The 52,083-nt window shown below is 40.8% G+C and carries 49 protein-coding genes, 1 pseudogene and 1 other annotated feature (1 of these 51 cut by a window edge); of the genes and pseudogenes, 48 read left to right on the forward strand and 2 right to left on the reverse strand.

Translation table 11 applies throughout. The annotated features are described in order from the left end of the window. The 30 genes from IEX94_RS00850 to IEX94_RS00995 all read left to right on the forward strand — a co-directional run. Positions 1 to 377: the final stretch of a UDP-N-acetylmuramoyl-L-alanyl-D-glutamate--2,6-diaminopimelate ligase gene (locus IEX94_RS00850; protein ID WP_188855644.1), read on the forward strand. Its footprint begins 1,096 nt before the window's first position; 377 of the gene's 1,473 nt are visible here — the last part of the coding sequence; its start codon lies off the left edge, out of view; its stop codon occupies positions 375 to 377. Between the two features lie 2 nt (positions 378 to 379). Next, the gene (locus IEX94_RS00855; protein ID WP_188855645.1) at positions 380 to 1,765 is read left to right on the forward strand and encodes a UDP-N-acetylmuramoyl-tripeptide--D-alanyl-D-alanine ligase; all 1,386 of its coding nucleotides are present in this window, start codon (positions 380 to 382) and stop codon (positions 1,763 to 1,765) included. Between the two features lie 17 nt (positions 1,766 to 1,782). Further along, entirely contained in the window at positions 1,783 to 2,766 is a 984-nt protein-coding gene (gene mraY, locus IEX94_RS00860; RefSeq protein WP_156855535.1) for a phospho-N-acetylmuramoyl-pentapeptide-transferase, read from the forward strand. Beyond that, positions 2,763 to 4,112: a UDP-N-acetylmuramoyl-L-alanine--D-glutamate ligase gene (gene murD, locus IEX94_RS00865; RefSeq protein ID WP_188855646.1), complete on the forward strand. Its 1,350-nt coding sequence runs from the start codon at positions 2,763 to 2,765 to the stop codon at positions 4,110 to 4,112. Before mraY ends, murD begins: the two co-directional genes overlap by 4 nt. Positions 4,113 to 4,184: 72 nt before the next feature. Then, on the forward strand, positions 4,185 to 5,297 hold the full coding sequence (spoVE, locus tag IEX94_RS00870) for a stage V sporulation protein E (protein WP_188855647.1): 1,113 nt from the start codon (positions 4,185 to 4,187) through the stop codon (positions 5,295 to 5,297). 369 nt (positions 5,298 to 5,666) lie between these two features. Next, positions 5,667 to 6,494 carry a cell division protein FtsQ/DivIB gene (locus IEX94_RS00875; protein WP_188855648.1) on the forward strand — a complete coding sequence of 276 codons (828 nt, stop codon included), beginning with the start codon at positions 5,667 to 5,669 and terminating at the stop codon, positions 6,492 to 6,494. A gap of 217 nt (positions 6,495 to 6,711) precedes the next feature. Next, complete coding sequence (ftsA, locus tag IEX94_RS00880; protein WP_188855649.1) at positions 6,712 to 7,995, forward strand: cell division protein FtsA; 1,284 nt, start codon at positions 6,712 to 6,714, stop codon at positions 7,993 to 7,995. 63 nt (positions 7,996 to 8,058) lie between these two features. After that, positions 8,059 to 9,198: a cell division protein FtsZ gene (gene ftsZ / locus IEX94_RS00885; RefSeq protein ID WP_188855650.1), complete on the forward strand. Its 1,140-nt coding sequence runs from the start codon at positions 8,059 to 8,061 to the stop codon at positions 9,196 to 9,198. A gap of 240 nt (positions 9,199 to 9,438) precedes the next feature. Continuing rightward, positions 9,439 to 10,359 (forward strand): sigma-E processing peptidase SpoIIGA, encoded by a 921-nt coding sequence (spoIIGA, locus tag IEX94_RS00890; protein WP_188855651.1) that lies wholly within the window; start codon positions 9,439 to 9,441, stop codon positions 10,357 to 10,359. A gap of 12 nt (positions 10,360 to 10,371) precedes the next feature. After that, positions 10,372 to 11,091 (forward strand): RNA polymerase sporulation sigma factor SigE, encoded by a 720-nt coding sequence (gene sigE, locus IEX94_RS00895; RefSeq protein ID WP_156855529.1) that lies wholly within the window; start codon positions 10,372 to 10,374, stop codon positions 11,089 to 11,091. 125 nt (positions 11,092 to 11,216) lie between these two features. Further along, positions 11,217 to 11,999, forward strand: coding sequence for an RNA polymerase sporulation sigma factor SigG (gene sigG, locus IEX94_RS00900; protein WP_188855652.1), 783 nt, complete (start codon positions 11,217 to 11,219; stop codon positions 11,997 to 11,999). Between the two features lie 115 nt (positions 12,000 to 12,114). Continuing rightward, positions 12,115 to 12,375, forward strand: coding sequence for a YlmC/YmxH family sporulation protein (locus IEX94_RS00905; RefSeq protein WP_188855653.1), 261 nt, complete (start codon positions 12,115 to 12,117; stop codon positions 12,373 to 12,375). A 79-nt stretch (positions 12,376 to 12,454) separates the two neighbouring features. Beyond that, positions 12,455 to 13,261, forward strand: coding sequence for a peptidoglycan editing factor PgeF (gene pgeF, locus IEX94_RS00910; protein ID WP_188855654.1), 807 nt, complete (start codon positions 12,455 to 12,457; stop codon positions 13,259 to 13,261). A 26-nt stretch (positions 13,262 to 13,287) separates the two neighbouring features. Further along, positions 13,288 to 13,959, forward strand: a complete 672-nt coding sequence (locus IEX94_RS00915; protein WP_188855655.1) for a YggS family pyridoxal phosphate-dependent enzyme — start codon at positions 13,288 to 13,290, stop codon at positions 13,957 to 13,959. Between the two features lie 27 nt (positions 13,960 to 13,986). Further along, a complete protein-coding gene (locus IEX94_RS00920; protein WP_188855656.1) occupies positions 13,987 to 14,403 on the forward strand; it encodes a cell division protein SepF in 417 nt (138 codons plus the stop codon). A gap of 18 nt (positions 14,404 to 14,421) precedes the next feature. After that, entirely contained in the window at positions 14,422 to 14,685 is a 264-nt protein-coding gene (locus IEX94_RS00925) for a YggT family protein (RefSeq protein ID WP_188855657.1), read from the forward strand. A 26-nt stretch (positions 14,686 to 14,711) separates the two neighbouring features. After that, the gene (locus IEX94_RS00930; protein ID WP_188855658.1) at positions 14,712 to 15,488 is read left to right on the forward strand and encodes a YlmH family RNA-binding protein; all 777 of its coding nucleotides are present in this window, start codon (positions 14,712 to 14,714) and stop codon (positions 15,486 to 15,488) included. Between the two features lie 106 nt (positions 15,489 to 15,594). Further along, the gene (locus IEX94_RS00935; protein ID WP_188855659.1) at positions 15,595 to 16,098 is read left to right on the forward strand and encodes a DivIVA domain-containing protein; all 504 of its coding nucleotides are present in this window, start codon (positions 15,595 to 15,597) and stop codon (positions 16,096 to 16,098) included. Between the two features lie 56 nt (positions 16,099 to 16,154). Beyond that, positions 16,155 to 16,377 (forward strand) — a binding site (T-box leader). Between the two features lie 623 nt (positions 16,378 to 17,000). After that, entirely contained in the window at positions 17,001 to 19,751 is a 2,751-nt protein-coding gene (gene ileS, locus IEX94_RS00940; protein WP_188855769.1) for an isoleucine--tRNA ligase, read from the forward strand. A 230-nt stretch (positions 19,752 to 19,981) separates the two neighbouring features. Continuing rightward, positions 19,982 to 20,461 carry a signal peptidase II gene (gene lspA, locus IEX94_RS00945; RefSeq protein ID WP_308425556.1) on the forward strand — a complete coding sequence of 160 codons (480 nt, stop codon included), beginning with the start codon at positions 19,982 to 19,984 and terminating at the stop codon, positions 20,459 to 20,461. After that, the gene (locus tag IEX94_RS00950; protein WP_188855660.1) at positions 20,458 to 21,369 is read left to right on the forward strand and encodes an RluA family pseudouridine synthase; all 912 of its coding nucleotides are present in this window, start codon (positions 20,458 to 20,460) and stop codon (positions 21,367 to 21,369) included. Before lspA ends, IEX94_RS00950 begins: the two co-directional genes overlap by 4 nt. Before the next feature lie 165 nt (positions 21,370 to 21,534). Next, the gene (gene pyrR, locus IEX94_RS00955) at positions 21,535 to 22,077 is read left to right on the forward strand and encodes a bifunctional pyr operon transcriptional regulator/uracil phosphoribosyltransferase PyrR (RefSeq protein ID WP_188855661.1); all 543 of its coding nucleotides are present in this window, start codon (positions 21,535 to 21,537) and stop codon (positions 22,075 to 22,077) included. Positions 22,078 to 22,230: 153 nt separating this feature from the next. Beyond that, positions 22,231 to 23,148: an aspartate carbamoyltransferase catalytic subunit gene (locus tag IEX94_RS00960; RefSeq protein ID WP_188855662.1), complete on the forward strand. Its 918-nt coding sequence runs from the start codon at positions 22,231 to 22,233 to the stop codon at positions 23,146 to 23,148. Positions 23,149 to 23,158: 10 nt separating this feature from the next. Beyond that, the gene (pyrC, locus tag IEX94_RS00965) at positions 23,159 to 24,397 is read left to right on the forward strand and encodes a dihydroorotase (RefSeq protein ID WP_308425560.1); all 1,239 of its coding nucleotides are present in this window, start codon (positions 23,159 to 23,161) and stop codon (positions 24,395 to 24,397) included. 29 nt (positions 24,398 to 24,426) lie between these two features. Next, positions 24,427 to 25,176 (forward strand): dihydroorotate dehydrogenase electron transfer subunit, encoded by a 750-nt coding sequence (locus IEX94_RS00970; protein ID WP_188855664.1) that lies wholly within the window; start codon positions 24,427 to 24,429, stop codon positions 25,174 to 25,176. Further along, entirely contained in the window at positions 25,176 to 26,087 is a 912-nt protein-coding gene (locus tag IEX94_RS00975; RefSeq protein WP_308425561.1) for a dihydroorotate dehydrogenase, read from the forward strand. The genes IEX94_RS00970 and IEX94_RS00975 overlap by 1 nt, the downstream gene beginning before the upstream one ends. Next, on the forward strand, positions 26,084 to 26,791 hold the full coding sequence (gene pyrF, locus IEX94_RS00980; RefSeq protein WP_188855666.1) for an orotidine-5'-phosphate decarboxylase: 708 nt from the start codon (positions 26,084 to 26,086) through the stop codon (positions 26,789 to 26,791). The genes IEX94_RS00975 and pyrF overlap by 4 nt, the downstream gene beginning before the upstream one ends. Beyond that, positions 26,781 to 27,398 (forward strand): orotate phosphoribosyltransferase, encoded by a 618-nt coding sequence (pyrE, locus tag IEX94_RS00985; protein WP_188855667.1) that lies wholly within the window; start codon positions 26,781 to 26,783, stop codon positions 27,396 to 27,398. The genes pyrF and pyrE overlap by 11 nt, the downstream gene beginning before the upstream one ends. Before the next feature lie 904 nt (positions 27,399 to 28,302). Continuing rightward, a complete protein-coding gene (locus tag IEX94_RS00990; protein WP_188855668.1) occupies positions 28,303 to 29,163 on the forward strand; it encodes a LysR family transcriptional regulator in 861 nt (286 codons plus the stop codon). 60 nt (positions 29,164 to 29,223) lie between these two features. Further along, on the forward strand, positions 29,224 to 29,646 hold the full coding sequence (locus tag IEX94_RS00995) for an organic hydroperoxide resistance protein (protein ID WP_188855669.1): 423 nt from the start codon (positions 29,224 to 29,226) through the stop codon (positions 29,644 to 29,646). Between the two features lie 207 nt (positions 29,647 to 29,853). On the opposite strand, the gene IEX94_RS01000 is transcribed toward IEX94_RS00995, so the two are convergent. Beyond that, the gene (locus IEX94_RS01000) at positions 29,854 to 31,563 is read right to left on the reverse strand and encodes an Rqc2 family fibronectin-binding protein (RefSeq protein WP_188855670.1); all 1,710 of its coding nucleotides are present in this window, start codon (positions 31,561 to 31,563) and stop codon (positions 29,854 to 29,856) included. Positions 31,564 to 31,657: 94 nt separating this feature from the next. On the opposite strand from IEX94_RS01000, the gene IEX94_RS01005 reads away from it, so the two are divergent. From IEX94_RS01005 to spoVM, 15 genes are all read left to right on the forward strand, one after another. Continuing rightward, complete coding sequence (locus tag IEX94_RS01005; RefSeq protein ID WP_188855671.1) at positions 31,658 to 34,315, forward strand: cation-translocating P-type ATPase; 2,658 nt, start codon at positions 31,658 to 31,660, stop codon at positions 34,313 to 34,315. 821 nt (positions 34,316 to 35,136) lie between these two features. Then, a complete protein-coding gene (locus IEX94_RS01010) occupies positions 35,137 to 36,018 on the forward strand; it encodes a YicC/YloC family endoribonuclease (RefSeq protein WP_229782516.1) in 882 nt (293 codons plus the stop codon). Positions 36,019 to 36,109: 91 nt separating this feature from the next. Further along, on the forward strand, positions 36,110 to 36,373 hold the full coding sequence (gene remA / locus IEX94_RS01015; protein ID WP_156855510.1) for an extracellular matrix/biofilm regulator RemA: 264 nt from the start codon (positions 36,110 to 36,112) through the stop codon (positions 36,371 to 36,373). 59 nt (positions 36,374 to 36,432) lie between these two features. After that, complete coding sequence (gene gmk, locus IEX94_RS01020; protein ID WP_188855673.1) at positions 36,433 to 37,047, forward strand: guanylate kinase; 615 nt, start codon at positions 36,433 to 36,435, stop codon at positions 37,045 to 37,047. 1 nt (position 37,048) lies between these two features. Beyond that, positions 37,049 to 37,249, forward strand: a complete 201-nt coding sequence (gene rpoZ / locus IEX94_RS01025) for a DNA-directed RNA polymerase subunit omega (protein ID WP_188855674.1) — start codon at positions 37,049 to 37,051, stop codon at positions 37,247 to 37,249. A gap of 166 nt (positions 37,250 to 37,415) precedes the next feature. Continuing rightward, positions 37,416 to 38,624, forward strand: a complete 1,209-nt coding sequence (coaBC, locus tag IEX94_RS01030) for a bifunctional phosphopantothenoylcysteine decarboxylase/phosphopantothenate--cysteine ligase CoaBC (RefSeq protein WP_188855675.1) — start codon at positions 37,416 to 37,418, stop codon at positions 38,622 to 38,624. Further along, on the forward strand, positions 38,621 to 41,029 hold the full coding sequence (priA, locus tag IEX94_RS01035) for a primosomal protein N' (protein WP_188855676.1): 2,409 nt from the start codon (positions 38,621 to 38,623) through the stop codon (positions 41,027 to 41,029). The genes coaBC and priA overlap by 4 nt, the downstream gene beginning before the upstream one ends. Before the next feature lie 40 nt (positions 41,030 to 41,069). Continuing rightward, on the forward strand, positions 41,070 to 42,011 hold the full coding sequence (fmt, locus tag IEX94_RS01040) for a methionyl-tRNA formyltransferase (RefSeq protein WP_188855677.1): 942 nt from the start codon (positions 41,070 to 41,072) through the stop codon (positions 42,009 to 42,011). A gap of 1 nt (position 42,012) precedes the next feature. Beyond that, complete coding sequence (gene rsmB / locus IEX94_RS01045; RefSeq protein ID WP_188855678.1) at positions 42,013 to 43,362, forward strand: 16S rRNA (cytosine(967)-C(5))-methyltransferase RsmB; 1,350 nt, start codon at positions 42,013 to 42,015, stop codon at positions 43,360 to 43,362. 45 nt (positions 43,363 to 43,407) lie between these two features. Further along, positions 43,408 to 44,166 (forward strand): Stp1/IreP family PP2C-type Ser/Thr phosphatase, encoded by a 759-nt coding sequence (locus tag IEX94_RS01050; protein ID WP_188855679.1) that lies wholly within the window; start codon positions 43,408 to 43,410, stop codon positions 44,164 to 44,166. Continuing rightward, a complete protein-coding gene (gene pknB / locus IEX94_RS01055; protein WP_188855680.1) occupies positions 44,163 to 46,229 on the forward strand; it encodes a Stk1 family PASTA domain-containing Ser/Thr kinase in 2,067 nt (688 codons plus the stop codon). Before IEX94_RS01050 ends, pknB begins: the two co-directional genes overlap by 4 nt. After that, complete coding sequence (gene rsgA / locus IEX94_RS01060) at positions 46,230 to 47,114, forward strand: ribosome small subunit-dependent GTPase A (protein WP_188855681.1); 885 nt, start codon at positions 46,230 to 46,232, stop codon at positions 47,112 to 47,114. A gap of 1 nt (position 47,115) precedes the next feature. Next, positions 47,116 to 47,775 carry a ribulose-phosphate 3-epimerase gene (gene rpe / locus IEX94_RS01065; RefSeq protein ID WP_188855682.1) on the forward strand — a complete coding sequence of 220 codons (660 nt, stop codon included), beginning with the start codon at positions 47,116 to 47,118 and terminating at the stop codon, positions 47,773 to 47,775. A gap of 3 nt (positions 47,776 to 47,778) precedes the next feature. Then, a complete protein-coding gene (locus tag IEX94_RS01070; RefSeq protein ID WP_188855683.1) occupies positions 47,779 to 48,432 on the forward strand; it encodes a thiamine diphosphokinase in 654 nt (217 codons plus the stop codon). A gap of 12 nt (positions 48,433 to 48,444) precedes the next feature. Beyond that, on the forward strand, positions 48,445 to 48,555 hold the full coding sequence (gene spoVM, locus IEX94_RS01075; RefSeq protein WP_229782517.1) for a stage V sporulation protein SpoVM: 111 nt from the start codon (positions 48,445 to 48,447) through the stop codon (positions 48,553 to 48,555). 260 nt (positions 48,556 to 48,815) lie between these two features. Here the strand turns inward: spoVM and rpmB are convergent, their stop codons facing one another. Then, positions 48,816 to 49,004: a 50S ribosomal protein L28 gene (rpmB, locus tag IEX94_RS01080; protein ID WP_156855498.1), complete on the reverse strand. Its 189-nt coding sequence runs from the start codon at positions 49,002 to 49,004 to the stop codon at positions 48,816 to 48,818. 287 nt (positions 49,005 to 49,291) lie between these two features. On the opposite strand from rpmB, the gene IEX94_RS01085 reads away from it, so the two are divergent. From IEX94_RS01085 to IEX94_RS19575, 3 genes and pseudogenes are all read left to right on the forward strand, one after another. Then, positions 49,292 to 49,654, forward strand: coding sequence for an Asp23/Gls24 family envelope stress response protein (locus IEX94_RS01085; protein WP_156855497.1), 363 nt, complete (start codon positions 49,292 to 49,294; stop codon positions 49,652 to 49,654). Positions 49,655 to 49,785: 131 nt separating this feature from the next. Then, positions 49,786 to 51,447 carry a DAK2 domain-containing protein gene (gene fakA / locus IEX94_RS01090; RefSeq protein WP_188855684.1) on the forward strand — a complete coding sequence of 554 codons (1,662 nt, stop codon included), beginning with the start codon at positions 49,786 to 49,788 and terminating at the stop codon, positions 51,445 to 51,447. A 285-nt stretch (positions 51,448 to 51,732) separates the two neighbouring features. Continuing rightward, a pseudogene (locus IEX94_RS19575) lies at positions 51,733 to 52,083 on the forward strand (serine dehydratase beta chain); the annotation flags it as partial.

A 52,083-nucleotide genomic window follows, 5' to 3' on the forward strand; every position in this document is an offset into this window, starting at 1 on the left:
AGGAACTTAAAACGGGGAAGCTTTATTGTGTACTTGGTTGTGGCGGAGACCGTGACCCGGCGAAACGCCCGCTTATGGCGCGGGAAGCCGTTTGGCATGCAGATTATGCAATTTTCACTTCAGATAATCCCCGAACCGAAGATCCGCGAGCGATTATCGATGATATGGTGCAGGCATTGGATGGATATGAGCAAACTTATGAGATAATCATCGACCGGAAAGCCGCAATCGAGAAAGCCATGTCTATAGCCGAAGCTGGCGACCTTGTCGTAATAGCAGGGAAAGGGCATGAAACCTATCAGGAAATTGCCGGTGAGAAATATCCATTTGACGACCGGATTGTAGCTAAAAACGCGTTTTTAAATAAGGAGTTTTAACGATGTTATTTACAGTGAAAGAATTAAAATACGTATTTACGAACCATCATGAATCACTTGATGATTCTCTTGCAATCAATCGAATTACAACAGATAGTCGGTTGAAAACAGATCATGCATTATTTATTCCGATTATCGGGGATCAGCTTAATGGCCATGATTATGTGGAACAAGCGATAGAAAATGGCGCGGTTGCAATTGTATGGGATGAGAAGGAGGAGCTGCCTCCTTCTATCCCGCGTGATTTTCCAGTTTTTTTCACAGAAGATACAACAGCAGGCTTACAAAAGCTGGCCGCATACTATCGAGATGAGATTAATCCAATTGTCATCGGGATTACCGGATCAAATGGGAAGACGACGACGAAGGACCTTGTGGCCGCAATTATGAAGACAACTTACAATACACATGCCACATTAGGAAATTTGAACAATCATATCGGTTTACCATTAACAATTCTTAGTATGCCCCGTGATACGGAAGTGCTTGTACTCGAGCTTGGAATGAGCGGTTTCGGTGAAATTGATGTACTAACAAAGATTGCAAAGCCTGATTATGCAGTTATTACGAATATTGGGGAATCACATATTGAATACCTTGGTTCAAGGGAAGGAATTGCAAAAGCCAAGCTTGAAATAATCAATGGGCTAAAAGAAGGCGGCACATTAATTGTTGATGGTGATGAACCGCTTCTGCAAGACATACATACGGACGATCCAGTGGATATTATCCGCTGTGGTTTTAATGCGGATAATGAATTCCGACTTCGTGACGTAGATATTACAGTAGGTGGGACAGCTTTCACGGATGCTCACGGCCGCCACCTTCAGGTTCCTCTACTTGGTAAGCATCACGCAAAAAACGCAGGGTTCGCTCTTCAAATTGCCGAATTACTTCATATCTCTAAGGAGAAACGAGAAGCAGGCTTACAAGCTCTGGCACATTCGGCGATGCGTTTTGAATTATTGAAGTCAAAACAACATCAGGCAACCGTTGTGAATGATTCGTACAACGCCTCACCAACATCGATGAAAGCAGCAATTGAAGTAATTAAACAGATGGAAGGCTTCGATACGAAAATACTTGTCCTCGGTGATGTTCTTGAACTCGGGGAATACGCAGACCAGTTGCACCGCTCGATAGCGGACGTGATTTCTTCTCCAATCACCCACTTGTATACATATGGGGAAAAAGCAAAATTGATTACTGAAAATGTCCAGGACAGTGAAATTCAGTGTAAACACTTCGGGACAAAGGAAGCATTAATGAGCGAATTAAATCAGCACCTTACAGAGATGAGTCTTGTTTTGTTTAAAGCATCACGCGGCCTTCAGTTTGAAACAATGGTTGAAGATATCGTGATGGAGCAAGAAGATAAGGAGCAGTAATTGAGGGGGAACTTGACATGAATATAACTACTTTAATAATGACGATAGGGATATCATTTTTAATTACTGTTCTTTTTTCGCCGCTTTTCATTCCATTTTTAAGAAGATTAAAGTTTGGACAAAGTATTCGCGAAGAAGGACCAGAATCACATCAGAAAAAGAGCGGTACGCCAACGATGGGCGGTATTATGATCGTACTAAGCATAATAATCACTTCGCTGATCATGGTGTGGAAAGTGAGCGGAACAATCGGATACGAAGTTTGGTTATTACTACTCGTCATATTCGGTTACGGACTTGTAGGCTTTCTTGACGATTTCATCAAAGTAGTCATGAAGCGGAACCTTGGTCTAACTTCACTGCAGAAGTTAATCGGCCAAATCGTAATTGCACTTCTATTCTTTTTTGTTTTACAGGCGAATGATTTTTCAACCTATATCCAAATTCCGGGGACGAATATCCAATGGGAACTTGGTTGGTTTTATGCAATCTTAGTAATTTTTATGCTCGTAGGTTCTTCCAATGCGGTCAACTTGACGGATGGATTGGATGGACTGCTTGCAGGTACAGCAGCCATTGCGTTTGGGGCATTTGCAATATTAGCAGTATATGGAATGCCGCAGAACGATATTGCGGTCTTCTCACTGGCATCAGCAGGAGCACTGCTGGGCTTTCTCGTGTTCAACGCCCACCCTGCTAAAGTGTTCATGGGTGACACTGGATCCCTTGCACTGGGCGGAGCAATAGCAGCTGTAGCAATTCTTACAAAAATGGAAATCCTCCTAGTTATAATCGGTGGTGTTTTTGTTATTGAGACATTATCCGTGATCATCCAGGTGATTTCCTTTAAAACAACTGGTAAACGTGTCTTTAAAATGAGCCCATTACATCACCACTATGAACTGATGGGTTGGTCGGAATGGCGTGTCGTTACCACATTCTGGCTAGTAGGATTCGTGTTTGCCGCATTAGGGATTTTTATTGAGGTGGGCTTAAATTGAGAAAACTAGAGGCTTTTCCATATCATCATGTGCTCGTTCTCGGCTTGGCTAGAAGTGGAACAGCAGCTGCAAAAACATTACTTAAAAATGGTAAACAAGTAAGGGTGAATGACCAGCAATTGACGACCAAGTCAACGGTCGTTCAAGACCTTGTGGCGCTCGGTGCCGAAATCGTACTGGGTTCCCATCCATTATCTGTTTTAGAAGGAATTGAAATCATCGTTAAAAATCCGGGTATTTCTTATGATAATCCCGTACTGATCGAAGCGGTGAAGCGGAATATCCCAATTGTGACGGAGATAGAAATTGCCTATCAGCTCGTTCCTGGTACATTAATTGGAATTACCGGTTCAAACGGAAAGACAACAACGACGACGCTTACAACTAAAATGTTAGAGGAAAGCAAGCAACAGGTTAAAGTAGCTGGTAATATCGGTATCGTAGCTACAGAGGTTGCAGAAAGTTTAACAGATGATGAAACATTAGTTTTAGAACTGTCTTCTTTCCAGCTTCAAGGAACGATAGATTTCCGGCCAAATATCGCGGTCATCTTAAATATCTATCAAGCACATCTTGATTATCACAAATCACTCGAAAATTATAAACAAGCGAAATATAATATATTCCGTAACCAGACGGAAGATGACTATTTAATCTATAATGCGGACGATTCGGATATCACGACAGCTATAGCTGATACGAGAGCAAGACGAATCCCATTTTCTACTACGAGGGAAGTTCAAAATGGTGCCTGGTCCGATGGAGAAGCGATTTATTTCCAAAATGAGAAGATTATGGACGTAGAAAAAATTGTTCTTGTTGGTGATCACCATTTAGAGAATATCCTAGCAGCAATTTGTGCAGCAAAATTGGCAGGTGCAACGAATGAAGGGATTGAAAGAGTATTAACAACCTTCGCAGGTGTAGAGCACCGTCTTCAATATGTAACAAATTTGCAGGGCCGATACTTTTACAACGATTCAAAAGCGACGAATATGCTCGCAACCGAAAAAGCATTAGCTTCCTTTAAACAACCAACCATTCTACTTGCAGGTGGCCTGGATCGAGGCGATGACCTTACAGGGCTCATCCCTCATTTGAAAAATGTGAAAGGCCTCGTAAGCTTTGGAGAGACGAAGGAAAAGTTTAATGAAGTAGCAAAACAAGCAGGTATTCCTCATGTTTTAACAGCGGAAAATGTAGAAGATGCTGTTCAAAAGGGTTACGGAATCTCAGAAGAGAATGATGTGATCCTCTTGTCGCCAGCATGTGCAAGCTGGGATCAGTATCGTACATTTGAAGAAAGAGGAGACATGTTTATCCAAGCCGTGCATAAACTGTTATAGGGGCTTGGACAACATAGAACGGATTGCAATATAGTTGAATTGCCCCTATTCTTGGAAGAAAGGGGTTTTTTCATGCTTAGGAATCTCACAAAGGCTGAGAACCGACCAGACATTTTGCTGCTCACCGTTATTGTCGCACTCTTAATTGTTGGGATCATTATGGTATATAGTGCTTCACATGTATGGTCGCTTTATAAATTTGGAGATGAGTTCTATTATTTAAAAAGGCAACTGCTGTTTGCTGGTGCCGGTTTTATCGCGATGCTCTTTTTTATGCTGATCCCATATACGACTTGGAAGAAATATTCTAATTTTATTCTGCTTGGCTGTTTCATTTTGCTTATCCTCGTTCTAATCCCGGGAATTGGAATGATTCGGGGAGGGGCGCGCAGCTGGATTGGTGTCGGAGCATTTAGTATTCAGCCGTCTGAATTTATGAAACTTGGCCTGATTGTTTTCCTTGCCGCTCTTTTATCGGAAAAACAGAAATATATCACTTCTTTTACGAAAGGATTTTTGCCTTCCCTGCTTCTCATTTTTACGGCCTTCGGTTTAATTATGTTACAACCGGATTTAGGCACAGGTCTCGTTTTAGTACTTACTTGCGTCATCATGCTTTTTATTGCGGGTGCCAGAATCTCCCATTTTATAGGGTTAGGCTTAGTTGGTTTGATTGGATTTGCTTTTTTAATCATATCGGCTCCATATCGGATAAATCGAATTGTTGCCTTTCTAAACCCTTGGGAAGACCCTCTCGGTGACGGTTTCCAGATTATCCAGTCTTTGTATGCGATAGGGCCAGGGGGGCTGATGGGGCTTGGAATGGGTAATAGCTTACAAAAATACTTTTACTTACCGGAACCGCAGACTGATTTTATCTTTGCAATTCTTGCAGAAGAGTTAGGTTTCATTGGCGGAGTAGGGTTGATTCTATTGTTTTTCGTCATGCTTTGGCGTGGGATTAAAATAGCTTTAGAATCCATTGATCCTTTTGCAAGGTATTTGGCTTTAGGAATCGTTGCGATGTTGATTATACAGGTGATGATAAACATCAGTGTCGTCATCGGTCTTATACCAGTCACAGGAATCACACTTCCATTCCTAAGTTACGGAGGCTCATCCCTAACTCTCACCCTCTGCTCCGTGGGCATCCTCCTAAACATCAGCATCCACTCGAAAATATAGCATTTAATACAATTAGATAAAAACTGTTTCTTTCCAAGTTCATCCGCATCCTTCATACACCTCTCGCTTTCCACGGGCTAACCAGCCACCTGCGGAAAGTGAGAAGTATCGGGACTGCGGACTTTGGTAGTGGAACTGTATTTTTAAAAAACAAGTTTGATCCGGCATGAATTTTCATAAAACTGATGGTTTACTTGTTTTACCAGTAAAAACTTTCAAATCTATGACAAGTAAACTATCGATTACATACTAATCTATGATATAATTCTAATAACCTGATAACAAAGTCGAATTTCTATACAATTATGTTATCAGCGATAAAAAGTGAAAATAAAAAGATTTACTATGCTGACAAAGGAAGAAATGGAGATGAATAAAAACAATAAGAATATTGTTTCCATTGAGGACCGTATTCCAAAATTAAAAGAAGCCCGTAAGAAAAAAGCGAATCGGCGTTTAGTTTTTTATATGACAATCTTTTTCTTCCTAATCTCGATTATTGTTTATCTCCAATCACCACTAAGTGAGGTAAAACAAGTAACAGTTCATAATAACTCGTTTATACCAGATGAAGAGATTGTGGAAATCAGCGGTCTATCAGAGAAGCAAAACATTTGGGCAATTGATTTTGCAGCAATTGAAGAATCCTTGGAGAATAGTCCGATGATAGACAAGGTGACGGTGGATAGGAAACTGCCAAATACGGTTGCGATCACCGTACAGGAAAAAGAAATTATCGGTATCCTCGAAGATGAAGAAGGGATCTATTTTCCGGTGCTTGAAAGCGGGGAACTTCTGGAAACCATTGAGCATCAATCATTTACAGGCGACGCTCCGTTATTAATCGGATTTACAGATAAAGAATATTTGGCTAAAGCTGCTAATGAATTGAATAAATTACCAAAAGATATTCTAGACTTAATTTCTGAGATGTACTGGCAACCAACAGAAGAAAATAAGAACAATGTATTATTTTATATGAGCGATGGTTTTATCGTGCAAAGTTCGATCCGAGACTTTGCAGAAGGTATGACTACTTACCCTTCTGTCGTTTCCCAGCTTGACCCAGAAGTAAAAGGTGTTATACATATGGGTGTCGGAGTCTATTTTGAGGCTTTCGAAGCGGAGGATGATGAAGATGCCGCTAATGAAGAAGAGCCGATGGATGAGTCTGAAACGGAGGAATCTGAAGAATAAAGCGAATGAACCTTTAATAATCAGGTAAAAACGTCAAAAAACGAATGAATCACACGAAAAGTATAGAAGGTGACAAGATTATTTTCTTATTTTAAAGGAAATCATCTTTGTCATGTTGAATTAATAATTAACAAGACTTAGAAAAATACGAAACTTTAAGATAAAATGATCCGTTCATGTTCTTGAACGATTATGTTGAATGAGGGGGTGCCTTTTCTTGAATAATAGCGAAATTCTAGTAAGTTTAGATATTGGAACAACGAAAATCAAAGTTATTATTGGAGAAGTATTGAATGATTCATTAAATATAATCGGGGTTGGCACTGCCAAGTCCCTAGGTATGAAAAAAGGTGCGATTGTCGATATCGATCAGACGGTGCAATCTATTCGGAATGCGGTTGAGCAAGCGGAAAGAATGGTAGGCATGGAAATTAATCGTGTCGTAGTTGGAATTAACGGGAATCATATTTGGCTGCAACCATGTCATGGTGTAGTTGCTGTCCAAAGCGAAGACAGGGAAATTACCGATGAAGATGTTACAAGAGTGCTAGACGGAGCACAGGTGGTTTCAATTCCTCCAGAAAGGGAAATTATCGATGTGGTTCCTGAGCAGTTTATTGTAGATGGCTTGGATGGCATCACAGATCCACGCGGAATGATTGGTGTTCGGCTTGAGATGGAAGGGACACTAATCACCTGTTCGAAGACTGTCTTACATAATACATTGAAGTGTGTAGAGCGGGCAGGACTCGAGGTTTCAGATATCTGCCTCTCCCCGCTCGCAGCAGGTGCTGTGGCATTATCTGATGATGAGAAAAATATGGGTGTTGCCCTTATTGATGTAGGTGGCGGTTGCACAACAGTATCCATCTACGAAAATGATTATCTCGTTGCGACAAGTACGATTGCGCTTGGCGGCGACAACATTACGAAAGATTTGTCCATTGGCCTTCGCACTTCAACAGAGGAAGCGGAAGATATTAAGCTTAACTATGGTTATGCTTATTATGATGAAGCGAACGAAGAAGAAACTTTTGAAGTGTCAATAATTGGCAGTGATAAGAGACAAACGTATAATCAGTTGCAGATTTCTGATATGATTGAAGCAAGAATGGAAGAGATATTTGAGTTTGCCGATCGAGAAATTAGACGGATGGGCTTCCTTGAGTTACCGGGCGGATTTGTTTTAACCGGCGGAACAATGGCGATGCCAGGAGTTTTAGAGCTCGCTCAAAGCTTATTCTACTCAAATGTCCGCATTGCAATTCCGGATTACATAGGTGTAAGGGAACCGCTCTATACAACAGGTGTCGGTATATTGCAATTTGCATACCGAAATGCGAAAATCCAAGGGAAACAGTTATACCCAGCTGTTACCGAAGTGGAACACGAACCAAACGTAAAACGGAATCCGAAACAAGTAAAACCGAAAGAACCAAAAGAGAAAAAGAAAAAGAAAGAATCTGGAATTGCTAATCTGTTTAAATATTTCTTTGATTGATTCAAAGATTAGATGAATCAGCTTTTAAACATCTGTAATTTTGCATATTAGGAGGAACGAAGTATGTTGGAATTTGATACAAATATGGAGGAGTTAGCGAAAATAAAAGTTGTCGGTGCTGGTGGCGGCGGGAACAACGCAGTTAACCGTATGATTGAGCACGGAGTAGAAGGCGTGGAGTTTATCGCTGTTAATACAGATGCTCAAGCTTTAAATTTATCCAAGGCAGAAGTTAAGGTTCAGATCGGAGCGAAACTAACTCGTGGTCTTGGAGCAGGTGCGAACCCGGAAGTTGGAAAAAAAGCAGCAGAGGAAAGTAAAGAACAATTAGAAGAAGTACTTTCAGGAGCTGATATGATTTTCGTAACTGCAGGAATGGGTGGTGGGACAGGTACAGGTGCCGCGCCGGTAATCGCGCAAATCGCGAAAGAGCTAGGCGCATTAACCGTTGGTGTTGTAACTCGTCCATTTTCCTTCGAAGGCAGGCGTCGAGCAAATCAGGCCATAGCCGGGATTGAAACATTAAAGAGTAATGTAGATACATTAATTGTTATTCCGAATGATCGTTTACTTGAAATAGTCGATAAAAATACGCCAATGCTGGAAGCGTTCCGTGAAGCGGATAATATTTTACGACAAGGGGTCCAAGGGATCTCTGACTTAATTGCGAAGCCGGGTCTAATTAACGTTGACTTTGCTGACGTTAAAACAATTATGTATGACAAAGGATCCGCACTAATGGGAATCGGAATTGCGACAGGAGAAACTAGAGCAACAGAAGCAGCGAAGAAAGCTATTTCTAGCCCGCTTCTTGAAACATCCGTTGATGGTGCTCACGGTATTCTAATGAATATCACCGGTGGAACAAGCTTGAGTCTGTATGAAGTGCAGGAAGCAGCTGACCTTGTAACGAATGCAGCCGATGAAGAAGTGAACGTAATATTCGGTTCAGTTATTAATGAGAATCTGAATGATGAGATCGTCGTTACTGTGATTGCAACAGGTTTTGATGAAAACGCCCAGAAGTCGAATAAACCAAAACGGGATACGCGACCATCGATTGCGGAAAGACAACAAGCAGCTAGCCGCGAACCGGAAGAACAGCCGCAAAGGGAAATGAAACCAAATAATCCTCGTCCGAAAGTGGAAGAAGATGAACTGGATATCCCGACATTCTTAAGAAATCGTAATCGGAATCGCTAATGCAAACATTGAATCTAATTAAAAAAGCCGAGGCATAACTTACTAACAAGTTATGCCTCGGCTTTTTTTGTTGTCGATTTATTCTATAGTCTCGTTCCGACAAACCCCGGAAGGTTTAGTGAAAAGAAGTTGTTTATCGCATACAAGAACTGACAGACTTTTCATAGTGGCTGGTCTATACTTCAATTTACATCAAGCATAAACCCATCACGAATCAAATCGGGAGAAAGGGAGAGTGTATTGGCGATCTATCTTGACGCGGTATGGCTACTTAACTTCCTGCTGGATTACATGCTGCTGTTACTGACAGACAAATTAGCAAAATTACATACGAGTCGTTACCGCTTGGCTTTTGGTGCATTTGTCGCCTCATTGATAGTACCATTATCCATTTATTATCCGAACTCCTTTTTTACGAGTGTAATCGGCAAAGTCATTTTCTCCATCATCATTATTTTAAGCAGTTTCGGTTTTAAAACAATTTATCGGCTAGTGAAACTGGTCACTTTATTTTACATGATGAGTTTCGCTGTCGGCGGGGGATTGATTGCCCTCCACTTCCTTATCCAGCAGCCAATCACCGTTTCTGAAACAGGATTCGTCACGTATAACAAAGGGTTCGGTGATCCATTAAGCTGGTTGTTCATTGTTGTTTGCTTTCCGCTTGTTTGGATTTTTACGAAACAGCGTATGGACAAGCACGTACAAGATAAGATCCGTTATGATGCGACGATCCCAGTGACATTAAAAATCAACGGGGTGAGCCATTCCACGGAAAGTTTTATTGATAGCGGAAATCAGCTTGTCGACCCATTTACAAAAAAACCTGTCATCATATGTGACGAAACATTTTTATCTCCCTGGTTTGATAAGAAAGATTGGGAACAGCTTATGATTGCCCATGAAACATTGGATATGGATAAGATTCCAAGGCAATGGGTCGACCAATTACGGATTATTCCATATCAAGGGGTTGAAGGGGGGAATGGTTTTCTATTCACTATTATACCTGATGATATTACGATTTATTACGATAACAAAGAAATTTACACGACGGATTTTCTCGTCGGAATTCAATTTGGCAATTTAACCGGAGATGGAAGCTATCACTGTTTGTTACAGCCCGAACTGATCAAAACGGCTATTCACTATTCTGCATAATAGAAAGGGTAGATGGACATGTGGAAATTACGTTTGCGAATTTTATGGTATCGTTTATTATTTAAGCTGAAAATAAAATCAAGTGAAATTTACTATATCGGCGGTAAAGAAGCTTTACCTCCGCCCTTAAATAAAGAAGAGGAAGCGGAACTCTTGAAATTATTAACGAAAGGGGATCAATCGGCAAGAGCAGTATTGATTGAACGAAATTTACGCCTTGTCGTATATATTGCTCGTAAATTCGAGAATACTGGTATTAATATTGAGGACTTAATCAGCATCGGAACGATTGGACTCATTAAAGCAGTTAATACATTTAAACCAGAAAAGAAGATTAAATTGGCAACATATGCTTCCCGTTGTATTGAAAATGAAATTTTAATGTATTTGCGACGTACAAACAAATTGAAATCAGAGATATCTTTTGACGAGCCCTTAAATATTGATTGGGATGGAAATGAATTATTGTTATCCGATGTACTCGGAACAGAGGAAGATATTATAACGAAGAACCTTGAGTCTACAGTCGATAAAAATTTATTGCGGGATGCATTGTCCCAGCTTAACAAACGGGAGCAGCAAATCATGATGCTGCGCTTTGGTCTTCAGGGCCAAGAAGAAAAAACCCAGAAAGATGTAGCCGATATGTTAGGGATTTCGCAATCATATATTTCTAGGTTGGAGAAGAAGATTATTCGTAGACTTCAAAAAGAATTTAATAAAATGATGTAACCACATAGCTGACTTGACTTTGCTATGATTTCCCAATTTCTTACTTTTATCAGCCTGCATAAAAATCCTTTTAGAGGGAGATACTGACCTTGAACAGCATCGACATCTGGGAGGGTTGAACAGAAATGGCTAGACATAAAGTAGAGATTTGTGGTGTGGATACATCGAAACTACCTGTACTAACAAATGAAGAAATGAAAAAGTTGTTCATAAGGCTTCAGGAAAAGAATGATCTCTCGGCGCGGGAAGAGTTAGTAAATGGAAATTTACGACTTGTATTGAGCGTGATTCAACGCTTTAACAACCGCGGAGAATATGTTGATGATTTATTTCAAGTCGGTTGTATTGGACTAATGAAATCGATTGATAACTTTGACTTAGGTCATAATGTACGCTTCTCCACTTATGCGGTACCGATGATTATCGGTGAAATCCGTCGTTATCTCAGAGATAATAATCCAATCCGTGTATCCCGTTCGCTCCGGGATATCGCTTATAAGTCCCTGCAGGCGAGGGAACTCTTGATGAGTAAAACTTCAAGAGAACCGACACATAAAGAGATTGCCGAGGAAACAGGAATCCCTGAAGAAGACATTGTATTTGCCCTTGATGCAATTCAAGAACCAGTTTCCTTGTTTGAACCGATTTATAATGATGGGGGTGACCCGATTTATGTTGTCGATCAAATTAGTGATGAGAAAGACAAGGCGACTAACTGGGATGATAAAATATCGCTCAAGGAAGGTATCGTACAATTAAATGAACGGGAAAAGATGATTGTTAACAAACGATTTTTCCAAGGAAAGACGCAAATGGAAGTCGCTGACGAAATCGGAATCTCACAAGCGCAAGTATCAAGATTGGAGAAAGCGGCAATTAAGCAAATGAATAAACGAATGTTTGAATAGTATATAGATGAAAAGCTTCTAAAAGCAATAAAAAGCAGGTTTCCCACCTGCTTTTTTCTTTTGTCTTAAAATGGGATGCATCCGGCATATAGTGTAATAAGAGGGGTGAAATTTTATGATACGGTTGTCTGAACTGCAAATGAAGGAAGTTATTTCCGTTGTGGACGGAAGAAGATTAGGTTTCATCATTGATTTGGAAATTGATGTACGGACAGGTAGAATTATTGCGCTCATTCTTGCAGACCGCGATACAAAGGGTGGTTTCTTTGGAAAGGCTGAAGAAGTTCAAGTACTATGGAAGCAAATTTTACGAATCGGAACAGATGTTATTTTAGTGAAAGAGTCCTCCGATCAGCAGACATTGATGCTCCCATAAAAAAGATGTACATCTTTAAGTGTTATCTATTAGACAAAATATGATAAAATGAAGCAAAGTGGAGGGGGCGTGCTTGGAGATGGAACCTTTTATTATTAAAGAAAAGCAATTATTACGCTTAATTAACTGGAAAGGATTATCACCGTCACTCGTTGCCGGGATTACCACAAAAAATGGTGGTGTCAGTCAAGGAGACTTTTCAAGCTTTAATTGTGGTCTCCATGTTCAAGATGTTACAGAAGATGTATTAGAGAATCGGAGCACTCTTGCGGCATTAACCGGTTTTCCCTTGGAAAGCTGGGTTGTCGGCGAGCAAGTTCATGGAAATAAGGTACAACTTGTAACTGCCTCGGATAAAGGTAAAGGGGCGACATCAACAGCCTCAGCGTTAAAGAATACAGATGGCATTCTGACTAAAGAAAAAGGTCTCTTACTCACTGCTTTTTATGCAGATTGTATCCCCTTGTTTTTCTATGATCCGGAAGCAGAAATAATTGGGATCGCCCATGCGGGTTGGAAAGGTACCGTAAACGAAATAGCAAAAGAAATGGTTACACAATTTGAGAAAAATGGCTCTGTACGGGAGAATATTCTTGTTACGATTGGACCCGGCATCTCTCCAGAACATTATGAGGTTGATGAATATGTCGCATCCCAAATTACTGTAGATGTTCGTGAGAAGGTGCTTACTGATAAAGGTGGCGGGCACTATTCATTGGATCTGAAAGAGTTGAATAGGGAAATCCTTTTACATTGTGGCATATTAAGGCATAATATAGATATAACAAATTATTGTACGTATCGGGAGCATGATCTATTTTTCTCTCATCGACGCGACCAGGGACGAACCGGTCGAATGCTAGGATTTATTGGTATGCTGGAATAATGTTATGAAGGAGATTGTTATAAAAAATGGTTGTAGCAACGAATCTAGAGGAGATTACAAATCATATTGCAGCAGCTTGTGAGCGCAGCAATCGAAAAAAGGAAGACATTTCATTAATTGCTGTAACGAAATATGTTACAATTGAACGAAATAAAGAATTAGTTGCAGCAGGAATTAAAGATTTTGGGGAAAATCGAACGGAAGGATTTTTAGAAAAATATGAAGCAGTTGGGGAAGACGCGAATTGGCATTTCATTGGTACGCTTCAGTCAAGGAAAGTAAAGGATATCATTGACAAAGTCGATATGATCCATTCACTCGACAGGATATCGCTCGCTAAAGAAATAAATAAGCGTGCAACAGAGCCAATCGATTGCTTCGTACAAGTTAATGTAAGTGAAGAAGAGACGAAGCACGGTCTCAAAGTAGAAGAAGTAGAAGATTTTATTAAAGAAATCGAAAAGTATGACAAGGTTAGAGTTGTCGGCTTGATGACAATGGCCCCGCACGTGGAAGATAGAGAACTAATTCGCCGTGTCTTCCGCGAACTTGCAACTTTACGTGATACAATAAGAGATAAAAAATATGCTCATGCGCCGTGCCATTATTTATCCATGGGAATGAGTAATGACTATGAGATTGCAATTGAAGAAGGAGCAACCCACATTCGGATCGGTTCGAAGTTAGTCGGTGAATAAACCAACCCGTTAAGAAGAGGTGAGAAAATGAGTTTTAAAAATAAGATTAAAAACTACTTTACAATGGACGATGAGTATGAATACGAGTATATTGAAGAGGACAACTTGCCGGATAAAGTAACGCCTAAGCAAAAGTCTCAGAATGTCGTGAACCTGCAAAGTGTACAGCAGCCTGCTCAGAGAGTTGTCCTCTGTGAGCCGAGATCCTATAATGAGGCACAAGAAATAGCTGATAATATCGTCAATAAGCGGTCCGTTGTAATCAATCTGCAAAGAGTGGAAAACCACCAGGCAAAACGGATTGTGGACTTCTTAAGCGGTACTGTTTATGCCTTAAACGGTGACATACAGAAGCTTGGTGCAGAGACATTCCTCTGTACCCCTGAAAGTGTTGACGTAACAGGATCGATTTCTGAGTCCTATTTGTATGAAGACGAATTATAAAAAGAAAGGTAGTTTTTGATGAATCAACTCTTAGGTCTCTTTAGTTTTGCAATTTATATCTATTCTTGGATATTGATTATCTATATTTTAATGTCTTGGTTTCCGGGAGCACGGGAATCTTCATTTGGAGAATTAATCGGAAGAATCGCAGAACCATACTTAGAAATATTCAGACGCTTCATTCCGCCGTTAGGGATGATTGATGTTTCCCCGATTGTAGCGATCATCGTTCTGCGTTTCGCGGGAATGGGATTAGAAACATTCTTCCGGATGTTTTTCTAAAGTAATGAAATTAAAGGAAGTATGAAATGGATATTTATCAGCATTTTCGTAATGAGGAAGCCCCGTTCATTGATCAGGTCCTTTCCTGGAAAGAGCAAGTAGAACGGAGTTATATTCCGAAGCTCACTGATTTTTTAGATCCGCGTGAGCAGCAAATTGTTGAAACAATTATCGGTACGGGGAATGATGAACTGCAAATCGAAGCATTCGGGGGCTCCCCGCATACAGAAAGAAATAGAATGATTATTGCACCATTCTATGAAGAAATAACCGAGGAGAGTTTTCAATTAACACTTCTCGAGGCAACCTATCAGGAAAAATTTGTGACACTGACACACCGAGATGCGATGGGTGCCTTTCTATCTTCTGGTGTGAAGCGTGAAAAGCTTGGGGATATCTTTGTTGGAGATGGAACGATTCAAATTATCGTTGCGGCTGAAATAAGTCCTTATGTTGTGATGAATCTTACATCGGTGAAACATGCGAAGATCAAACTGGCGGAAAAAGAACTGGCAAGTGTCCGCATCCCTCGTCCGAATTGGGTCGAGTCTAGTAAGACGGTATCTTCACTCCGATTGGATACCGTTCTAAAAGAAATTTACCGTATGTCACGAAAGGATGCCCAACAAGCGATAGACCGGCAATTAGTTAAAGTGAATCATAAAGTAGTTCAAGATACAAAATATCCCCTTGGAGCGGGTGATTTATTGTCTTTTCGAGGTAAGGGACGAAGCAAAGTTATTCAGATCGAAGGACAGACAAAAAAAGAGAAATGGCGGATTACTACTGCGACATTGGAATAAAAAAATATCTGTTTATGCAGGATTTTTTTATTTTATGTCGAATTATAAAAGAGAGTCATATTAAAATAAATGAATAGGATTTCTTATACTTAGGGAGGTGGCCTTTGTGCCGTTAACACCGTTAGATATTCATAATAAAGAGTTTTCAAGTAAGTTCCGTGGTTATGATGAAGATGAGGTCAATGAATTCCTTGATCAAGTCGTGAAAGACTACGAAATGGTCATAAGGGAAAAGAAGAATTTAGAAGAGAAAGTTGAACTGCTTGAAGAAAAGTTAGGTCATTTCACAAATATTGAAGAGACCTTAAATAGATCAATCCTTGTTGCACAGGAAACTGCTGAGGAAGTGAAAGGCAACGCAACAAAAGAATCTAAGTTAATCATTAAAGAAGCTGAAAAGAATGCAGATCGCATCATTAACGAAGCATTAAGCAAATCAAGACGAATTGCAATGGATGTGGAGGAATTGAAGAAACAAGCGAAAGTATTCCGCACCCGCCTGAAAGCAATTGTCGAAGCACAGCTTGATATGATTGAAACGAACGATTGGGACGAGCTTTTCGAAGCTGAAATTGGTGATGAGGATGAATTATTAAAAAATAACGCATAGTAGGCTTGACGACAAAGGATTTTTTACATATAATTCATACAAGTAAACATTATGTGATAGATACAGTGACGGAGACAGTATAAAAGTATATGTCTGGTAAGCGAGTCAGGGAAAGGTGGAAGCCTGATACAGATAGCTTTTAGAACATCACTCCTGATGTATCCACTATGAAATGATAGTAATAGTGGACGGCTCATCACCGTTAAGAGATTCTTGAGTGAATTTAAATATGTCATTTAAATTTATAAGGGTGGTACCGCGAGTCTTCTCGTCCCTTTTGGGATAGAGAGGACTTTTTTGTTACCACTCAACTTTCATACTAAAAAACAATTGCTTTCATTCAGCGTAAGTGATACTGCTCGTTCTCGTGGCTAGATTTCTAATCGCCGTTCAGTTGCCCGGTGGACGGATGCTTTCCGCGGGCACAGCCGAAGCCTCGACGCACAGGACGTGCTAATGCAGACGTTGCCACAGGACGTGGCGAACTTAGTCTGCCTCGGGCTACCGCCCTGCGGGGTCTCCGGACTCGTGCTATTCCCGCAGGAGTCACCGTCCACCGGGCAACTGAACTGGTAGAGAGGGTTATTATTAACGGAAACTATCCCACTATGATGAGAGTTCTATTCCTTAAATGAAAAATAGTGTTCCAAATTCGGCCTTCCCTGGGAGCAGTCCAGACACCTCGAGGCTCCTGCGGGAGGATAGGCATAGGTGAGACCCCGCAGGGCGACAGCCCGAGGAGGCTCACCAGCCGCCCGCGGAAAGCGAGAGGTGTCCCCGGAAAGAGAGTTGCGCACTTACGCTGAATGAAGGAGTAGTTGGTTGTTTCAGACGATGAAAGTTGAGTTATGATGATTTGTTTATAAATTATGCCGAAACGAATTTGAAGGAGGAAATGCATGATGGATTATAAAGAAACCTTAATGATGCCGAAAACAAAGTTCCCAATGCGTGGAAACTTACCAAATAAAGAACCCGTACGCCGTGAACAATGGGAAGAAGATAATATCTATGAAAAAGTGCAGGAACGTACGAAAGGTCGCCCATTATTTATTCTTCATGATGGACCACCATATGCGAATGGAGATTTGCATATCGGGCATGCCTTGAACAAAATTTTAAAAGACTTCATCATTCGTTATAAGTCGATGACCGGTTACCACGCACCATATATTCCTGGTTGGGATACGCACGGATTACCGATTGAAACGGCACTCACAAAGAAAAAGAAGATTAATCGAAAGGAAATCCCTGTACCGGAATTCCGTAAACTCTGTGAAGAGTATGCATTAGAGCAAATTGACAATCAACGGACGCAGTTTAAATCATTAGGTGTCCGCGGTGACTGGGATAATCCTTATATTACACTCACAAAAGACTTTGAAGCTGCACAAATTAAAGTATTCGGTGAAATGGCGAAAAAAGGCTACATTTATAAAGGATTAAAGCCAGTCAACTGGTCTCCTTCATCTGAGTCTGCACTTGCTGAAGCGGAAATTGAATACTACGACAAACGCTCCCCATCCATTTATGTTACGTTCGAAGTAAAAGATGGAAAAGATGTGTTAACTGAAGGAGAAAAAATTGTTATCTGGACAACAACACCATGGACACTTCCAGCCAACCTTGGAATCAGTGTTCACCCGGACCTCGAATATGTCGTAGCAGAAGTCGAGAACGAAAAATATGTAGTTGCTGAATCATTACTTGAGACGGTGGCTGAAGAGCTAGGGTGGAGTAATCCACAAGTTGTTAAACAGTTTAAAGGACAAGAAATTGATAAAGTTGTCGCAAAACACCCATTCTATGACCGTGATTCACTTGTCATGCTTGGTGACCATGTAACGACAGAAGCTGGTACTGGTTGTGTCCATACTGCACCAGGACACGGGGAAGATGACTTCTATGTAGCTCAGAGTTATGGACTGGACGCACTATCTCCAATTGATGACCGTGGAGTATTTACAGCCGATGCACCAGGTTTTGAAGGAATGTTCTATGATAAAGCGAATAAAGCAATAACAGAGAAATTAGAGGAAGTCGGTGCATTATTAAAGCTTACCTTCATTACGCACTCCTATCCTCATGACTGGCGGACGAAGAAACCGACTATTTTCCGTGCAACACCACAATGGTTTGCATCGATTAAAGATTTCCGTCAAGATATTCTTGAAGAAATTAAAAATGTCGAATGGTTCCCGAAATGGGGAGAAACTCGTCTGTATAACATGGTAAGAGATCGCGAAGACTGGGTCATTTCAAGACAGCGAACTTGGGGTGTACCAATTCCAGTTTTTTACGCGGAGGATAATACACCAATCATTATAGAAGAAACGATTAATCATGTATCTGAACTATTTAGAGAGCACGGTTCTAATATCTGGTTTGAAAAAGAAGCGAAAGATTTATTGCCAGAAGGATTTACTTCTCCGCATAGTCCAAATGGAGAGTTTACGAAAGAAACGGATATTATGGACGTATGGTTTGACTCCGGTTCAACCCATGAGGGAGTATTAATGAATCGTAAAGATCACCGCCGTCCAGCTGATATTTATTTAGAAGGTAGTGACCAGTATCGTGGTTGGTTCAACTCATCCATATCTACTGCAGTTGCTGTAACAGGTAAAGCACCTTATAAATCGATCGTCAGTCATGGATTTGTCCTTGATGGAGATGGCAGGAAAATGAGTAAATCATTAGGAAACGTCATCGTTCCAGGTAAAGTATTGAAACAATTAGGTGCAGACATTTTGCGTCTTTGGGTTGCATCAGTCGATTACCAGGCTGACGTTAGAATTTCGGATGATATTCTAAAACAAACCTCAGAAGCATACCGGAAGATTAGAAATACATTCCGCTTCATGTTGGCAAACTTAGCTGATTTTGACCCTGCAACGGATCAGGTGCCTGAGTCAGAGATGGAAGAAATTGATCTATTCATGCTTAATCGTTTGCAGGAAGTATTGGCTGATGCACGTAATTCTTACGAGGTTTATGAATACTCGCCAATCTTCCACGAAGTTCATAACTTCTGTTCCGTAGATTTAAGTTCCTTCTACCTGGACTTTGCGAAAGATATTCTTTATATCGAGAAACCGGACGATAGACGTAGACGTAGTATCCAAACAGCATTTTATGAAATCTTGACAACACTTGTTAAGCTGCTTACACCTATTATTCCGCATACAGCTGAAGAAGTATGGGAATACATTCCAGGGGTCGAAGAGAAGTATGTCCAATTGACAGATATCCCGGAACCAAGAGAAATAAAAGGATTAGACAAAGCGAAATGGGACCAATTCATGAATGTACGCGATGATGTATTGAAAGCATTAGAAGAAGCCAGAAATGACAAATTGATCGGTAAACCATTAGAAGCTAAAGTAACATTGGTTCCCCGTGATGAAGAAACGAAAAAAGTATTGGAATCAATGGAATATCTCCATCAATACTTGATTGTTTCAGAGGCAGTAATTAAAGGTGAAGAACCAAAAGCGAAAGAATACCGCTATGTAAACGTACTTGTCGAAGTACATCCTGGTGAAAAATGTGAACGTTGCTGGGTATCATCCGAAACAGTCGGACAGGACCAAGATCATCCAACCCTTTGCACCCGCTGTGCATCTGTTGTTAAGGAATATTACGAAGCTTAATAACAAGACTGCTTCTTCTACTTGAAGGAGCAGTCTTTTCATTTGATGACTCATGTTTACCACGCATTAACGTTCTATAATACCCCCACTGAATGAAGTTTCACTGTACGAATAAACCAAGAACACTCGTGATTTCAGGCATGAGAGGTTCTGTCTTGTGTTTCATATCTGTACAGTATAAGATAAATAAAGGAAAAAAATTAATCGAAGCATTTTTCGGAGGTTGCTGCATGCTGACATATTATCTCATCGCCTTAGCGATTATTGCACTGGATCAAATTACGAAATGGCTGGTTATTATTAATATGGAACTTGGAGAAAGCATTCCTATCATTGATGGATTCTTTCATTTAACTTCACACCGTAATAGTGGAGCAGCCTGGGGGATTTTAGAAGGACAAATGATTTTCTTTTATATCATTACCCTCGTATTTATTGCCGCAGCCGTTTACTATATGCATAAATATGCCCATGATAATAAACTGCTCGGAATCTCCTTAGGTATTATTATTGGGGGAGCAATTGGTAACTTTATCGATCGATTGTTCAGACATGAAGTAGTGGATTTTGCTGATTTTACTATTTTTAATTATAATTTCCCCATCTTTAATGTTGCGGACTCGGCACTGACAATCGGTGTAATCTTAATTATTATTGTAACAATTATTGAGGAACGAAAAGAAAAAAGGAAGGAAAAGGAAAAAGCATGAGTTTTCAAACCCATACTGTAACACCGGAACAAAATCAAATAAGGATAGATAAGCTGTTATCTGAAATAAATCCCGACCGCTCCCGGTCCCAAATTCAGATATGGATTGCAGAGGGCTACGTGGAGGTGAATGAACGACAAGTTAAAGCAAATTATAAATGCGAAGAAGGGGACGTCATTGAGTGGCAAATTCCGGAAGTGAAAGCTCTTGAAATTACAGCGGAAAATATTCCACTTGATATTATGTATGAGGACAGTGACCTGCTTGTCGTGAATAAACCGCGAGGAATGGTCGTACACCCGTCAGCTGGACATGGCTCAGGAACTTTAGTGAATGCACTCCTTTACCACTGTAACGATCTTTCAGGTATTAATGGTGTAGAACGGCCAGGGATTGTCCACCGATTAGATAAGGATACGAGCGGATTGTTAGTTGTTGCGAAACACGATCAAGCACATATCGGCTTATCAGAGCAATTTGCAAACCGGGAAGTGGAAAGGAAGTATATTGCGCTTGTTCATGGAGAAATCCCTCATGAAACAGGGATAATTGACGCTCCAATCGGAAGAGATCCGAAGAATAGACAACGGATGGCTGTCGTTGATAATGGCAAGTCAGCTGTTACCAATTTTCATGTACTGAAACACTTCCCAGATTATTCATTTATTGAATGTAAGCTGGAGACCGGAAGAACGCACCAAATCCGTGTGCATATGAGATATATCGGTTATCCGCTTGTTGGAGATCCATTATATGGCCCTAGAAAGACGATTGATTTAGGTGGTCAAGCGCTCCATGCTAAAAAGGTAGGTTTCACCCATCCGATCACAGGAAAATGGCTGGAATTCGAATCAGCCATTCCGACCTATTTCAATGATGCGTTAAAAATAATTGAGAAAATGTATTGACATATGAATCAAAGTTTGAAATAATATATAGAAATAAGAAGACCTTTAATCATAGTCCCGTGAGGCTAAAAAGGATCGGTAAAAATGCTGTCATTTTATGAATCCCTTTTTCCTCATGTGAAAAAGGGATTATTTATATGGAGAACATAGGAGGAAACCAAGCGAATGAAGAAGAAAGCAACCGTTCTCGATTCCCCAGCAATGAACCGGGCGCTAACGCGGATGGCTCATGAAATACTTGAAAAAAATAAAGGGGCAGATGACCTGATCCTTGTCGGAATCAAAACGCGTGGGGTACCACTTGCAAAACGTCTTCAGCAAAAAATTAAACAAATTGAAAATATTACCGTTCCAACGGGTGAACTGGACATTACACTATACCGTGACGACCTAGAAAAGGTGACGAGTAATGATGAACCCGAACTGAAATCTTCAAGTATCGATGTAGATGTTAGTGGGAAACTTGTTGTCCTAGTAGATGACGTGCTGTATACCGGACGAACGGTCCGTGCGGCGATGGATGCAGTGATTGACCTTGGGAGACCATCCCAGATTCAGCTCGGTGTGTTGATAGACCGGGGACACCGCGAATTACCGATTCGTGCAGATTATGTAGGAAAGAATATACCTACTTCAGAGAAGGAAATTATTGTCGTTCAGTTAGATGAGGTAGATGAAGATGACCATGTTTCCATTTATGAAAAATGAATAACGAAACAACTTTTAACTAAATCCAGAGAGATTTAAAAGGTTGCGATTTTACATGTCTGATACACGGGATATGTCTATCTTCTTGCAGCCTTATTGCAAGAAGATTTTTTTATGCCAACTTAAGCTATTCGAAAAAATGGAGGGAGAAAGATGAGACATTTTATTTCAGTAGACCAATTGACAACCGAGGAGATTTATTCCATTTTACAGGATGCAGAGAAACTTCGAAACAACGATTACAAACTTGAACGGCAACTATTTGCGGCTAATCTGTTCTTTGAACCGAGCACAAGAACGAAAATGAGTTTCGTTGTAGCGGAGAGAAAATTAGGGATAGAAAATCTGGACTTCCACTCGCAAAACTCTTCCGTATTGAAAGGGGAGTCCCTCTATGATACGGCAAAGACCTTTGAAGCAATCGGAGCAGACTTCTTAGTCGTCCGCCACGAAGAAGATGATTGGTATAAAGAATTGGAAGGAAAATTGTCGATTCCGTTAATTAATGGTGGGGCAGGAGCGAAAGAGCATCCGACTCAAACGATGCTTGATTTACTAACGATTTATCAAGAATTTAAAACCTTTAAGGGCTTAAAAATTGCGATCGCTGGAGATATCAAGCATAGCAGAGTAGCAAGGTCAAATGCTGTTTGTTTACAGAAACTTGGGGCGGAAGTATATTTAAGTGCGGCACAGGGGATGGAAAGAGATGTACTAGAATTTCCTTATCTTCCAATTGATGAAGCGGTTGAAGTGTGTGATGTTGTCATGCTTTTACGGATTCAGCATGAGCGCCACGAACATTCGGTGAATACGTATGACTATTTAGAGCAATACGGATTAACAAAAGAGAGGGAGAGCAGAATGAAAGATAACGCAATCATTATGCATCCGGCTCCGATTAATCGCGGTGTGGAGATTGATACGGAACTCGTGGAATGTGAACGGTCACGAATCTTTAAACAGATGAACAATGGAGTTTACGTAAGAATGGCAATCATCATCAATGTATTGAATGAATGGGGGATTTTAAGTGACAAAGCTACTGAAAAATATCAAACTGCTATCTGAGACAGGTGAAATGATCCACAAAGAAATATTAATAGAGGATAATAAGATATCGCAAATTGCAGATAAAGTAAATGTTAGTGCGGAAGAAGTAATCGATGGGCAAGGAAAACTCGCCTTGCCAGGTTTCATCGATGTCCACATTCATTTAAGAGAACCTGGCGGAGAACATAAGGAGACAATTCAAACAGGGACAATGGCAGCTGCAAGAGGTGGTTTTACAACAGTTGCTGCCATGCCGAATACAAATCCCGTCCCGGACAGTCGTGAAAAAATAGATAATTTACTAGCAAAGATTGAAGAAGATGCAATTATACGTGTCCTTCCATATGCTTCTATTACAAAAGGACTCGAAGGAAAAGAACTTACAGATTTAGAAAGTCTCGGGGAAGCTTTTGCCTACACGGATGATGGGGTCGGTGTCCAGACTGCTGACCTCATGCTCCAAGCAATGAAGCGAGCCGCAAAGCTTGGTAAAGCGATTGTCGCTCACTGTGAGGATAATTCGATTGTCTATAATGGAGTTGTTCATGACGGGGAAGTGAGTGAACGCCTCAATTTGCCAGGTCTACCTGGAATCAGTGAATCTGTGCAGATTGCAAGGGACGTCCTGTTAGCGGAAGCAGCAGGCTGTCATTATCATGTATGCCATGTCAGTACGAAAGAATCTGTTCGAGTTATTCGGGATGCGAAGCGAGCGGGGATTAACGTAACAGCTGAAGTGACACCGCATCATTTAATACTAAATGAACAAGATATTTTATCAAACGACGCTAACTTTAAAATGAATCCGCCATTACGGGCAAAAGAAGACCAGGAAGCATTACTTGAAGGGTTACTTGACGGCACGATTGATCTAATTGCGACTGACCATGCACCTCATGCTGAAGATGAGAAAGCCCTTGGTTTCTTACAAGCACCATTTGGGATTACTGGACTCGAAACTGCTTTCCCGCTACTTTACACCCATTTAGTAAAGACAGGAAAATTAAGCTTGAAGCTGCTTGTCGACTATTTGACGGTTAAGCCGGCGCAAGTTTTTGCATTGCCATATGGTCGGCTTGAAGTTGCTGAGTTTGCAGATATCACGCTAATCGATTTAACCGAAGAATGGACGATTGATAAACATACGTTTTATTCCAAGGGGAAAAATACACCATTTAACGGTTGGAACGTATTTGGAAAACCGGTACTCACAATCGCAGGTGGGAAAGTCGTATACGAAGACGAATCCGTCTTTGTTCAGCTATGAAAAATACAGAGAATGAGGGCTGGAAAAACATGCGTAAAGTCAAAATGAAACTTTTAGAAATACGAGAAATTGCCAAAGATACGATTGAAATGAAGCTTACGGATAATTATATAACGGAAGTGGCAAAACCAGGTCAATTTATCTCGATTGCCTTACCAAACTATACGTTGCCCCGACCGATTTCTATTGCAAATATTGATCGGGACAAGCAGGAATTAACTCTATTATTTAAAATTATGGGAAAAGGAACAAATGAACTTGCTGGATTTATCCCTGGAGCAGAAATTGACTGTTTTGGCCCGAATGGTAATAGTTTTCCTCTAATGTCAGGAGAAATGACTAAAGTGTTATTAATTGGCGGAGGAATTGGAGTGCCGCCATTATACTATCTTGGTAAACAATTAAAGAAGCAAGGAATTAAGGTTGTTTCCATTCTCGGCTTTCAATCCAGTGAAAATGTTTTCTATGAAAAGGAATTCGCAAGATTGGGAGAGACGTTTATTGTAACGGATGACGGCTCCTATGGAATGAAAGGATTTGTGACAGATGCAGTGACCAGTGTTCCTAGTTTTAATGCTTATTATGCATGTGGACCAACGGGTATGCTACGCGCGTTAACTACACAATTGCATAATAAAACGGGCTATATTTCTTTGGAGGAACGAATGGGTTGCACAGTCGGTGCTTGTGCAGCTTGTGTTATACCAACAACAGAGGGTGGCTACAAGAAAATCTGCCATGATGGGCCAGTCTTTGCAGCTGAGGAGGTCATTTTATGATTGATTTACAAGTCGAATTGCCCGGCTTAAAATTAAAAAATCCTCTTATGCCTGCTTCGGGCTGCTTCGGGTTTGGCAGAGAGTATAGTAAATTTTATGACTTAAGCCTACTCGGTGCTGTCATGATGAAAGCTGCTACAGGGGAAGAGCGCTCAGGAAATCCAACACCAAGGGTTGCAGAAACGAGTAGTGGGATGCTGAATGCAATTGGTTTACAGAATCCCGGAGTAGCTAAGATTATTAAAGAAGAAGTACCGTTTCTAGCAAATTATGATACAGCTGTCATAGCGAATGTTGCCGGTAGCACAGTTGAAGAATATGAAGAAGTTGCAACTAAATTTAATCAAACCTCAGATGTGCATGCACTGGAACTAAATATTTCCTGCCCGAATGTGAAAGAAGGCGGGATTCAATTTGGAACAGACCCTGAAATGGCAAAGCATGTTACAGAAAAGGTAAAGCAAGCAAGTAATAAACCGGTTTACGTAAAGCTTTCCCCGAATGTGTCTAATATTGTTGCGATGGCAAAAGCGGTGGAAGAAGCCGGTGCAGATGGACTGACGATGATTAATACCTTAACAGGCATGCAGTTGCATCTCCCGTCAAGGCGTCCACTTATTGCAAATAAAACAGGCGGTCTTTCCGGTCCGGCAATAAAGCCGATTGCAATCCGGATGATTTATGAGGTAAGACAAGCAACAAACATTCCGATTATCGGTATGGGGGGAATTCAAACGGCAGAAGATGTACTTGAATTCCTGCTCGCTGGAGCAAATGCAGTTGCAGTCGGAACAGCAAATTTCCAAAATCCACTTATCCTTCCAGAACTTATTTCAGAGTTGCCGGAAGTACTGCGGAAATATGGTTTCAGCTCGGTTAAAGAAGCGGTTGGAAAGGCGGTTATTGAATGACGAACTCAATTTATCTAGCATTAGATTTTCCAGATTGGGAGGAAACGGAACAATTCCTTACCCGTTATAATTTGCAAGGTGTGCCGGTAAAAGTCGGGATGGAGCTTTTTTACAGGGAAGGAATCGCGATGATTGAAAAATTGAAGGCGAATAATCATTCGATTTTCCTTGATTTAAAACTCCATGATATCCCGACAACGGTTCAACGGGCAATGAAGAATTTAGCGAAGTTGGATGTGGATATCGTCAATGTACATGCCCTTGGTGGTTCAGAAATGATCAAACGCGCGAAAGAGGGATTGCTTGCAGGTGGCGCTAGTCAAACGAAACTGCTTGCAGTTACAATACTTACGTCGATGAATGAGCGAGCCATGCAGGAGGAACTAGGGCTTCAACTTGCATTGGATGAGCAGGTCGAGAAGCTAGCGAGCCTTTCTAATGCAAGTGGGGCTGACGGTGTTGTTTGTTCCGTTCACGAGGCAGAAGGAATTAAGCGATTATGTGGGGATGACTTTTTAACGGTAACGCCAGGAATCCGTTTAAAGACATCTGAACGAGATGATCAAGAAAGGGTCGCAACTCCTTCTGAGGCAAGACGATTAGGAGCCGACTACCTTGTGATGGGAAGAAGCATCACTAGAGCAGCTGATCCGAAAGCAGCTTATCATAAAGCGATAAAGGAGACTGTTATACATGGTAATTGAAAAAGAACTTGTCCAAGACTTACTGGATATTCGCGCAGTACAAATTAATGTGAAGGATTATTTCACTTGGACTTCTGGTGTGAAATCACCGATTTATTGTGACAATCGACTAGTTATGTCATACCCGGAAATTCGCAAAAAAGTTACAGATGGATTTATCGCCCGACTAGAAGCAAATAATTGGAGGCCAGACGTAATCGCCGGTTGTGCTACAGCAGGGATTCCGCACGCTGCATGGTTAAGCACTGCGCTTGACTTGCCGCTTGTTTATGTACGTTCCAAACCGAAAGCCCACGGGAAAGGAAATCAAATTGAAGGAATCATCGAGCCCGGTCAGCGTGTCGTTGTCATCGAAGACCTTATTTCGACAGGTGGATCCGCGATTCAAGCTGCACAAGCTCTCACTGCTGCTGGAGCAGATGTTACCGGTGTGTTGGCTATTTTTTCTTACGGATTAGAAAAGGCCTCGGCTAACTTCAAAGCAGCTAATTTCATTCACGAAACCGTAACGAATTTTGATGAACTACTAGAAGCATTAACGATCAGTGGTGAGTTAAGTAATGAAGAAATGCATGAATTATTAAACTGGCGAGATACATTAAACTAACACCGAGTGAAGGGAAATCCTTTCATTCGGTTTTTTTAACTCCGCTGTCCGAAACAGTAGTTATTCATGTTGTAACCAGTAAAAACGATGATCCATCAAGCTTATAGTGGCAATTCTATCAACTTGATACGTTCTTCCAATAACTCATTCTTAAAACTAACGACTTATTCCTGTATTCCATGTAAAAGTTTGGACTCGCTCCTTTATTTCAATGCTCTAACCGCCGTTCAGTTGCCCGGGGGATAGATGTTTTCCCATTAAACTAAGATGAACGCACTGATGGGAAAATAACTCCGGGTTATTTTCCGATTAAAGTACGTTGAACGTACTAACGGGATAATAAAATTCGGTTATTTTCCCATTAAAGTGAGATGAAGGTGCAAAAGGGAGAATAAAACACGGTTATTTTCCGATTAAAGTAAGATGAACATGCTAACGGGAGAATAAAACACGGTTATTTTCCCATTAAAGTAAGATGTACATGCTAATGGGAGTGTAATCTGAAATAGTGAGCCAAATATGGCCTTTCCTCGGAGCAGTCCAGACACCTCGAGACTCCTGCGGGAGGCCGGCTAAGTACGGTCGCGTCCTGTGACCAATGCCGGCATTAAAACCTCCTGTTCGTCGATAGGCCTAGGTGAGACCCCTTAGTGCTCAGCCCGAGGAGGCTCACCAGCCGCTCAGCAGGTGCGAGAGGTGTCTGGACTGCGGACCTCCAGAAGTAAATTGCACACACTTACGTCAGTTGAAAGTCAGTGGGTGATAGGAGTAATTTCCTTTTTCTATTTTACGAGAATTAAATTGTAAATTCATTAAACTGTCAGTTTTCACCTGTACCGATTTACTGAATCTTATCCGTGATTCCTTTATAATAGATGTATCCAAATCAAATAAGGGTGTTAACATGAAAATAACGGACTATGAACTATTGATCAAACTAAATGAAATTGGCACGATTCGTGGCACTGCAAAGGTTGTGCTCATTTCACAACCGGCCGTTACCCAGCGCTTAAAATACATTGAAGAATATTTCGGAGTACAAATATTTTTAAGAACATCCAAACGTTTAAAACTTACTCCAGCAGGTGAAATTATTTTAGAGCACGCAAAAGAGGTAATCGAGAGAGAAGAATATATATTAAATAAACTTGCAAAGTCTAGTAAAGAAGTACATGGAACACTGTCAATCGCCTGTTCATCACTAATTAGTCAACGCTTTCTACCAAAGATTTTAGGAGCATACACAAATCAGTTTCCAAAAGTTGCTATCGATCTAGTAACAGGTATTAGTGAAGATATTCGACTTGATCATAAAAATTACGATGTCTGCATTATCCGAGGCGATAAATTAAAGGAAAGTACCTGTATACGTCTATTTGCCGACCCTCTTTATATTTTTGACACTGAACCATTTCCAGAAGATGGTGTGAAGGAAAGGCCTTTGATTTCATTTAAAAGTGATGATAGTATGCATGAATTAGTTGATAACTGGCTTTACTATCAGCAAGCATCAATTAAACCGCTGAAGACGATGACGGTAGATCAAATTGAGACGTGTAAGCAATTCATGAAGCAGGGAATAGGTATGGCGGTTCTGCCCAAGAGTGTTTCGGATTCCATGATGGAAGAATATCCGCATCTTCCTCTCATGTTGGATGGAAAAAGCGTCACTCGTGATACATGGGTTTGTTATCAGGAAGATTCAAGACAACTGCCACAAGTGAATCATTTTATTGAAGCATTGACTGCTACTATATTTCTATAATGTTTTATCTTTCTATAAATGTGGAAGATATATACTATATTAGAAAAGGAGTGGTAGTTAATGAGTGATGTACTCTTCACTTCAAGTGCAACAGCTAAAAATGGACGGGAAGGTCATGTGCAATCTTCGGATGGCATACTAGACCTTGAACTTGTTAATCCCTTGCAGGATAAGAATGGGAAAGGATCGAATCCAGAGCAATTATTTGCGGCTGGATATTCCGCTTGTTTTGACGGGGCATTGAACCTCATTGCCTCCAAAAAAGATAAACGGATTGATTCGGAAACGACTGCTGAGGTTAGTTTTATGAAGGACGAAAGTGATGGTGGCAATAAAATAGGCGTGACGTTGAAAGTTAAAATCAGCGGTGTCAGCCCAGAAGATGCCGAGGAACTAGTTCAAGCGGCACATCAAGCTTGTCCTTATTCCAAAGCAACAAGAGGAAATGTTGATGTCAAACTAGTTCCACAAGCAGTAGAATAACTAATACACACAGAAAAGGATTATTCCCTCTCATAAGGAATAATCCTTTTCTGTGTCTGATCACCTAGATTTACATATAGGGTTAGAACGTTCTACCGGAAGTCCAAGATAGAGTCTCAACGTATCGGATCCCAGGATACACTTTAATTTGTTTTCCATTCATATCGAATCAATTGGAGTAGTATAAATGTATTCAGTGTCGAAAAATTACTTTTTCTGTCGATGTTGCTCTACGAATTTGGCGGAGGGGGTGACGAATAGGGTTTTTTGGTTGTCGTAGGTGACATAGCCTGGTTTCGCCCCGTTTGGTTTTTTCACATGACGAATCAACGTGTAATCCACTGGAACCGAGGAGGAATTTTGTGACTTGCTGAAATAAGCTGCAAGTTTCGCCGCCTCGAGTAACGTTTCCTCACTGGGGTCTGTATGCCGAATAACAACATGTGAGCCCGGTATATCCTTCGTATGCAGCCAAATCTCATCGCGGCGTGCGAGCCTCATCGTTAAATACTCATTTTGTTTATTATTCTTACCAACAAGAATTTCCGTTCCATCAGAAGCGATAAATGTTTCCGGTACCGGTTTGTGAACCTTGTTCTTCCGGCTTTTTGTCCGTTGTTTTCTTAAATACCCTTCATCCCTAAGTTCTTCTCTAATTTCCTCAATATCCTCTTCCCCAGCCACATCAATCTGTTGTAGCAGCCGATCAAAGTAATCAATTTCTTCTTGCGTTTTTTTAATTTCTGTCTGAACAATTTTTCGTGAATTCTTCAGCTTTTGGTAATTCTTAAAGAAGCGCTGGGCATTTTCACTAGGTGAAATTTGCGGATTAAGTTCGATTTCCACTTCATTCTGTTCCGGATCATAATAATCGATTACTTTTACAACCGTGTCTCCTGGCTTTACAAGATGGAGATGAGCGGTCAGCAGTTCGCCGTATTTTTGGTAGACATCCGCTTTTTCAGCTTTTTTCAATGTTTGGTAATGTTTTTTTAATTTCCGTTCGTTTTTATTTATTTCATTACGGATGAAGCGGGAAAGATCTTTCGCTTGTTGCTTCACTCTGTCTCTTTCGGCTTTTCCGGAATAGAAGCTGTCTAGCATCTCGCTTACCGAATTGAAATTTTGTTTTGTTAGTTTGTCTACTGTAATTTCTATAACATGGTAATCTTCACGATCATTTATATAGATTGTCGGTTGAAAGTTATTTGCAATCACGTCGTGGTTAATTTCTTCAAACTTATCCTTATAAACGGACATATCACCAAGTTTAGCCCTTCTCACAATTTCTTTCGTGATAAAAGGAGAGTAGCCCGTAAGATGCAGGACAAGTTGTCTGTCTATTTTACCAGCATTGAAATCAATCCGTTTAATTAGATCCTCACCATCAATTTCTAATGGATTCAACTTATCTTGCTCAGGCGGCTTAATATAGTCATGTCCTGGAAGAATGGTCCTATGGCGGTTCTGTGCCATGGAAATATGTTTCATGCTGTCAATAATTTTCCCTGTCTCTTCGTTAACGAGAATGATATTACTATGTCTTCCCATCAGCTCAACAATTAACTGTTTCTCACTTTGGTCACCGATTTCATTTCTTGTAGTAAAAGAAAAAGTTATGACGCGTTCCAAACGATCTTGCTCAATCGAATTTATCGTTGCGCCACCAAGGTGCTTTCTAAGCACCATACAAAACATCGGCGGCTCTTTCGGATTGATGTAACTGTCCTTTGTAATATGGATCCGTGCATACGTTGGATGTATGGAAAAGAGTAGGCTTTGGTTAACTCCTTGACTCCGAATCGTAAAAATAAGTTCTTGGGCTGTCGGTTGGTAGATCTTTGAAATTTTCCCCGGTAGTAATAGATCTTGTAATTCATTTGTTACTGCTCGTGTAACAATACCGTCAAATGGCATATCAATCACCTCATTGTAAATTATAGCATTAATTGAACGAGTACGGCATATAGATGGGGTAGAAGTGGATTAGTAAAGGGTTGGAGGAATGCTGATGAAATGGTATCAATTAGATATAGATGAGGTCGAGAAAAAATTACAGGTTACTATCCCACAAGGAATAACTGAAGAACAAGTACAAGCAAGAAGAAAGAAATTTGGAGCGAACGAACTTGATGCCCAGAAGAAGCAATCCCGCTGGCTGCTGTTTCTGAAGCAATTTCAGGATTTCATGGTCCTCGTGCTATTAGGGGCCACATTAATTGCCGGTTTGCTCGGTGAATATGTCGATGCGATAGCGATTATGATTATCGTACTTGTAAATGGGTGCATCGGCTATTTTCAGGAACAGAAAGCGGAGGATTCCCTTGAGAAAATTAAACAATTATCAGCACCTTTAAGTAATGTGAAAAGAAATGGGAAATGGCATAAAATAAATTCACGTGAACTCGTTGCAGGGGATATAGTGAGAATACAAAGCGGTGACCGAATCCCCGCAGATATCCGAATTGTGGAAGCGAACAGTCTAGAAATTGAGGAATCAGCGTTGACTGGTGAATCCTTACCCGTCGCCAAAATTGGACAGGCTATGACGGAGACCGATCTCGACCCGCAGGACCAGCTGAATATGGCGTTCATGGGTACTTTAGTAACGAAGGGACAAGGAATTGGTATTGTCACAAGGACAGGCATGCAGACAGAAATGGGTAAAATTGCATCCTTAATAATGACAACGAAGAAGATTATGACACCGCTCGAACGGAAATTAGCGGAATTAGGTAAAGTTTTAATCATCGTCGCATTTCTCCTCACTGCATTGGTTGTTATTCTTGGAATTTTACAGGGTAGACCGCTTTATCATATGGTTCTAGCTGGCGTTTCCTTAGCAGTGGCAGCGATTCCAGAAGGCTTACCAGCAATTGTAACTGTTGCTCTATCCCTCGGTGTACAAAGAATGATTAAACGGAAAGCGATTGTTCGCAAGCTATCTTCCGTTGAAACATTAGGTTCTGCTTCGGTAATCTGTTCAGATAAGACGGGCACGATGACGGAGAATCAGATGACCGTTAAGAAGCTCTATCTGAACGGAGAATTCCTTCATTTAACAGGAGAAGGTTACCAGGTTAATGGAGAAATTTTGAATGGAGATCAAACTGTCGATGGGGATCATCCGAACTTGGATGCGATGCTTCGTTACGGCATTCTTTGTAATCAGGCAAATTTAAAGTTACAAGATGGACAATATACAATCGATGGCGATCCCGTTGATGGAGCCTTACTTGTCGCAGCTCGGAAATTCGGATTAAATGAAGCAATAAAAGCGGAATATCAGTTAGTGAAGGAATTTCCTTTTGACTCGGAAAGAAAGCGGATGAGTGTCGTTGTGGAAGATGAGAATGGCAGACGTTTCCTCATCGTAAAAGGAGCACCTGATGTATTGCTGCCTAGGTCTTCGTTCTATTTAACGAAAGATGGTAGAAAAGTCCTTGATTTAACGGGGAAAGATAAATTCAATCAAGCAATAGAGCGGATGGCAAGTGATGCTTTAAGGATTATTGGAATCGGTATGCGTCCTCTACAAAAAGGTGAGCTGCTTGATGATGCCGCGTTCCTAGAAACAGAAATAACTTTTATCGGATTATATGGGATGATCGATCCTCCGCGTAAAGAAGTAAAACCAGCCATCCTTGCTTGTAGACAAGCTGGAATCAAGACAGTAATGATCACTGGAGATCATGCGAATACTGCTACTGCAATAGCAAAAGAACTGGAATTACTCCCTGAATCGGGGCGTGTCGTGTCTGGAAGCGAATTAAATCAGTTGAACCAGCAAGAATTGGAAAAACAAATTGAAGAGATTTATGTTTTCGCTAGAGTAACCCCGGAACACAAACTAAGAATTGTAAAAGCTTTCCAGAGCAGAGGACATGTTGTGGCTATGACAGGGGACGGCGTGAATGATGCTCCATCTATCAAAGCTGCAGATATCGGCATTAGTATGGGGATTAGCGGGACCGATGTAACGAAAGAAGCTTCATCCCTCGTTCTGATGGATGATAACTTTGCAACGATCAAAGCAGCAATTGATGAAGGAAGGAATATCTATGAGAATATCCGGAAGTTCATTCGCTATTTACTAGCCTCGAATGTTGGAGAAATCCTTGTCATGCTATTTGCTGTCATGCTTAAAATGCCACTGCCACTTGTCCCAGTGCAAATACTGTGGGTAAACCTTGTAACAGATGGATTGCCGGCAATGGCACTCGGTATGGATACATCCGAGGAAGATGTTATGAAACGAAAGCCGCGTAATCCGAGAGAGGGTATTTTTGCAAGAGGTCTTGGTTATAAAATCGTCAGTAGAGGTATTTTGATCGGTCTCGTGTCTTTAATTGCTTTCCTGTTCGCCTATCATAATGATCCGGATAATCTCACTTATGCACGGACGATGACCTTTACTACACTTGTCATGGCACAGCTCATTCATGTATTTGAATGTCGGAGTGAAAAATCCATTTTTGCTCGGAATCCCTTTGAAAATAAATATTTACTATTTGCCGTTCTTTCATCTGTCCTGCTATTGCTCATTGTCGTATATTGGCCACCACTTCAACCAATATTCCATACTACTGCACTTGGAGTATTAGATTGGCTGATTGTGCTTGTGTTAAGTTTATTGCCGACGATTCTATTCGCTTATACGAAGAAATAAATCCTGCCCGGTTTTCCTCTTGCACTGTTGCAAGAAGAATCCGGGTATGTTTCATTACAGAAATAAGAAATCGTGGTAAGGTATACATAACTCAACTTTTTTGCCTGAAATAGTTATCTTAAGGAAAAATTAGTAAAACTGACGATTCATTATAATTATAGACAAGGTTCTAAACTTAGTTCGTTTTACCTTTAATTCCCTTTCAAAAGGTAACCGAAAAAACTACTGACTACTTTCATTCAGCGTAAGTGCAACCTTCTCCTGGAGGTCCGCAGTCCAGACACCTCTCGCTTTCCGCAGGCGGCTGGTGAGCCTCCTCGGGCTTAGCACTAAGGGGTCTCACCTATGCCTATCCTCCTGCTGGAGTCTCGAGGTGTCTGGACTGCTCCGAGTAAAGGCCGTGATTTGGATTACTGTTTAATATTCCAGAAGTACAATCCTTATCATAACGGAATAATTTCTTTTTAAAATAATCCTTTAGACCAGTTCAGTTGCCCGGCGGACGGAGACTCCTACGGGAAAAGCACGAGTCCGAAGACCCCGCAGGAAGCGGTTTTCTTCCGAGGAGGCTGAGGCCGTGCCCGTGGAAAGCATCCGTCCGCCGGGCAACTGAACGGTAATTAGAACGCTAATAAAATGAATGCACAAAACACTTACGCTGAATGAAAGTGATCACCAGTTCATATTGGAGAACTTTTTATTTAAGTAATTGCGTCTAAGTACATGTCTCAAATATTTTCGGGTACTTGATAAAAATGAATTACTTTTGTATTTTAGGATGAGTACATAAGAATACCGTTCATGAAAAGGTAGTGATTAAAATGCTTTCAAGTATGACAGGTTTTGGAAAACAAGTAATTGAACAAGAAGAATACCAGATAACAGTGGAAATGCGCTCTGTTAATAACCGATTCCTAGATATTACGTTAAAAATGCCGCGCAGCTTTTATTACCTCGAAGAAAAACTCAAGAAAGTTATAAAAAACTATTTTAAACGAGGTAAAATTGAAGTATATATATCGATACAAGGTCAAGGATCGATTCACAAAAACGTGCATGTAGACTGGGAAATACTGGGGCAGTATGTTGACCGCGTCGAAGAAATCAAGCAACACTATCCAGTTAAAGGTGAACTGAATATCGAGCAATTAGTGAATTTGGAAGATATATTTATCGTTGAGGAAGAAGAGATGCAAGATGAAACATTAACGACTATCCTGTTACAAGCGATGGAAGAATCATGTAGAAAACTTTTGGAAATGAGACGAGCGGAAGGAGCTTTCCTTGAGCAAGATTTAGAGGAGCGGTTACAAGTATTAGAGGATACGATGAACCACTCGCAGCATGTCCGTCCGAAAGTAATTGAAACCTACCGCGAAAGAATCAGTAAAAGGATTACCAAGCATCTTGCTGAGTACAGTACAATTGACGAGGCAAGGATAATGCAAGAAGTTGCCATACTAGCTGAAAAAGGCGATATTACCGAAGAATTAACGAGACTGCATAGCCATATCAATCAAATGAAAAATACGTTAAAGGAAGAAGGCAGTGTCGGTAGGAAGCTTGACTTCATCTGTCAGGAAATGCACCGGGAAGCAAATACGATCGGCTCAAAAGCTACAGCAGCGGAAATCAATGAGCTTGATGTTATATTGAAAACAGAAATAGAGAAAATAAAAGAACAGATACAAAATATCGAGTAATTAAAGATTTGATTGGATATAAGTATAAATATCTGTTAGATTAAAGTATAATAGATATCAGACGGGTTTTGCTGACAGAGGGGGAACGAAAGTGAATCTTACGTTAATAAATATAGGATTTGGTAATGTTGTTTCAGCTAATCGAATCATTTCTATTGTATCTCCGGAATCAGCTCCTATTAAACGGATTATTTCGGTTGCAAGGGATAACAATAAGTTAGTTGATGCTACATATGGCAGAAGAACGAGAGCGGTCATTATTACGGATAGTGATCATGTCGTTTTATCTGCAGTCCAACCAGAGACGGTCGGGCAACGAGTCATGAACCATGAGGAAGTAACGGAGGAATCATAAATCATTCGTACATAAGGTGATTTCTTTATAGAGTAAGTTTGTATTAGGAGGAAGAGCAATTGAAGGATGAATCAGGTATATTATTTATCCTTTCAGGACCATCTGGTGTTGGAAAAGGAACTGTTCGAAAAAGGCTTTTTGAGGAGCAGACAGATTTACAATACTCCATTTCCATGACGACTAGGAATATGCGACCGGGTGAAGTGGAAGGCGTGGATTATTTTTATCGTTCGAAAGAAAAATTCGAGCAAATGATTACAGATAACGAACTTTTAGAATACGCGAAATATGTTAATAATTATTATGGGACACCGAAAGCTTTTGTTGAGGAAACATTAGCAAAGGGAAAAGACGTATTTCTTGAGATTGAAGTCCAAGGAGCTTTACAGGTGAAAAATAACTTCCCGCAAGGAGTTTTTATTTTTCTCTTTCCTCCGAGTCTTGATGAATTAAAGAACCGCATCGTAAGCCGTGGTACGGAAACGGAAGACCTTGTCATCAACCGGTTAAAAGAGGCCCGTAATGAAATTGAAATGATGCATGCTTATGATTATGTCGTCGTAAATGATGACGTCGATCTAGCCGTGGACCGAGTAAAAGCGATTATTAAAGCGGAGCATATGAAAAGAGAACGAGTGGAGAAGCTATATAGAAAAATATTGGAGGTAGATTGACATGATGCTAGAACCATCCATTGACCAGTTACAGGAAAAAATTTATTCAAAGTATGAATTAGTCACACTATCTGCAAGACGAGCAAGACAGTTGGCTGAAAATAAAAAATCGATGGTTGAAGAGCCATCTTCCCACACGTTTGTTGGGGTGGCACTAGAAGAAATTGCGGCTGGAAAATTGTATATTGCGGAAGAAGAATAAACGCCTCGCTTTTATAGCGGGGTTTTTTCTTTTTGAAATGTCCATACGTCCTTCACCGTGTCTCCTTTATCTCATTAGTATTCCAGTTTGTACGTCCCTATGCGCACGCTTCCGCTTTTGTTGTTAAATATGTTAAACTTAAGGGAGTTGAGAAGGGGGTTTTTGTGTGGTTAGAGGAAAGAATATTTTGTTGGGGGTTTCTGGTGGGATCGCTGTTTACAAGGCTTGTGCGCTTACGAGTAAGTTGACACAAAAAGGTGCGAATGTAAGAGTCTTGATGACGGAAAATGCAACGAAATTTGTTTCTCCGCTCACCTTCCAAGCCTTATCCCGAAACCCTGTATATATAGATACTTTTGACGAAAAAGATCCTGAAAAGATTGCCCATATTGACTTAGCTGATTGGGCAGAGATTGCGATAATCGCCCCAGCAACAGCCAATATTATTGGAAAGCTAGCAAACGGGATTGCAGACGATATGCTGTCCACTACTCTGCTTGCAACCCGGGCGGAAGTGTATATTGCTCCTGCGATGAATGTGCATATGTATGCAAATCCTGCCGTAGTTGAGAACATGCAGCAATTAAATGAGTGGGGATATCACTTTATTGAACCAGGTGCCGGTTATTTAGCTTGTGGCTATGTTGGGAAAGGTAGGCTTGAAGAACCGGAAACAATTATCGAAGTGATCGAGGACCATCAACAAAACGACGAGCCTTTAAAAGGAAAACGCGTCTTGATTTCTGCTGGACCTACACGGGAAGTCATTGACCCAGTCCGTTTCTTATCTAATCGTTCATCAGGAAAAATGGGCTTTGCCTTAGCTGAAGCTGCAGCAGAACTCGGTGCAGAAGTGACGGTTGTAGCGGGACCTACAGGTAATCAGATGAAGAACGGTGGTATTAAACGGGTCGATGTTGTCTCCGCAGAAGAAATGTATCAGGCAATCCATCGATTTTTCCCAGAAAGTGATATTGTAATAAAAGCCGCAGCTGTATCGGATTACCGGCCGAAACAAACTTTTAAAGAAAAAGTTAAAAAATCAGGCGATGACCTTATTATAGAAATGGAACGGACAAAGGATATTCTCCAGTCTCTTGGAGAGGAGAAGCAGCACCAATTTCTTGTTGGGTTTGCAGCAGAGACCGAAAAAGTTCTTGAATACGGTAAAGGTAAATTAGAAAAGAAAAATCTTGATGCTATTGTGATTAATAATGTTTCTTCTGAAGGAGCAGGTTTTGCAGGCGATACAAACATCGTTACGTATTTAAATCGTAAGCTGGAAGAAGAAAACTTACCACTTGCATCGAAAAAAGCAATTGCAGAAAATTTATGGAAACTTATTATTCGTGATATGAAGGATGAGTTAGATTGAACGTAGCAAAAGTAATCGTCGATGTGCCTTCTTTTGCCATCGACCAAACCTTTGATTATGAAATACCAGACCGTTTCACGCATGTGCTAACTCCGGGGATGCGTGTTATTGTTCCGTTTGGTCCAAGGAAAATTATGGGCTTTGTAGTAGAAATCACGGATACGTCATCCTTTAATAAGTTAAAACCTATTGAAGAAGTGCTAGACTTAGTTCCCGTTCTTACAAAAGAATTGCTTGATTTAGGTAAATGGTTAGCTCATCGAACTCTATCCCTTTCAATTGTTGCTCTACAAGTGATGCTTCCCCAAGTACTCAAGTCGAAGTATAAGAAAGAGATCAATCGTCTCAGCGGCGAAGTATTGTCAGATGAGCTGGAAGATCTGTTCCAAGGTCGGGATGTTATTCCATTTGAAGAATTTGAAGCCTCTGCGTTAAACTATCAACATTTAAAAAAAGCAGTAGATGCAGGGGAAGTCCAGATCGATTATATCGTTAAGTCGAAGATCACAAAGAAATTTGAAACATTCGTGTATCCGAAAAAGGAAATTCATTTATTGGAAGAAGCTTTACATGATTTGTCCCAATCTGCAAGGAAGCAGCGGGCAATTATTGAATTTTTCATTGAGAACCCGCAGGAGATTAAACAGAAATCATTACTGCAAACGATAGGAACGACAACAAGCACGGTGAAGGCATTAATTGATAAAGGACTTCTAGATACATACCAAAAAGAAACATATCGGAACCCGTATAATGATGATGCAATCGAACGAACAGATCCGCTTCCGCTAAAGCCCGAACAGCAACAAGCGATTGAACCAATCCTAGCAAGTATTGAAAATAATGAACATGAAGTGATCCTTGTGCATGGTGTAACCGGCAGCGGGAAAACGGAAATTTATTTACAAGCGATTCAAGAAGTAATTAAAAAAGGGAAAGAAGCGATTGTGCTCGTCCCTGAGATTTCCCTGACACCTCAGATGGTGAAACGATTCAAGGGTAGATTCGGGAGAAATGTAGCTGTCATGCACAGTGCGTTGTCAGCGGGTGAGAAATTTGATGAATGGCGGAAAATCCAACGCAAAGAAGTGCAAGTTGTTGTCGGAGCCCGTTCCGCTATCTTTTCCCCATTTGAAAACCTCGGGATTATCATTATTGATGAAGAGCATGAGACAAGCTATAAGCAAGAAGATCAACCACGTTATCATGCAAGGGATGTTGCAATTAAAAGAGGGATGGATCAAAACTTTCCAGTCGTTCTTGGGAGCGCCACTCCGACCCTTGAATCCTATGCGAGAGCCGCAAAAGGAGTATATAAATTAGCCACGCTCACGAAAAGGACGAATGATAAACCGCTGCCTGAAGTCATTACCGTCGACATGCGAAGCGAGCTCCACGCAGGGAATCGAACGATGTTTTCGCGTTTGCTCATGGAGAAAATAAGAGATTGTATTGCAAAAGGTGAACAAATTGTCCTTCTCTTAAACAGGAGAGGATACTCGACCTTTATTATGTGCCGGGACTGTGGGCATGTAAAAGAATGCCCACACTGTGACATCGCCTTAACCTATCATAAGAACAGCCATTTGCTGAAATGCCATTACTGTTCGTATGAAGAAGCAGTCCCAAACGTGTGTCCAGAATGTTCCAGTGATTTGATCCGTTACTTTGGTACAGGGACACAACGGGTGGAAGAATCACTCACCCAATTAATCCCCGAAGCCCGAGTGATCAGGATGGATGTGGATACGACGAGAAGAAAAGGTGCTCATGAAAAGCTGCTTCGTGAGTTCAGTGAACATAAAGCAGATATTCTTTTAGGAACGCAAATGATTGCAAAAGGGCTCGATTTTGAAAATGTCACATTGGTTGGGGTGCTCACGGCCGATTCCATGCTACACTTACCTGATTTCAGGTCATCTGAGAAGACGTTTCAGCTTCTTACCCAAGTAAGCGGTCGTGCAGGGAGGCATGATTTACCTGGAGAAGTCATTGTCCAAACCTACACACCGGATCATTATAGTATCGAACTTGCAAGTGAGTATAACTTTGAAGACTTTTATAAAAAAGAAATGGCGATGCGAAGAGCGTTTCGCTATCCTCCTTACTATTATCTGGCGCTCATAACGATTACGCATGAGAACCATGTACAAGTTGTACAAGCTACACAGCAGTTCGTTCAACAATTATTGATGAAAGTTGGTCCAGAAACTATCATCCTTGGACCGACACCTTCACCAATCCCGCGCATTAAGGATAGATATCGTTACCAATGCATGATAAAATACAAGCACGAACCTGAGTTACGTACTTTTATTCAAGAAGTTACAAACAACTTTAAAGAACAGATTCAAAAACATGACTTACAAGTTATTGTTGATATGCAACCTTATCAGATGATGTAATATAACCACATCATAGATAGATTAGAAAGTAGGTAAAAAAATGAAAAGAATCGTATTTATGGGGACACCGGACTTTTCTGTACCAATTCTTCACGCGCTTGCCCGCGAGGAGTACGAAATAGTTTTAGTAGTGACCCAGCCCGACAGACCAAAGGGGAGAAAACGAATTATTACGCCTTCCCCAGTGAAGCAGGCTGCAGAAGATCTGGGGCTGCCGGTGTTCCAGCCAGAACGATTGCGAGAAGATTATCAAGCAATAATTGATGCAAATCCGGATGTTATTGTGACAGCGGCTTATGGACAATTACTTCCGAATGAACTGCTCGAAGCACCACCGTTCGGCTGTATTAACGTCCATGCATCTTTACTACCGGAATTACGGGGCGGGGCACCGATTCACCATGCCATTATTCAAGGTAAAAAAGAAACAGGGATCACCATTATGTATATGGTCGAGAAACTCGATGCGGGTGATATGCTGGCACAAGTCACCGTACCAATTGCTGCCCGGGACCATGTCGGTACCCTTCATGATAAATTATCGGAAGCCGGTTCTAAGTTATTAATCGAAACACTCCCAGAACTGTTTAACAGACAGCTGACACCAATCCCGCAGGAAGAAGAACAGGCGACGTTCGCAGCGAACATTAAACGAGAAGATGAATGGATTGATTGGAATAAGAGCAGTACGGAAATTTACAATCAAATTCGTGGCTTACATCCATGGCCGGTTGCTTACACGACCTATCTTGGTAAAACAATGAAGATATGGTGGGGTGAAACCGATGGGAAAACATATGAAGGAAAGCCCGGGGAAATCGTCGCTAAAAATGACCAAGCTGACTTCATTGTCGTTTGCGGGGATAAAAAAGGAATTCGAATTACGGAAATTCAACCAGCAGGTAAAACAAGGATGCTTGTCAAAGATTATCTTCAAGGGTCAGTCGAGCGAATTCAAGTCGGCGTACGTTTAGGAGAATAAGATGAAGACAACTAGACTAAGAAACTTGATACTGGAATTATTAGTACGGATTGAAAAGGACCATGGCTTCAGTCATTTATTAATCAATCAAGAAATAAAGAAAAATGAACTGAATCCGAAAGACGAAGCACTCTTAACACAGATTGTCTACGGAACATTGGAAAGGAAAATGACGCTTGATTACTATCTTTCCAAGTATGTTGACCCGAATAAAAAAATCGACGACTGGGTAAGAATGCTATTACGGATGTCCGTCTACCAAATGGTTTATTTAGATAAGATTCCAGACCATGCGGTTATTCATGAAGCAGTTGAAATTGCGAAGAAAAAAGGGCATCGTGGCATCCAAGGTTTTGTCAATGGGGTTCTCCGGAATATTCAGCGAAATGGTGTACGCGATTTAGCTGAGATAAAAGATCCGCTGAAGAGACTTTCCGTTGAGACAAGTCATCCTGAATGGCTTGTGAACCGCTGGATTCAGCAGTATGGCTTCCAAACAGCTGAAGCAATCTGCCGAGCAAATTTAAAAGAGAAGTCGATGTCCGTCCGTATTCAACCATTAAAAATTTCCCGTGAAGCAGCGATGGCTGAATTGGAACAGGAAGGATTTACTGTAAAACCTTCTCTTTTTTCAAAGCAAGGCATTCAAATTGAGAAAGGGAATGTGCTGTCAAGTAAATTATTTACTCAAGGAAAACTGACGATCCAAGATGAAAGCTCGATGTTAGTTGCCGAGATGTTAAAACCTGAACCCGGAATGGATGTTCTCGATTCCTGCAGTGCTCCAGGCGGGAAAGCAACACATATAGCGGAGAAAATGCTTAACGAAGGAATTGTATATGCCCATGACCTGCACAAGAAGAAAGTGAAGCTCATTGAGGAAAAGCAAAGAACGTTAGGACTCTCTATCATCCATGCAACGGCTCATGATGCTCGTAAATTAAAAGAAAAATACGCTGAAGCAAGCTTTGACCGGATTCTTGTTGATGCACCTTGTTCAGGACTTGGAGTAATCAACAGTAAGCCGGAGATCAAATATGAAAAGTCAGAGCAAGATATTGAAAGGCTGCACACAATCCAGCTTGATATTCTCAATCATGTTGCTGATTTACTTAAGGATGATGGTTTATTCGTCTACAGCACATGTACGATTGAAAAAATGGAGAATGAACAAGTGATAAAAAGCTTTCTTAAGGAAAATCCTGCTTTTACAGTCGATGGCGATTTCTTTAAGGAGCTTCCGGAAGAATTACAGTCTTCCATCGGTGTCACTGAATATGGACTTCAGCTTTTTCCGCAGACTTTTGGCACGGACGGTTTCTTTCTTACCCGTTTAAAGAAAGGAACTTGACGTAATTCTAATTGTAATAGGAAGTCAGATTAAAGGGGGGTCAACATGGAAGCATACTTTATAACGGATGTCGGCAAAGTGCGAAGCCATAACGAAGATTCAGGCGGCATCTTTTATAATCAAGCAAACCAAGTGCTCGCAATCGTCGCTGATGGGATGGGAGGTCATTCTGCCGGAGAAGTTGCGAGCGAACTTGCGACAAATTTCATTCAACAGAAATGGGAAAAAGAAGTCCAGTTTCAACAGGCAACGGAACTGGAAGCTTGGATAACGGAGACAGTAAAAGAAGCGAATGACGTCGTCTATACGGAAGCAAAAGAACAAGTAGAGCTTGAAGGAATGGGCACTACTGTTGTTCTTGCTGCCTGCACAGATGAATTCATCACGATCGCCCATATTGGAGACAGTCGTTGCTATTTATATAATGACGGAAAGCTAAAGCAACTTACTGAGGATCATTCGTTAGTTAATGAATTGCTTCGTGCCGGACAAATTTCACCCGATGATGCAGCCTACCATCCAAGGAAAAATGTTTTAGTACGTGCACTTGGAACAGAGGCAATGACAGAATGTGAGATTCAGACAATTGGTTGGGAAGTGGAAGATAAACTGCTACTATGTTCTGATGGGTTGACCAATAAACTAATGGATGCAGAAATAGAAGATATCCTGTCTAAACAAGCTGTTTTGCAGGAAATAGGTGAAGAAATGATTGGTCTTGCAAACGAGCGTGGTGGAGAGGACAACATCTCGATCGCGCTTATACACCATGAACAGGCAGTGAGAGCGGGTGAAACGGAATGAGACAAGGCCAGCTATTAAATGAACGCTACAAAATCATCAAAAAGATTGGTAGCGGTGGTATGGCGGAGGTTTATCTTGCGCGTGATACAATCCTAGAGCGTGATGTTGCCATTAAAGCACTCCGGAATGAGTATATTAACGACACGGAATTTACCACCCGCTTTGACAGGGAGGCACAAGCTGCAACGAGCCTGACTCATCCTAATATTGTAAATATCTTTGATGTTGGGGAAGAAGAAGACAATCTTTATATGGTGATGGAATATGTTGACGGTTTAACATTGAAAGAATACATACAACAACAAGGTCCGATTGAGGTCAATGAAGCGGTAGATATTGTCAAGCAAATCATATCAGCTATTGCCCATGCCCATGATAATGATATTGTCCATCGGGATATTAAACCGCAAAATATTCTGATGAACAGTTTTGGTCAAGCAAAGGTTACGGACTTTGGAATTGCGATTGCGTTAAGTGCCACTTCACTCACTCAGACGAATTCCATTCTCGGCTCTGTCCACTACTTATCTCCTGAACAGGCAAGAGGCGGTATGGCAACGAAAAAATCAGATATTTATTCGATTGGGATTCTGTTTTACGAGTTATTAACCGGTCGCTTGCCTTTTTCCGGTCAATCACCCGTGTCGATTGCTTTGAAACATTTACAAAGTAAAACACCATCCGTGAGACAATATAATCCAGATATACCACAGAGTGTAGAAAATATCGTATTAAAAGCAACTGCAAAAGACCCGTTCCACCGTTACCAGTCCATCTATGAACTTGAAGATGCAGTCAACCATGCACTTGATCCGGACCGGCTGAACGAAGCGCCTTACGAACCGCCAGTAGAAGCCGGTGAAGAAACGCGGGCGATTCCAATTATAACCGACGATCAGTTTCATGGTTCGGAAAATGAGGAAACAATCGTTAGTAAGCCGAATAATACAACGAAATCTTATCCTCCAAAAACGGATGATAAAGGAAATAAAAAGAAAGGCAAGAAGCCGAAAGAAAAGAAGAAGAAAAGCAGGAAGAAAAAGTGGTTGCTCACGATAAGTATACTCTTCGTCTTGCTTGCGGCTACTGTTGTTGTGTTATTTTTTGTTCCTGGAATTTTGTTGCCAAAAGATGTTGAGCTTATTGACGTCGTGGGAGAAGAATATGAGGATGCAAAAGAGCAACTAGAGAATTTGAATCTTATTGTTGAGCAAGAACTTACATTTTCTGATGAAGTTGAAGAGGGACATGTTATTTCCATGAGTCCGTCTGCTGGACGCACGGTGAAAGAAGAATCAACGGTTACATTAACTGTAAGCGAAGGGAAAGAACATTTTCCGATGGAGGATTATGTCGGACAAGATATCGATCAAGTGATGCAGATTTTAGAAGGGGAAGGATTCGATCCAGAGAATATTTTCACCGTTGAAAAACATTCCGATCGTCCATCAGGAGAAATTACGAATCAACTCCAGCCCTCACCAGATACAGAAGTCATCCCGAGTGAAACCCGGGTAATATTCGAAGTGAGTATTGGTCCTGAGCTGATCAGTTTGAATAATTTAACGGGTATGACAGAGAAAGAAGCAAGGGATTATTTGGAAAAGAATAATCTTGTGTTCACAAAACATGAAGAGAATTCGGATAATGTAGAAGAAGGCAAGGTAATCCGACAATCACCTGAGTCCGGAACTGAACTGGAAGAAGGAGCATCCGTTGATGTATACATTTCCACCGGTCCACGTGAAATACCACCAACCTCCCACCGTATCACGCTTACTGTTCCTTACACAGGAAATAGCGAGGATGAAGATGATGAAACAGGAGAGGAAGGTACGGAAGAAGAGGAGACATCAGAAGAGCCGGTAGAACAGACGGTACGTATTTATATTGGTGACGTGAATAACAATGTTTCCGATGTTTATGAAGAATTAACAATTACGGAAGATACTCCGGTAACTTTCACACTTCTCATTGCTTACAATGACGAAGCGGAATATATCGTTACGAGAGACGATGAAATTGTGACGAAGGATGTAGTATCTTATGAAGAGGGTGACTAAATGGAGGAAGGCAGAATTATTAAAGCATTAAGCGGCTTCTATTATGTGAAGACAGAAGACGGGTCAATTTATCAGTGCCGCGGGAGAGGGGTATTCCGTAACCAGAATATTACCCCTCTCGTCGGTGATCTTGTGACCTTCGAGTATGAAGACCCAAATGAAGGATATATCATGCAAATTAAGCCCCGTTCGAATGAGCTGGTACGGCCGCCGATTGCCAATATAACACAAGCGATTATCGTTACTTCTGCTAAAGCACCTGATTTCAATGAGACATTATTAGATCGTTTTTTAGTACTTATCGAGTCGAGAGACATTCAACCAGTCATCTTTATTACAAAGATGGATTTAACATCTGCCGCAGAAAAAGAAAAAATGGAATCGTACCGCAAATTATACGAGAATATTGGTTATCGTACAGAGCTGCTATCTATGAAGGACGGGCAAGGCTTTAATGTTCTCGAGCACTATTTCAAGGATCATATTACTGTTATTGCTGGTCAGTCCGGTGTTGGAAAATCATCTATTCTTAATATGCTTGATGACTCCCTTGATTTAAAGACGGGTGAGATATCTGAAAGCCTTGGAAGAGGGAGACATACAACAAGACATGTTGAATTGCTCGAAATGTATAATGGTCTTGTTGCAGATACGCCGGGTTTTAGCTCCCTTGAATTCGATACATTGGAAGCAAATGAATTATCTTATTGTTTCCCTGAATTTCGCGAACGATTGGGAGACTGTAAATTTAGGGGATGTATGCATCTGAAAGAACCTAAATGTGCAGTAAAAGCAGCAGTTTCAACAGGAGAAATTGCCGCATCACGTTACGGAAATTATGTAAGATTTTTAGAAGAAATTATGTTGAGAAAGCCGAGGTATTAACATGGTAAAAATTGCACCATCTATTTTATCTGCTGATTTTGCTCAATTAGGTAATGAAATTAAGGAAGTCGCAACATATGGCGCTGATTATATTCACGTTGATGTGATGGATGGCCATTTCGTTCCTAATATTACGATTGGCCCATTAATTGTCGAGGCGATACGACCGGTAACAGAACTCCCGCTTGATGTCCATTTAATGATTGAAAATCCAGATCAGTATATCCCTGCATTTGCAAAGGCTGGAGCGGATATTATAACGGTTCATCAGGAAGCATGCACCCACTTGCACCGCACGATCCAATTAATACGGGATAATGGCGTAAAGCCGGGGGTAGTAATTAATCCGGCAACTCCTGCAGAACTCTTGTTACCAATCCTAAAAGACATTGATATGGTACTAATCATGACAGTAAACCCGGGCTTTGGTGGTCAGAAATTTATCCCAGAGACGGTGAATAAGATTCGTCAGCTTGACAGCTTGCGGAAAGAAATGGGTCTTTCCTTTGAAATTGAAGTGGATGGCGGAGTCAACACAGGCACTGCAAAAATTTGTACAGATGCAGGTGCAGACGTACTTGTCGCTGGTAGTGCTATTTTCAGCCAGCCAGATAGAAAACAAGCAATTAAAGCAATTGTTGATGCGACAAGGAATGAATAATACATGAATCACCTCACAATTGGAATTGTAGGCAGTGGCCCGGGAGAAGCATTGCCAGATCTCACCATTTATAAGCATACAGTGGATTTATGGATCGGCGCGGACCGTGGCGCTCTCCATATTCTTCGTTCTGGCTTAGAAATTCATGATGCAGTGGGAGATTTTGATTCTGTTACGGCAGAAGAAATGGAACTCATCCGGGAAAAGGTAAGTAATTTTAATAAGCTGCCAAGTGAGAAAGATGAAACAGATTTAGAACTAGCGTTAAACAAAGCTTTTCAACTTCAACCGGCAACAATTCTTTTATTCGGGGTGACAGCCGGAAGGAAAGATCATGAATTAATAAATATCCAGTTATTATACCGAATTCTAGAAAAAGGGATAATCGGCAAAATTATTGATAGACAAAATCAATTAGTCTTAACGAAACCGGGAACACATACAATAGAGAGAGACCCTGATTATCCGTATGTTTCTTTCGTTCCATTCAGTGAGGTTGTGGAAGGCATTACGCTAAATGGCTTTTATTATCCGTTAGAGAATGAAACAATCACCTGGGGATCAACACTTTGCATCTCCAATGAACTATCTCATGAAAGTGGGAATTTTTCGTACAGACGAGGCATATTATTATTAATAAAGAGTAGAGATTCTTAAGAGGCGTGAAGCTTGGTTTGTACGAAGGAGGGGGAACCTATTAAATTCTATACGATTAAGCTCCCAAGGTTTATTGGTGGATTTGTGAAAGTGGTCATGGGTGTATTTAAAAAAGATAAATAAAAAACACGGCTTTTGTCCATTGCGCGACAGAAGCTGTGTTTTTTGCTTTAGAGACTTGATTAATTTAGAATGTGCACAACCGTTTGCTACTGGAGATGCGCAGTCCCGACACCTCTCGCCTTCCGTGGGGAGGGGGGCGGATCTGAACAGAAAGATTAGTTTACCAAGTTGGAATTTGGGCAAAATAAAAAAGCACTCTTAAAATTAGAGTACTTTTTTGGGGTTGTACATGTATACAATTTATCATGGAGCCCATGCGATTATACGCGCTCTACTTTACCTGATTTCAAAGCACGTGCGGATACATATACACGTTTTGGTTTACCATCTACCATGATACGTACTTTTTGTACATTTGCTTTCCATTTACGTCTGTTGGAGTTCATAGCATGAGAACGTAGATTTCCGCTGCTCGTTTTACGTCCAGTTACAACACATTTTCTAGCCATGACATTCCCTCCTTACTATACCAAATATCAATTTCATACTTATATAATTTACCACAAGTTAACCAAGAATGCAACGAAACTTTTTTTACTGCAAAGAAAAATTGCTTGACAGATAGAAAAAAATCCGCCATTGTAAGAAGAGAAAATAACGGCTTGTAAATCACACATTCACTTTTAAAAAAAGGTGGATTGTAGTAGAATAGCCTTATGCTTTATAAGTTAGTATAGGACGAGGCTTTATTAATTATTTTATTTTTACGAAATTGAAATCATGAAGGAGGATCCTCATGTCCATTGAACTTCACACAAACGATGGTCAAGTTACAATCACAAATGATGTCATCGCAACGATTGCCGGAGGTACAGCTGTAGAATGTTACGGGATTGTAGGTATGGCATCCAAGAGTCAAATACGTGATGGGATCGCTGAAATTTTACGGAAAGAAAACTATTCCCGCGGTATCGTAGTCCGGCAGGAAGATGAAGAATTGCATATCGATCTATATATCATCGTAAGCTATGGCACGAAAATTTCTGAGGTTGCGAGCAATGTGCAGTCTCAAGTGAAATATACACTGGAACAATCATTAGGCCTATCTATTGACTCGGTAAATATATACATCCAAGGAGTCCGAGTGTCTAACGATTAAGGAAAACTACATGGAATTGCTAACGCCTGTTAATCTCCTCTTTGCTGTTTTCGTACAAGTTACTGAACAGTTACCTGACCGTATGAGCAGTTAACAGGAGTTAGGCATGGTTTATTTAAGGAGGAAGTATGGTGACTATACATAAGTTAAATGGTAGTCTGTTAACACAGATGATCCTCTCCGGAGCACATCACCTATCGAACAATGCACAAAAAATCGACGCATTAAATGTGTTTCCGGTACCGGACGGGGATACGGGAACAAATATGAACTTATCAATGACCTCAGGTGTAAATGAAGTGAAGCAAACGGATTCAGACGATGTTTCTGTTATTGCGAATGCATTTGCTAAAGGTTTATTGATGGGTGCGCGAGGAAACTCAGGTGTTATCCTGTCACAAATTTTCCGCGGATTTGGTAGAGGAATGGAAAATTTAGAAACATTGGAAGCAGAAGACTTTGCCCATGCATTCGAAGCTGGAGTGACTACAGCCTATAAAGCAGTAATGAAACCTGTAGAGGGAACAATCCTTACTGTTGCAAAAGATGCAGCTAATAAAGCAGTAGAAATTGCTAAGACGGAAACAGATATTATCGCCCTCATGGAGAAAATCTTAATTGAAGCGAAAGCATCCTTAAAGCGTACACCGGATTTACTTCCTGTTTTAAAAGAAGTTGGTGTTGTTGATTCGGGAGGACAGGGATTAGTTACGATTTATGAAGGATTCCTAGCAGCGCTTAAAGGGGAAGAACTTCCAGCAGAAACGGTTGAAGTAGAGATGGAAGATCTTGTCAATGCGGAACATCATAAAATAACGCAAGATTTCATGGATACATCTGAAATTGTTTATGGATATTGTACAGAGTTTATGGTTAAATTTGAAGACGATAAACTAAAAGACCATCCATATAATGAAGAGGAATTCCGTGAAACATTAAGTGAAATAGGGGATTCCTTACTTGTTGTTTCCGACGATGAAATTGTTAAAGTTCATGTTCATTCCGAACAGCCTGGAGATTGTTTAACACTCGGACAGCGCTACGGTAGTTTGATTAACATGAAGATCGAAAATATGCGTGAACAGCATAGTGCGATTGTTAGCAACAAAGAAAAAACAAACACACCGAAAGAAAAAGCCGAGTATGGTATTGTTACCGTTACTATGGGGGCTGGACTTAAAGCGTTGTTTGAAAGCCTCGGGGTCACGGTAGTTATTGAGGGTGGACAAACAATGAATCCGAGTACGAAGGATATTACAGAAGCAATAACGAAAGCCCATGCCAAAAATGTACTCGTTCTGCCAAACAATAAGAATATCCAAATGGCAGCTGAGCAGGCAGCAGACATCGCGGACGAAAATGTCGCTGTTGTTCCGACAAGAACAATTCCTCAGGGGATCAGTGCCATGCTTGTCTTTGATCCTGAAGCTGAGTTAGCAGCAAACCAGGAAGCGATGGAGGCGGCTAGTAAAGAAGTGAAAACTGGTCAAATTACGTATGCCGTTCGTGATACGCAAATTGATGGGATAACAATTGAAAAAGATCACTTTATGGCAATTGAAGATGGTAAGATTATTGCTTCCAACGAAAAGAAACAAGAAGCTGTCAAATCGTTATTAAACGAACTTATTACAGAAGACGATGAAATCTTGACTATTCTTTATGGTGAAGATGTTACAGAAACAGAAGTCGCTGAGATTGAAGCTTATGTTGAAGAGTACTTTGAAGATATAGAGATTGAAATCCATAACGGAGAACAGCCAATCTATTCCTATATTTTCGCAGTCGAATAAACCAAATCACCAACCGCATCTACCAAACCACCCCGGTACGATGCGGTTTTTTATTCCACCATAAGAACGATCACGTCCTGTGACGAGCGCCATAACCAGAACATCCTTTGGCCTAAGTGAGACTTTAGTGCTTAGCCCGAAGAGTAACCCGGTCGCCTACAGAAAGCGAGATGTATCGGGAACTGCGTACCTTGAGTAGAGAAACCTTACTGTATTATGCATGCTGTAAGCTTTTTTGCTATAATTGGAGTGGAAATGAGTAGTCGATAAAAGGCGGTGTTTAAGATGAAATATAATTCCGTATTCGATATTATTGGACCGGTGATGATTGGGCCATCAAGCTCACACACGGCAGGAGCTGCGCGAATTGGGCTTGCTGCACGGAATTTGTTTGGAAAACAGCCAACATGGGCGAAAATCTATCTCTATGAATCTTTCGCCAAAACGTACAAAGGCCATGGAACAGATTTTGCACTTGCAGGTGGATTACTTGGATTTGCAACAGATGACGTCAGGATGAGCAAAGCTTTAACTATTGCAAAAGAAAATGGATTGGAAATTGAATTTATTGAAGATAACTCAAAAAAGGTGATGATAAAGACAAGTTAGAACTGGTCGGAATTTCAATTGGTGGCG

It is taken from the genome of Oceanobacillus indicireducens (assembly GCF_014647195.1).
GTDB lineage: Bacteria > Bacillota > Bacilli > Bacillales > Amphibacillaceae > Oceanobacillus > Oceanobacillus indicireducens.

What these genes read in the sequence shown, in the direction of transcription:
- IEX94_RS00855 (WP_188855645.1), top strand. Translation starts at nt 380, where the DNA reads ATGTTATTTACAGTGAAAGAATTAAAATACGTATTTACGAACCATCAT.
- mraY (WP_156855535.1), top strand. Translation starts at nt 1,783, where the DNA reads ATGAATATAACTACTTTAATAATGACGATAGGGATATCATTTTTAATT.
- spoVE (WP_188855647.1), top strand. Translation starts at nt 4,185, where the DNA reads ATGCTTAGGAATCTCACAAAGGCTGAGAACCGACCAGACATTTTGCTG.
- IEX94_RS00875 (WP_188855648.1), top strand. Translation starts at nt 5,667, where the DNA reads ATGAATAAAAACAATAAGAATATTGTTTCCATTGAGGACCGTATTCCA.
- ftsZ (WP_188855650.1), top strand. Translation starts at nt 8,059, where the DNA reads ATGTTGGAATTTGATACAAATATGGAGGAGTTAGCGAAAATAAAAGTT.
- sigE (WP_156855529.1), top strand. Translation starts at nt 10,372, where the DNA reads ATGGACATGTGGAAATTACGTTTGCGAATTTTATGGTATCGTTTATTA.
- sigG (WP_188855652.1), top strand. Translation starts at nt 11,217, where the DNA reads ATGGCTAGACATAAAGTAGAGATTTGTGGTGTGGATACATCGAAACTA.
- IEX94_RS00905 (WP_188855653.1), top strand. Translation starts at nt 12,115, where the DNA reads ATGATACGGTTGTCTGAACTGCAAATGAAGGAAGTTATTTCCGTTGTG.
- pgeF (WP_188855654.1), top strand. Translation starts at nt 12,455, where the DNA reads ATGGAACCTTTTATTATTAAAGAAAAGCAATTATTACGCTTAATTAAC.
- IEX94_RS00915 (WP_188855655.1), top strand. Translation starts at nt 13,288, where the DNA reads ATGGTTGTAGCAACGAATCTAGAGGAGATTACAAATCATATTGCAGCA.
- IEX94_RS00920 (WP_188855656.1), top strand. Translation starts at nt 13,987, where the DNA reads ATGAGTTTTAAAAATAAGATTAAAAACTACTTTACAATGGACGATGAG.
- IEX94_RS00925 (WP_188855657.1), top strand. Translation starts at nt 14,422, where the DNA reads ATGAATCAACTCTTAGGTCTCTTTAGTTTTGCAATTTATATCTATTCT.
- IEX94_RS00930 (WP_188855658.1), top strand. Translation starts at nt 14,712, where the DNA reads ATGGATATTTATCAGCATTTTCGTAATGAGGAAGCCCCGTTCATTGAT.
- ileS (WP_188855769.1), top strand. Translation starts at nt 17,001, where the DNA reads ATGGATTATAAAGAAACCTTAATGATGCCGAAAACAAAGTTCCCAATG.
- lspA (WP_308425556.1), top strand. Translation starts at nt 19,982, where the DNA reads ATGCTGACATATTATCTCATCGCCTTAGCGATTATTGCACTGGATCAA.
- IEX94_RS00950 (WP_188855660.1), top strand. Translation starts at nt 20,458, where the DNA reads ATGAGTTTTCAAACCCATACTGTAACACCGGAACAAAATCAAATAAGG.
- pyrR (WP_188855661.1), top strand. Translation starts at nt 21,535, where the DNA reads ATGAAGAAGAAAGCAACCGTTCTCGATTCCCCAGCAATGAACCGGGCG.
- IEX94_RS00960 (WP_188855662.1), top strand. Translation starts at nt 22,231, where the DNA reads ATGAGACATTTTATTTCAGTAGACCAATTGACAACCGAGGAGATTTAT.
- pyrC (WP_308425560.1), top strand. Translation starts at nt 23,159, where the DNA reads ATGATCCACAAAGAAATATTAATAGAGGATAATAAGATATCGCAAATT.
- IEX94_RS00970 (WP_188855664.1), top strand. Translation starts at nt 24,427, where the DNA reads ATGCGTAAAGTCAAAATGAAACTTTTAGAAATACGAGAAATTGCCAAA.
- pyrF (WP_188855666.1), top strand. Translation starts at nt 26,084, where the DNA reads ATGACGAACTCAATTTATCTAGCATTAGATTTTCCAGATTGGGAGGAA.
- pyrE (WP_188855667.1), top strand. Translation starts at nt 26,781, where the DNA reads ATGGTAATTGAAAAAGAACTTGTCCAAGACTTACTGGATATTCGCGCA.
- IEX94_RS00990 (WP_188855668.1), top strand. Translation starts at nt 28,303, where the DNA reads ATGAAAATAACGGACTATGAACTATTGATCAAACTAAATGAAATTGGC.
- IEX94_RS00995 (WP_188855669.1), top strand. Translation starts at nt 29,224, where the DNA reads ATGAGTGATGTACTCTTCACTTCAAGTGCAACAGCTAAAAATGGACGG.
- IEX94_RS01000 (WP_188855670.1), bottom strand. Translation starts at nt 31,563, where the DNA reads ATGCCATTTGACGGTATTGTTACACGAGCAGTAACAAATGAATTACAA.
- IEX94_RS01005 (WP_188855671.1), top strand. Translation starts at nt 31,658, where the DNA reads ATGAAATGGTATCAATTAGATATAGATGAGGTCGAGAAAAAATTACAG.
- IEX94_RS01010 (WP_229782516.1), top strand. Translation starts at nt 35,137, where the DNA reads ATGCTTTCAAGTATGACAGGTTTTGGAAAACAAGTAATTGAACAAGAA.
- rpoZ (WP_188855674.1), top strand. Translation starts at nt 37,049, where the DNA reads ATGATGCTAGAACCATCCATTGACCAGTTACAGGAAAAAATTTATTCA.
- fmt (WP_188855677.1), top strand. Translation starts at nt 41,070, where the DNA reads ATGAAAAGAATCGTATTTATGGGGACACCGGACTTTTCTGTACCAATT.
- rsmB (WP_188855678.1), top strand. Translation starts at nt 42,013, where the DNA reads ATGAAGACAACTAGACTAAGAAACTTGATACTGGAATTATTAGTACGG.
- IEX94_RS01050 (WP_188855679.1), top strand. Translation starts at nt 43,408, where the DNA reads ATGGAAGCATACTTTATAACGGATGTCGGCAAAGTGCGAAGCCATAAC.
- pknB (WP_188855680.1), top strand. Translation starts at nt 44,163, where the DNA reads ATGAGACAAGGCCAGCTATTAAATGAACGCTACAAAATCATCAAAAAG.
- rsgA (WP_188855681.1), top strand. Translation starts at nt 46,230, where the DNA reads ATGGAGGAAGGCAGAATTATTAAAGCATTAAGCGGCTTCTATTATGTG.
- rpe (WP_188855682.1), top strand. Translation starts at nt 47,116, where the DNA reads ATGGTAAAAATTGCACCATCTATTTTATCTGCTGATTTTGCTCAATTA.
- IEX94_RS01070 (WP_188855683.1), top strand. Translation starts at nt 47,779, where the DNA reads ATGAATCACCTCACAATTGGAATTGTAGGCAGTGGCCCGGGAGAAGCA.
- rpmB (WP_156855498.1), bottom strand. Translation starts at nt 49,004, where the DNA reads ATGGCTAGAAAATGTGTTGTAACTGGACGTAAAACGAGCAGCGGAAAT.
- IEX94_RS01085 (WP_156855497.1), top strand. Translation starts at nt 49,292, where the DNA reads ATGTCCATTGAACTTCACACAAACGATGGTCAAGTTACAATCACAAAT.